Raw genomic sequence first — 55,598 nt, 5'->3', positions numbered from 1 at the left:
TTGACGGTCGTCTTCTCACCGCTGGAGTCCCAGAAGGACGTGATCCCGGACTGTCCGTACATGGCGTCCAGGGCCTGGGCGATGGAGCCGGCGCCACCGCGGATGGTGTAACCGAACTCGTTCTTGCCGGCGTTGGTGAGCTTCTCCGCGGCCTCGTAGAACTTCTCCCAGGTGGCGGGCTCGTCCACACCTGCCTTGTCGAACAGATCGGTCCGGTAGTAGAGCACACCGTTGTTCGCGGAGGTCGGAACCGAGTACAGCTTGTCGTCACCGCCGCCCGCGGCCTTCATCGACGTCAGCATGTCCTCGTTGAGCTTGCCGTTGAGCGAGGACTTGCCGAACCGGTCGTCCAGCGGCTCCAGCGCGTTCTGCGCGGCGAAGCCGGCCAGCATCGCCGCGCCGACGCCGCCGACGTCCGGCAGGCCGCCGCCCTGGATGGCGGTGTCCACCTTGGACTGGTAGTCGGTGGACGGGATCCCCACGTACTCGACCTTGATGTCCGGGTTCGCCTTCTTGAAGTCGGCGATGATCTCCTTCCAGATGTCGGTGCGGACACCACCGTTGTTGTCCCAGAAGACGATCTCTCCCGTGCCGCTGCCCTCGTCGCCCGTGTCGCCGCTCGTGCCGCTGTCACCACAGGCGGTGGCGGTCAGGGCGAGCACGGCGCTCAGGGCGACGGCGGCCGACATGCGGCGCCCGCCTGTGCTGCTCCTGCGATTGTTGATCTTCATGGTCGGCTCTCTTCTTCTGGATCAAACAGAGATGTGAAGTTGTGGGGGTCAGTGACGGGCGTACGGCATCCAGCCGTCAGTGCCCTTGAGGTAGTCGGCGACGGTGTGGCTTCCGGCGTCCTCGTCGCTCATTTGCGGCCGGTCCGCGGTGACAGCCGCTCCCGGTCCGTAGTTCTGGTACTCGGTGAACCGCGCGTCCTTCCACGAGAACCCGCTCATGTCGGTCCAGGGTGAGGACTTGATCGCCGCCGGCAGCTCGGTCTCCCGGATCAGCACCTGCGCGACGGCCTCCAGTTCACCGCCCGGGTGCCAGGGCCGCCCGAGGTGGAAGCTCCCGTCGGGCGCGTCACTGACGATCTCCGACCGCGTGATCAGGAAGCCGTACGGATTCCCCGTCCAGGTCGAGGCGGCGGTGATCCAGCCGTTGTTGGTGGTTGAGCCGCGGTTGAGCGCCCGGATCACGGAGCGCTCGATGACGGTGGTCGCGCGTCCGTAGATGAAGTCGACGTCGCCCTCGATGTACGAGTCGCGGATGTAGACCCGGCTGACGGTGGTCAGCCTGGGGCTGTTGGTCATCAGGGTGTCCTGGTTGCCCAGGAAGGCGGTGTTCTCGAAGACGATCCGGTCACCGTTCGTCTTCATCGCCAGCGCCTGCTCGCCCCTGAGCTCGTGCGCGGCCTCGTCGAAGTCGTTGCTGAAGGTGAGGTTGCGCGCGGTCACGTCGTTGGCGTCGATCCGCACGGTGGCGCTTCCGGTGGAACCGCCGTACTCGGCAGGCGTGTCGTAGACGATGACGGTGTCGGACCGATCTTGTCCAGTCCCCTGCAGCACGATGTTCGGCTTGTTCGAGGGGACGTGCACCTTCGCCCGGTACGTGCCCGGCGCGACCGCGATTGTCACCGTGCTCGCGTTCCCGCTCGGCACGGCGTCCACAGCGGCCTGCACGGTCGGGTAGTCGCCCGGGACGTGCAGCGTCACGGAGTCACCGATCCGTGCCTGCGGCCCGGAGAACTGCGTCACCAGCGCCGGGACGGCGGTGGCCGGGTCCAGCCGGTACCCGTAGAAGTCCCGCGGATCGAAGGCGTCACCCCATTCGTCGTGCCGACCGGTGGTGTTCCTCAGGATCGACCCGCGCTCGACCAACTCGGCTGTCGCGTCCGCCTGGTAGGGGTGCTGGACGCCGTCGTAATAGCTGTTCTCCAGGACCATCTTGGTCCGGCCGCGCGCCCAGCTGCCGTACGTCCACACCGGGTCGCCGTCGTGCACCTGGTCCGTGAAGTAGTTGTTGTACAGGTGCGCGTAGGCGCAGTTGTCGGCGGAGGGATTGCGCTGTTTGGTGCCGGTGAACCAGTTGTGGTCGATGGTGATCTGTGTCTTGGCGTTGGTGGTCCAGCCGATCCCGAACGCCTTGTTGTGGTTCGTGAACTGGTTGTAGGAGACGGTGACGTACTGGCTGTCCTTGCGGATGTCGAGCAGCCCGTCACCCATGTGCGTGAAGCGGTTGTGATCGATCCAGACGTGGTCGACGGTATCCATCTGAATCGCGTCGAAGTCGGTGGTCTTGCCGTCCCAGTCGCCCTCGACGTAGGAGTCGCGGATCGTCAGGTTGCGGATGATGACGTTGCTGGTGCCCGGGTTGAGGTGCAGCTCGCCGTGGACGATCTCGCCGGTGTCGCCGACGCCGACGATGGTCTTGTCCGACCCGACGACGATGTTTGAGCCGAAGGGTTCGACGTCGATGGACCCCGACACCCGGATGATGTACGGCTCTTCCGCCGCCGCGTACTTCACGAGTGAGGCCTGGTCGGTGACCGTGACGATCCTGCCTCCTGCCCCGCCGGTGGTGCCGCCGGCGACGGAGGCGAAACCATGGGGCCGGTCGGTCCAGCGGGCGGCCGACGTCGTGGTGTCCGAGGCGGCAGGGGCGGCTTTCGCCTCCCCGATCGCCCCGAGGCCCAGTGCGGCCACCAGGCCCACGACGGCGGCCAGGGTTCTGCCGGCTCCCGGGCCGACTCCTGGCAAGCGCTTGCTACGGAGGTGCGTCATTGCGGCTCCCAACAGGCGTTACAAGTGGGGTGAGTTACAAGGCGTTGATCCTGAACTGCGTGAACGTCCCCGCGCCGGCGTGTCCCTGACCGGCGGGAGCTAGACCGAACAACCCCAGTAAGGCGCCGACCCAGCGCCACGGGGTGGCGGCGAAAACGGGACCCGACGACCGCGGGCCGTCACCGATGTCGTAGAAGAACCGGCACCGCGCCCCGGCTCCGATCTCGACCCGCAGCCGCACCCGCCCCTCGGGCGCGAGCCTCGGATGACCGGCGTCCCGTTCCCTCTCAGCGACCGCCTCCGCGAACCGGTGCACGACATGCACCGCCCCGTCCGCGCCCCGCTGGAGTCCGATCCAGCTGAACGCGTCCCCGAGCACCGCGAACCCGGCCCGCGCCCCCGGCTCGTCACTGTCGAGTCGCAGCTCGACCTCGACCGCGCACGGTGTGCCCGGCATCCGCTGGGTGAGGACGTTCGGCAGTCTGCGCAGGTCGTGCGCGTCGGCCGAACGGACGCAGGTCAGCCGCAGGCCGTCCCCGGAGTGCTGGGTGGCCCAGCCGGCATGGGGGTCCCCCCGCTCGAGCGAAGCCGAGAGAGGGGGAGGATTGGCCGTCCACTGCCACTGGCGGCCGTAGCGTCCGCCGGGGAAGTCGTCGTCAGTGGCGGGCGCGGCGGCCGGCTGTGGCGGCAGGTCGGGCCTGGCGTGTACGGCGACGGGGGCACCGTCGTCGCCGAGCACCGGCCAGCCGTCGGCGCCCCAGCGCATCGGCTGGAGGTGGACGACCCTGCCGTAGGCGCCCTTCTGCTGGAAGTGCAGGAACCAGTCCTCACCGGACGGGGTGCGCACCCAGCCGCCCTGGTGCGGGCCGTTGACGTCGGTTTCCTGCTGTTCGAGGACGATCTTCTCCTCGTACGGCCCGAAGAACCCGCGCGAGCGGAAGGCGCCCTGCCAGCCGGTCTCCACGCTCCCGGCGGGCGCGAGGATCCAGAACCAGCCGTCGTGCTGGTAGAGCTTGGGGCCTTCGAGCGTGAACCATCCCGGGATCCGGTCGCCGTCGACGATCAGCTTGCCCTCGTCGAGGAGTCCGGTGCCGTCGGGATGCATACGGTGGCCGGTGAGGCGGTTCTTGACCCCGGAGCGGGACTTGGCCCAGGCGTGCACGAGGTAGGCCTCGCCGGTCTCGTCGTCCCAGAGGGGGCAGGGGTCGATCAGGCCCTTGCCCTCCTTCACCAGGTGCGGCCCGGTCCAAGGGCCGCGGATCTCGGGGGCGTTGACCTGGAAGATGCCCTGGTCGGGGTCGCCCCAGAAGATCCAGAAACGGTCGTCGTGATGCCTGAGCGAGGGTGCCCAGACGCCGCAGTCGTGCCGGGGCACGGCGAACTCCTCCGCCGGTTCCAGACGTTCGACGGCGTGGCCGACCAGGGTCCAGTTGACCAGATCCCGGGAGTGCAGCAGGGGAAGCCCGGGGGCGCGGCCGAAGCTGGAGGCGGTCAGGTAGAAGTCGTCGCCGACGCGGACGACGTCCGGGTCGGACCAGTCGGCGTCGAGGATCGGGTTGGTGTAGGTCTCGGTGGTCACGGGCTCACCGCCTTGCGGACCAGGGCACCCGCCGCGTCCCGGTCGAGGTGGCCGTCGGCGACGATGGTGACGACACGTCGTACGACGGTGTCGCCCGGCTCGATCGGCACCCGCTCGTCGTGCGCGAGGGACGAGCCGACGCCCGGGTACTCGGCGGTGCGCACGAACCACGGGTCCCGGCGGGTCCGGTCCGTCGCCCCGGCGAAGACCAGCGTCCAGCCGGTGCCGACGAGGGCCAGCCAGTCGGCGCGGTTACCGTGGACGGCTTCCTCGCCCTCGGTGTCCGGCGTGAAGACGTCCGGCTCCGAGTCCTCCTTGCGGGCCCGCCAGAAGAAGCCGCCGTAGGCGGCGCCGGGGCGTCCGTTGGTGGCAGGGCTGCCGATCGACAGCGGGCCTGACGTGACGTTGGTCAGCGAGAAGGTGAAGTCCAACGCCCAGGCCACATCGGTGAGTTCGGTGGCCGCGACCGTACGGCGTTCGCGCAGCAGCTCGGCTCCCGAGGCGACCCAGCGCAGCTCCTCCACGAAGCCGTCGGGGTCGCGCAGCTGGAAGGCGGTGTGCCGCTGGGCGCCGTGGTTGTCCAGCTCGGTCGGGCCCTGGTCGCGGACGAAGGTGCGTCCGCCCCAGAAGTTGTGCCCCTCGACGTCGGGAACGGCGACACCGACGCCGAGGTGGTGTGTGTGGTCGGCGGGGCTGAGTTCGGTGACCGCCGTGCCGGCCAGGGTGGTGACGGGGTGCAGGTACGGGCGTGGGGAGAGCCGGGCCGGCAGTTCGGGCCGGGTGACGTACCGGCCGACGGGGCGTCCCGCGACGCGCAGCACCGCGGTGTCGTGGGGGGTCATCAGGTGCTCACCTCTTTCGTTCTCGCCGGGAGAGCCCAGGGGGCGCCCAGCTCTGAGTAGAGGGCGAGGGTGTCGGCGGCGGCCGCGGCCAGGCCGTCGATGCCGGGGACGACCCGGCGCTGCTCGTCGGGGAGCAGCTGCCAGGCCTGCTCGGGCAGCGGGGCCGGGTCGGGGGCCAGGCGGACGGCCTCGACGACCTTCATGAAGGCGCCGGTCGTGTCCGGGGGGACCAGCAGGTCGGTGCCGTCGGTGAGGTGGTCGACCAGGTTCTCGAGCAGGTCGGTGCGGCCGTACTCGAACTCCTCGGGGCCGTGGTCCGCGCGCTGGAGAAGGACGCGGTCCTGCTTGTACCAGAAGGTGATCCGCCCGCGCTCGCCGTGGACGACGACGTACGGGTCGTCGGGGTCCTCGGCGCAGAGCGTCGCGGCGACGACGACCGGGCGGCCCTGCGCGGTGGTGACGCGGACGCAGGAGGTGTCGTCGGACTCGATGTCGTTGGCGCGCAGCAGCTCGGTCTCGATGGCGGTGACGTCCTCGGCGCGCACGGTGTCGCCCAGGGCGAGGGCGGTGGCGACGGCGTGCGCGAGCGGGTTGGTCAGCACCCCGTCGATCACGTCGACGCCGTTCAGCCGCCGCTTGCCCGCCCAGGGCGCCCGCCGGTAGTAGGCCTCGGCCCGCGCCCAGGCACCGGCCCCGCCGATCCCGACGACCTCGCCGATGACACCCTCGGCCATCAGCGTCCGGATCGCCGGCACGGCGTGCGAGCCCAGCGACTGGAAGCCGATCTGGCAGACGACCCCGGCCTCGGCGACCCCGTCGGCCATCCGCCGGAACTCCGCGTACGACGGGGCCGGCGGCTTCTCCAGCAGGATGTGCACGCCACGCCGCGCGGCCGCCAGGGCCAGGTCGGTGTGCGTCGGGATCGGCGTGCAGATCACCGCGATCCGGGCGCCGGTCGAGTCGAGAAGGACGCCGAAGTCGGCGGACTGCTCAGGGCTGCCCAGGCCTTCCGGGAGCTCCGCTCTCGTCAGGGGAGTCAGCTCGCAGATGCCCGCCAGGCGGACGATCCCCTTGTCCTGGAGCCTGCGGATGTTGTCCAGGTGCCAGCGGCCGTGGCCGCGCGCGCCCGCCAGGACGATGGGTACGGCAGTGCTCATGGGATCCTCCCTGCGCCCGCGCCGCGTGCCACCTCTCGGTCGGCCGTTCCGGCGCTGTCGATCTTTCCGTGCAGGGTAGGTGTCCAGCCGACGTCGGCCGTGAGATCACTTTCGCTGCCGGAGTTGTAGGCGTTGTAGACCGCGAGCAAGTCGACCGGGAAGCCGTTGAAGAGAGTTCCGGTCTGGTGGAAGGCGGTGCCGTTCCAGCTCTTGACCAGGTCGGCGACCTCGATGTGGCCGGGGGTGTGGAAGGCGTTGTTCTCGGCGTATACACCGGACTCGGTGGAGACGCCGATGGAGTAGCGGTAGTCGTGGGTGTCGGCCGGGACGACGTACCGGTTGTTGTAGAGGTGCACCTGTCCGAAGCGGACGCGGGGCGCACGCTGGACGACGGACTCGAACTCGTTGTGGTGCAGGGTGACCCGGAGCTTGCCGCGATCGCCCGTCGCCGTGTCGCCGTTGCCGATGAGCATCGCCTTGTCGTGGTCGGCGAACCGGCTCCAGGAGACGGTGATCAGGTCGGAGGCGTTGGTGATGTCCAGCAGGCCGTCGTGGCGGAGGTAGTTGCGGGCGAAGTAGGTGGGTTCCTTCTCGTCCGGGTGACCCTTGTCGCTGACGGTCACATGGTCGATCCACACATGGGTGGCGCCGCGCAGCCAGATGTTGTCGTACGCCGTCTTCCAGTCGCCGAGGCCGCCGGTGTTGGGCTGCCAGACGGGGAAGCAGTCGTAGGCGTCGCGAAGTTCGAGGTTGCGGACGATGACGTTGTTCGCGCCCTTGAGCTGGAGGCTGCCGCCCTTGAGGACGGCTGTGTTCCCGGAGTCACCGATTCCGACGATGGTGGTGTTGGAGCCGACGGTCAGGGCGACACGCTCGGCCTGCTGGGCCGCCGACGCCTGGCGGGCCTCCTCCTGCGGGCCGCTGGGCTTGGCGGAGCCCCAGGTCCGGGGGTCGTAGGCGGCGAGGTACTGCTTCGGGCTGTAGCCGTCGGTGGCGTAGTCGGCGCAGGTGAGGCGGTCGCCGTCGTCGTCGGTGTTGGCGTCGATGGTCCCGGCGATCCTGATGATCTTCGGGGTGTCGCTGCCGCCGTCGAGGGCGCGGACGAGTCCGGCGCGGTCGGTGACCGTGTACACGTGCGCGTCGTCGGCCGCCGCACCGCCGGTGGTGCCGCCGTCGGCCGCCGCCCAGCCGTCGTTCGCGGGCAGGGTGTCGCGGCTGATGTCGCGGGCGTCGTCGGCGTGTGCGGGGACGCCGAGCAGTCCCAGCAGGGCGGTGGTGGCGATGATGTGGCGGAGTCTCATCCCTTCACCGCCCCCGCGCTGAAGCCCGTGATCAGCCACTTCTGGATGAAGGCGAACACGATCACCACGGGTACGGCCGCGACGATGCCGCCGGCGGCGAGCGCGCCGAGGTCGACGCTGTCGGCGCCCATCAGGGTGTTGAGGCCGACCGGGATGGTCTGCTTCTCCTGGTTGTTGAGGAACATCAGGGCGAACAGGAAGTGGTTCCAGGAGTGCACGAAGGCGAAGGAGCCGACGGCGATCAGGCCGGGCCGCAGCAGCGGCAGGACGACGATCCGGAACGCCTTCATCCGGCCGCAGCCGTCGACCCAGGCGGCCTCCTCCAGGGAGTACGGCACGTTCTTGATGAAGTTGCTGATCAGGATGATCGACAGCGGTAGCTGGAAGACCGTCTCGGCGATGATGACGCTGCCGAGAGAGTTGATCATCTGCAGCTCGGCGAAGATCTCGAACAGCGGGACCAGGAGCAGCGCGCCGGGCACGAACTGGGAGCACAGCAGGGCCAGCATGAAGACCTGCTTGACCTTGAAGTCGAACCGGGCGAGCGCGTAGCCGCCGGCCAGTGCGACCAGGGTCGTCATGAACAGGGTCGCGACCCCGACGAGCACGCTGTTCTGGAAGTAGATGCCGAAGCTCCGCTCCGTCCAGACCTTCTCGAAGTGGTCGAAGGTCATCGGCCAGGGCACGAGCGAGGTGGAGCCGGCCGGGCGCAGGGAGAAGAGCAGGATCCAGTAGAACGGGATCAGGGTGAAGACGAGGTAGATGCCCAGCGGCAGGTAGATCTGCCAGCGGGGGGCCTCGTCCCAGGCGCGGCGGCTCTTCTTCGCCGGCCGCGGCGGTTCGGGCACGGTGGGCGCGGGGGCGGGGGCGACCGCGATGGCCTCCTTGGTTGTCACTTGTTCTCGCCTCCGAACTTGCTCAGCCGCAGATAGACGATCGAGCAGAAGAGCAGGATCACGAACGCGACCGTGGTCAGGGCCGACGCGTAGCCGAAGTTGTGGGCGTCGACGCTGGTGTTGGCGATATACAGCGGCAGCGTCGTGGTCACGCCCGCGGGTCCGCCGCCGGTCAGTGTGTAGAGCAGGTCGACGTTGTTGAACTCCCACACCGCGCGCAGCAGCGTGGACAGGATGATCGCGTCCTTCAGGTGCGGCAGGGTGATGTGCCAGAACTGCTTGATCCGGCTGGCCCCGTCGACCTCGGCGGCCTCGTACAGGTCCTTCGAGACGGACTGGAGGTCGGCGAGGATGAGGATCGCGAAGAAGGGCACGCCGCGCCACAGGTCGGCGACGACCGCGGCCCAGAACACGGTCCCGGTGTCCGAAAGCCAGCTGGTGCCGTAGGAGCCGATGCCCATGTCGGCGAGGTAACGGGTGATGCCGGTCTGGGAGTTGTAGAGCAACACCCAGATCGCGGAGGTCAGCACGCCGGAGACGGCCCACGGGGAGAAGACCATCGCCCGGCCGAGCCCTCGCCCCGCGAAGGTCTGGTTGACGATCAGCGCCAGCGCCAGACCGAACAGCAGCTGCAGCCCGACCTCGACGACCACCCACTTGGCGCTGAAGACCAGCGTGTCCCAGAACAGCGGGTCGTCGGTGAAGGCGTGCACGAAGTTGTCGAAGCCCGCGAAGCCGTTCCGCCACGGTTTGGTGGGGTTGTAGTTCTGCAGGCTGTAGTAGAAGACGCTGATGACCGGGTAGGCGATGAAGCCCAGCATCAGCAGGACCGCCGGCGCGATCAGCAGGTACGGCAGCCTGCGCGGCGTGGCGGAGGCACGGCGCCGCCGGGGTGGCGCGGGCGGTTTCGCCACGGCTGCGGCTTGGGCCATGACAGTTCTCCGTTCTGGTGCGTCGTGCGTGCGTGCGTCGTGCGTGCGTCGTGCGTGCGTCGTGCGATCTGGTGCGGGAAGCGCTTTCTCTCTGTGCAGGGGTGTGCGCGTTCGTATGGGTGGTGCTGCGGTTCAGCCCGCGTACGGGTCCGCGACCTTGCCCGGACGGGCCAGGAACTCGAAGTCGCAGCCGGTGTCGGCCTGGGTGATCTGCTCGTTGTAGAGCGCGCCGTAGCCGCGCTCGTAACGGGCGGGCGGCGGCGTCCACTCCGCCCTCCTGCGCTCCAACTCCACGCCGTCCACGTTGAGTTGAAGAGAGCGCGCCTCGACGTCCAGGGTGATCTGGTCCCCGGTGCGGACGAGGGCCAGCGGTCCGCCGACATACGACTCGGGTGCGACGTGCAGCACGCAGGTGCCGTAACTCGTGCCGCTCATCCGGGCGTCGGAGATCCGCACCATGTCCCGTACGCCCTGCTTCAGCAGATGGTCGGGGATCGGCAGCATGCCGTACTCGGGCATGCCCGGACCGCCCTTGGGCCCGGCGTTGCGCAGCACCAGCACACTGTCGGCGGTGATGTTCAGCGACGGGTCGTTGATGGTCCGCTGCATGGTCCTGTAGTCGTCGAAGACGACCGCGGGGCCGGTGTGCTTGAGCAGGTGCGGCTCGGCGGAGATGTGCTTGATGACGGCGCCGTCCGGGCAGAGGTTGCCGCGCAGGACGGCGACCCCGCCCTCGTCGGCGACCGGGTTGTCCCGCGGCCGGATGACATCGTCGTTGTGCACCTGGGCGCCGGCGATCTGCTCGCGCATCGTGTCGTGCGAGACGGTCGGCCGGTCCAGGTGGAGCAGGTCCGGGATCCGGGAGAGGAACCCGGGCAGGCCGCCCGCGAAGTGGAAGTCCTCCATGAGATACGTCCGACCGCCGGGCCGGACGTTGGCGAGGACCGGAACCGTGCGGGCCACGCGGTCGAAGTCGTCGAGGGTGAGCTTGACGCCCGCGCGTCCGGCCATGGCGATCAGGTGGATGACGGCGTTCGTCGAGCCGCCGAGGCCGAGGACGGTGGTGACGGCGTCCTCGAAGGCGTCCCGGGTGAGGATGTGGCTCAACTTCCGGTCTTTGTGGACCAGTTCGACGACCCTCATGCCGGCCTTGGCGGCCATCCGGTCGTGCCCGGAGTCGACGGCCGGGATGCTGGACGCCCCCGGGACCGTGACGCCGAGGGCCTCCGCGGCGGCGGTCAGCGTGGACGCCGTACCCATGGTCATGCAGTGGCCGGGAGAGCGGGCGAGGCCGTTCTCCAGCTCGCCCATCTCGCAGTCGCCGATGAGGCCGGCGCGCTTGTCGTCCCAGTACTTCCACATGTCGGTGCCGGAGCCGAGGACCTCGTTGCGCCAGTGGCCGGGCAACATGGGCCCGGCGGGCACGAAGACGGCCGGCAGGTCGACGGAGGCCGCCCCCATGAGCAGCGCGGGCGTGGACTTGTCACAGCCGCCCATCAGCACGGCCCCGTCGACCGGGTAGGACCGCAGCAGCTCCTCGGTCTCCATCGCCAGCATGTTGCGGTAGAGCATCGGGGTCGGCTTCTGGAAGGTCTCGGAGAGCGTGGAGACCGGGAACTCGAGCGGGAAACCCCCGGCCTGCCACACCCCCCGCTTCACCGCCTGCGCGCGGTCCCGCAGATGCACGTGGCAGGGATTGATGTCGGACCAGGTGTTCAGGATGGCGATGACGGGCTTGCCGAGATGTTCCTCGGGCAGATAGCCGAGCTGGCGGGTGCGGGCCCGGTGACTGAAGGAGCGGAGCCCGTCCGTGCCGTACCACTGATGGCTTCTGAGCTCTTCCGGGGACTTCATATCGACCATCCGGCGGCTATGGCGGCGACTTCCGCCCGTTGGTCCTCGGGCAGGTGGCTGCTGGGCGGGCGGACGTCGCGCCGGCACAGGCCGAGGGAGGCGAGGGCCTCCTTGACGACGGTGACGTTGTTGGCGGAGCCGTTGGCGGCGCGCAGCTCCTCGAAGCGGCGGATCTGCTCCCAGACCTTCATCGCGGCCGGATAGTCCCCGGATCGAAGCGCTTCGATCATGTTCATGGAGACGGCGGGGGCGACGTTCACCAGCCCGGAGGTGAAGCCGGTGGCGCCCGCGGAGAAGTACGAGGGGGCGTACGGCTCGGCCAGTCCGGCGACCCAGACGAACCGCTCCAGTCCCGCGTCCCGGGCGAAGGCGGCGAACCTGGCGGCGTCCGGGACGGCGTACTTCACGCCGACGACGTTCGGGCAGGTGTCGGCGAGCTCGGCGAGGCGCAGGCCACTGAGCTGGGCGTTGCGGATGTACGGGACGACACCGAGCTCGGGCACGGCCGCGGCGATGGCGCGGTGGTAGTCGACCCAGCCGGTCTGGGAGACGTACGGGTGGACGGGCTGGTGGACCATCACCATCTGGGCGCCGAGCTCGCGGGCGTGCCGGGCGGAGGCGATGGCGGTGGGCACGTCGTGGCCGACACCGACGAGAACGGCCGCCCGCTGCCCGACCTCCTCGATGGTCAGCTCGGTGACGAGCTTCCGCTCCTCGGGGGCGAGGGCGTAGAACTCGCCGGTGTTGCCGTTGGGGGTGAGGGTCCTGACCCCACCGTCGAGGAGACGACGCAGCAGGGCCCGGTGGACGTCCCGGTCGACGGTGCCATCCTCGGCGAACGGGGTCACCGGGATCGCCACCACGTCGGCCAGGGCCGTCCGCTGGGTCTCGAACGTCGCTGTCATGCCTGACCGTCCTCTCCCTGGGCCCCGGACTCCGCTGCCGGGAAGGCCCGCTCGACGAACGACGCGATATGGGCGTGGAGGGCGCGCGCCGCGCCGTCGGCGTCACCGTCGAGGGCGAGCCGCAGGATCTCCCGGTGCTCGCCCGCCTCCCGCTCCCAGGAGGGGGAGGCGGCCCAGGCGACGGCCGAGACGAGGGCCGCCTGGTCACGGACCTCGTCGAGCATCCGGCCGAGCAGCGGGTTGCCGCACGGCAGGTACAGGGCGCGGTGGAACTCCCGGTTGGCAAGGGACCGTTCGGCGGTGTCGGTGGCGTCGTCGGCGCGGGTCAGCGCGTCGCGTGCGGCGTCGAGGGACGCCCCGCGTTTCACGGCCCGCTTCAGCGCCTCGGGTTCGAGGAGCAGCCGCACGTCGTAGACCTCGCGCGCCATGTCCGCGTCCACCATGCGCACCGTGACGCCCTTGTACTGGTTCATCACGACGAGCCCGGTCCCGGCCAGGGTCTTGAGCGCCTCCCGCACCGGGGTCTTGGACACCCCGAACTGCGCGGCGAGCTCGGTCTCGACCAGGGCCTGACCAGGCGTCAACTGCCCGGTGAGGATGCGGCGTTTGATCTCCTCCAGCACATACTGCGTGCGGGAGGGGATCGGCGTGGGCACAGAGGTCATGCGCGCCTCTCGGATCTCGCGTATCGGATCTCACGTATCGCGTCTCATATATGACGTACGAAGTACGACGCGTTGAAGGTAGGAGCGTCCCTGTGTTTCGTCAATGCTTCTGACAAAGGAAGTTGTGGTTGCCGATCAGACGCGCAGTTCGTGGCCTTCGCGCGCGGTGAGGGTCGGCCCGCCGAAGGCCGCGGCGGCGCGAGCGGTCGCTGCCTCCGGGGCGAGCGTCGGCCCGACATGGGTGATGCACAGCTCCCGAACCCCTGCCCGGCGGGCGGCGGTTCCGGCGTCCTCGGGCGTCAGGTGCACCTGTTTGCCTTCGCGATGTGCGTCGATGTCGGCCTCGCACAGGAACAGGTCGGCGTCGCGGGCGAGTTCGGTGAGTGCGGGGCAGGGACCGCTGTCCCCCGAGTACGCGAGCACCCGCCCGCCGCTCTCGACCCGCAGCCCGTACGCCTCGACGTCGTGCACGACGGCACGCGAGGTGAGCAGCAGGTCGCCATGCCGGGCGGTGTGGCCGTCGTACAGGGAGCGGAAGTCGAGGATGCCACTCAGAAAGCCGGCGTCCGCCCGCCCGAAGAACCCGGCGAGACGCTGCCCGCAGTCAGCCGGCGCATAGACCGGAATCGGCGCGTCCGGAGTGAGGCCGCCATAGGCCAGCCCGTACACGGCGGCCAGTAGATCGGTGGTGTGATCGGCGTGCAGATGCGAGATCCAGATCGCCGTGAGCCGCCGGGGATCGGTGTGCCGCTGCAACTCCGCGAACGTGCCCGTACCCGCATCCACCCACACCTCAGCGCCCCCGCCCCATAGCAGATAGCCGGAGCAGGGGCGATCGGGGGCGGGGTGCGGGGAGGCGGTGCCGAGGACGGTGAGGCTGAGGGGCATGGGGGCTGTCAGTCGATATCAGTCGCCGAAGAGATCCTGCGCGCGCGTGACCTCCGTGACCTCCCAGGCCCGGTCCAGCACAACGCCGAGCTCCTCGGAGTCACGGCAGGACAGCACACGCTCACGCACACCGTCCGGGACCTCCAGCCCACGCCGCTCCAGCACCATGAGTACCGCCTGCGCCCACACCTCCGCGCGGCCCTCCTTGCGGACCTGCTGGGCTGCCGCGGAACGGTAGAAGATCTTGGTGCTCAGGCCACCGGTGTCAGTCACCGAAAAGGTCCTGCGCACGCGTAACCTCCCAGGCCCGGTCCACCAAAGCGCTGAGCTCCTCGGAGTCACGGCAGGACAGCACACGCTCACGCACACCGTCCGGGACCTCCAGCCCACGCCGTTCCAGCACCATGAGTACCGCCTGCGCCCGCTCCTCCGCGCGGACCTCCTCACGGACCTCCGCGCGGACCTGCTGGGCTGCCGCGGAACGGTAGAAGATCTTGGTGCTCATCAGTTGTCTCCAGATCTCGACGACTTCGGAGCCCGTGAGGCCGGCCTCCACATACTCGGCGTAGACCACCGCTTCGTCGGGGTCCATGTCCTTGAGCTCCTGGGCCAGTGCGGTCAGTATGCCAGCGTTCGCCGGCCGGCGACCATGAACCAGGCTGGACAGCACCCACAGGGCGATGTCGCCGCGCGCCTCGTCCGCGCTGCTGATCAGCGGAACGCTGGTCGGACCGAGGACGTGCGGCTGGGCGATGAGCGAGGGCCGCTCCGGGAAACCCGAGGCGATCGGCTGTGCGGCCCACCGCTCGGTCAGCGGTTCGTCGGTGAGCACGATCAGCACGGCGTCGGCGTCGTACCGCTCACCGAGGTACGCCAGGTAGTACGGCCACGAGCGACGCTTGTCCGCGTCGGGTTTCCCCTGGGATTCCAAGGCCACGACATAGCGCGTCTTCTCCGTGTCCAGCTGGAACAGGGCGTCGACCCGTCTCTCCACCGGCATCAGCTCGGTAGTGACGGTGTCGAGCGGTGTGATCTCCAGGACCGGTCCGATGGAGAGACCGAGCAGGCCCTGCATCGAGGTGACGAGCAGCTTGGTGTCCTGCTGGAACACCTGGTGCAGGGATTCGTGGTGCACTGACGGGCATGGCGCCGACGGTATCCATGTGCGCGGGGCGCGGCGGCCGAACGCATGCGCATACCCCGATCGAGTGATCACCGGTACCGCTGCGGGCGCTACGGCGTCCACTCCGGGTCCCGGCCGCTCAGGCCGATCGCACGGTCGAGGAGGGGCGCGTCGTTCGGTACGGGCACGACCGGACCGAAGATGCCGCCGCCCCGGCTCGGGTCGTCGGCGGCCGCGAGGAGCATGCCGTACGACAGCTGCAGCGCGCCCGGGTCGGGCTCGTACTCCTGACCGGTCGACCGGGCCAGGTCCCAGCCGTGGATCACCAGTTCGTTCACCGCGACGGCGCCCGCTTCCGCGCCCGTCAGCGGCACGCCGCCCGCGCGGGTGTCGCCGGTCCAGGCGGCCGGGTGGCGCCATGCCTCGGCCAGTTCGTCGAGGACCTTGGGCAGTTCCTCGCGCCAGCCGGGGCCGATGTCCGGTACGGCGGCCTCCGGGCTGGTGTCGGTCGTGGGGCCCAGGTCCTTGCGGCCGGCGTCGCGGAAGGCGACGGAGAGTCCGGCCAGGTGGCCCAGCATGTTGCGGACCGCGTAACCCGGGCACGGCGTCCCGTCCGCCAGCTGATCGTCACGCACGCCCTCCACCAGCTGCGCGACGACGCGGGTCTGGGGTCCGAGGTCGAGGATCGGGTGGTCGGTCATCGGTGCTCCTCACGCGAACGGGTCCGGTCTGCACCGGCTCTGAAAGGTGGACCGACCGCGCGCACAAAACTCATCGCTCACCGGCACAGCACCGCCATATCTAAGGCACCTGCCCGATCCCGCGCCCCCCCGCCTTAGATCCACGATGACCTGGCATGACGACCACCACGACCACCACGACCACCACCTGGACACTCCTGCGCGTCCTGCGCGACCGCAACGCCGGCCTCTGTCTCGCCGGAGTTGTCGTCTCCGGCTTCGGCACGTCGGCGCTGTGGCTGGCATCCGGCGTCTGGGTCAAGGACCTCACCGGCTCCGACGGCCTGGCCGCGCTGTGCCTGCTCGCGATGTGGGCGCCCACCCTGGCCGGCCCCCTCCTCGGCACGCTCGCCGACCTCCCCCATCGCCGAAAACCGCTGCTGATCGGCGCGAACCTCCTTCTGGCCGCCCTCCTGCTCACCCTCTTCACCGTCGACTCCCCGGGCCGCCTCTGGCTCCTGTTCGCGGTCCTGTTCGTCTACGGCGCCGCGGGCGTCGTCCACGACGCCGCCGAGTCGGCCCTCGTCGCGAACGCCGTCTCCCCCTCCCTGCTCGGCGACTTCAACGGACTGCGCATGACCGCCGCCGAGGGCATGAAACTCCTCGCCCCGCTGGCCGGCGCCGGCGTCTACGCGGCGTACGGCGGCCCGAGCGTGGCCCTGCTCGACGCCGCGACGTTCGTGGTCGCGACCGGCCTGTACGCCTGCCTGCGGGCCCGCGAGAGCAGGCCCCGGCCGCCGAGCGGCAACTGGCGTGCGCAGACCACCGAGGGCGCCCGCCACCTGTGGACGCACCCCCGGCTGCGCCCCCTGGTCCTGTCCGGCGGCACCACCATGCTCTTCGCCGGGCTCAACGGGGCGATGGTCTACGCCTTCATCGACACCCTCGGGCACGCCCCCACGTACGCCGGTGTGCTGTACGCCGTCCAGGGCGCCGGTTCGGTGGCGATCGGGCTGCTCTCGGGGCCCGCGCTGCGTCGTCTCGGCGAACGCCGCTTCGCCGCGTACGGCATCGCCCTCACGGCCGCCGCGGTGGGGCTGCGGGCCGTCCCGTCCGACCCCCTGGCCCTGGTGAGCAGCGCGGCGATCGGCGCGGGCCTGCCCTGTGTCCTGATCGCCGCGCTCACCGCCGTACAGCGCGAGACACCGGACGCGCTGCTCGGCCGTACGGTCGCCACGGCCAACACGCTCGTCTTCGCGCCGAACGTCATCGGGCTGGCCGTGGGGGCGGCACTCGTGGAACTCCTCGACGTACGGCTGCTGTCGGCCGTACTGGGCGCGGTATGGCTGGTGACGACCGCACCGCTGTTTCAGAACCCGGCGAGCGCCTCCCGTACCGCCGCCAAGTCCCCGTCCGACGCCAACCCCGCGTGATAGAGCCGGATCTCCGTGGCCCCCAGCTCACGCGCGCGTGCCGCGTCGGACGCCAGCGTGCCGGGGCTGCCGCCCATCCCGGAGACCACGCCGAAGTTGGCGGCGATGACGGCGCCGTCGCGGCGCTGCCCGGCGAAGGGCGCCAGCAGGCCGGGGCCGCCCGCGCACGGTACGACCACGCCGTCCGCGACGGACAGGATGTGCTCGGGGTCGACGCCCGGGTTGGCGCCGCAGTGGTACGTCACCGGGTCCGCGTGCAGCAGCACCTGGAAGCCCTCGGGAGCCGCCTCGCGGACCGCGCGGACCGCCGTCTCCTGCAAGGTACGGGCGGTTGCGTCGCGCCACGCGCGCGTGGCCGCCGCCTTCGGCCCGCCGAGCAGCTTCTCGACCCCCGTCCAGCCCTCGTCGACGGCCGACCCCTGCCACAGCGGCTCCAGGGCGGCCCGCACGGCGGCGGCCAGCTCGTCGGCGTCCAGACCCTGTTCCGCGTACCCCTCGCGGCACGTCACGCAGAAGCAGAGCGCCATCAGGTACTGCCCGGCATCCCCGAGCCCGACCCCGCCGGTCTTGTCGTGGGCGTGCAGATGCTGGAGCCCGTACCAGCCGAGGGACTCCAGCTCGGTGCCACGCGCTCCGGGCCGTACGGCCGCCTCGGCGGCCAGCTCGACGAGGTACGCGCGCGTGGCGGGCTGCGCGATGCAGGGGGCCCACGGGTAGCGGTCGCCGTAGGCGTTGACGACCGAGGTGTCCGGGTGTTCGGCGCCCAGCCGGGAGTTGTGCGCGAGGACCACCCAGGTGTGCACCTCGAGACCGGCGTCCGTGAGCGCGGCGGCGGCCTCGCCGAAGGCGTCCCCGGGCGCCCAGTCGCCGGCCGGGTACGGGCGCAGCTCACGGCCGTCCCAGCGTCCGTCGGTCGGGTACAGCACGGCCGCGTGCTCGGCGGTGACGATGCGGTGGCGCGGGTGGCGGGGGGTGAGGGCGCGGGTGGAGTGGTAAGCGGCGGCCAGGGTCACCTGCCGCACCCCGAGGGAGGCGATCCTCGCGGGGGCCTCCGGGTCTCCGTTGACGTCCCAGGGGTAGACGAAAGTCGACGCCTTCACCGGTCCTCCTCCAGCAGCGCATACCCGCGCTCGATGATCTGAGCGAGCTGCTTGACATGATCCTCGCTCGGCTCGTGCAGCGGCGGCCGGACTTCGCCCACATCGAGACCGCGCAGCCGTACCCCCGCCTTGACGAGGGCGACCGCATACCCGCGGCCCTGGGCGCGCAGCTCGACGAAGGGCCGGTAGAAGCCGTCCAGGAGCCGGTTCACCGTCGGCGCGTCACCGGACTCCAGCGCGCGGTAGAAGGCGAGCGCGATCTCGGGTGCGAAGCAGAACACGGCGGAGGAGTAGAGGGGGACGCCGATGGCGCGGTAGGCGAGCTGGGTCTGCTCGGCGGTCGGCAGACCGTTGAAGTAGAGGAAGCCGCCGGGGACCTCGGTGCGTACGGCGCTGACGATGCGCTGCATGAGGTCGAGGTCGCCGAGGCCGTCCTTGAGGCCGATGATGCCGTCCGTGCGGGCCAGCTCGACGACGGTCCGCGGGGTGAACACGGCGTTGTCGCGCTGGTAGACGATCACGGGGAGGGCGGTCGCCGCGGCCACCTCCCGGTAGTGCCGCAGCAGTCCCTCCTGCCCGGCGATCACCAGATACGGCGGCATGGCGAGCAGCCCGTCCGCCCCGGCGCCCTCGGCCAGCTTCGCGTACCGCACGGCGAGGGCGGTGCCGTAGCCGGCGCCCGCGACGACCGGCACCCGTCCCGCCGTCTCCTCGACGGCCGCCCGCACGCACGTCTCGAACTCCTCGGGCGTCAGCGCGTGGAACTCCCCGGTGCCGCAGCACGCGAACACGGCGGCGGCCCCGGCCTCCACCCCGCGGCGCACATGCGCGCGGTAGGCGTCGAGGTCGGGGGAGCCGTCGGGGCCGTAGGCGGTGACGGGGAAGAACAGCGGCCCGCTGGGGATGCTGAGGCGAGCGGCGAGGGGGGCAGCGGTCACGGGCTCTCCCTAGAACAGGCGCGTGCATTCTTCTGATCGACGTCTACATTTCTGAACAATGCCACCCTATGAAGCCGCCTCAGAGCCGGTCAAGCGCACAAACCCGCAACTCAGGAGCGGATTTCCCGGCTCCGCGCCACACTTGACGGGGCGGGCCGGCGATCCTTAGCGTGTCCACGAATGTGAATACCGTGCACGCATACGGCCGCCGCCCCAAGGAGAACCGAGGATGCCCGCACCCCGCACCGTTCTGCTCACCGGCGCCGCCGGCGGCCTCGGCACCCTGATGCGGGACCTTCTCCCGGCCTACGGCTACGAGCTGCGCCTGCTCGACCTGCACCCGGTGGAGGACGAGCCGGACGCGATCGTCGCGGACCTCGCCGACAAGACGGCCGTGCGTGAGGCCGTGCGGGGTGTCGACGCGATCATCCACCTGGCGGGCATCTCCCTGGAAGCCTCCTTCGAGAAGATCCTCAGGGCCAACATCGAGGGCACGTACAACCTGTACGAGGCCGCCCACGAGGAGGGCGTCGGACGCGTCGTCTTCGCCTCCTCCAACCACGCAGTCGGCTTCACCCCCCGCCCCCGGGGCGACGCCCCCCTGATCCCCGTCGACACCCCGCGCCGCCCGGACACCTTCTACGGCCTGTCCAAGTCCTTCGGCGAGGACCTCGCGCAGTTCTACTGGGACAAGCACGGCCTGGAGACGGTGTCGGTGCGCATCGGCTCCTGCTTCCCGGAGCCGACCAGCGTGCGCATGCTCTCGCTGTGGATGAGCCCGGCCGACGGCGCCCGCCTCTTCCACGCGGCCCTGACCGCCGAGAACGTCGAGCACACGGTCGTCTACGGCTCCTCCGCGAACACCCGCCTGTGGTGGGACCTGACCACCGCCCGCACCCTCGGCTACGACCCCCAGGACGACTCCGAGCCGTACGCCGAGAAGCTGATCGCCGAGCAGGGCGAGCTCGACCCGGAGAACATCGCGCACGCCTGTCTGGGCGGCCACTTCGTGAGCGACCCGCCGATCTGGCCCTACTGATCCGGCCGACCGGCGGAAACCAGCCGTTACACGACGGAAAACAGGCGTTCGCGGGAGCGGGCGGGCACCGAACGGGCCCGCCCGCTCCCCCATTCGGGCATCCGTGCTGCCCGATCTCACGCCCGGACGTGCGGCCGCGCAGGTCCGAGGCGGGCACGCCCCGCGCCAAACGGGCGCAAACGGGCAGTATCGGATCGACAACAGGCCTGTTCAGCACCTCATCGCCGCTGTAGAACTTCCCCCATGGGCTCCACAGGGCCCGAACGGGCAGCACCGGCTCGAACACGGCGAAGACGATCGAGCCCAGCACCACAGCACGGAAGCAGGTGTCGACGATGACGACGGCGAATTCGGCCAAGACCGCTGAGGACCGCCAGCGGGAGATCGTGCGGGTCGCCCGCGCCACCGGCTCGGTCGACGTCACCGCGCTCGCCACCGAACTGGGCGTGGCCAAGGAGACCGTACGACGGGATCTGCGCGTCCTCGAGGAGCACGGGCTGCTCCGCCGTACGCACGGCGGCGCCTACCCCGTGGAGAGCGCCGGCTTCGAGACGACGCTCGCCTTCCGTGCCACCAGCCACGTCCCCGAGAAGCGCAGGATCGCGACCGCAGCGGCCGAGCTGCTCGGAGACGCCGAGACGGTCTTCGTCGACGAGGGCTTCACCCCGCAGCTCATCGCCGAGGCACTCCCCAGGGACCGGCCGCTGACCGTGGTCACCGCGTCCCTGCCGGTCGCGGGCGCGCTCGCCGAGGCCGAGGGCATCTCGGTACTGCTGCTCGGCGGCCGGGTCCGCACCGGCACCCTGGCGACCGTCGACCACTGGACGACGAAGATGCTCGCCGGCTTCGTCATCGACCTCGCCTTCATCGGCGCCAACGGCATCTCCCGCGAACACGGCCTCACCACCCCCGACCCGGCCGTCAGCGAGGTCAAGGCGCAGGCCATCCGGGCCGCGCGCCGCACGGTGTTCGCGGGCGTGCACACCAAGTTCGGAGCGGTCAGTTTCTGCCGGTTCGCGGAGATCGGCGCACTGGAGGCGATCGTGACGAGCACCCTGCTCCCCGCGGCGGAGGCCCACCGCTACTCCCTGCTCGGGCCCCAGGTCATCCGCGTCTGACGTACGAGCCGCACCCGACACCCCCACACCCGAAGGGCCGGCAAAACCAACTGAACCACCCCGTACGGCACCCCCACCCCAACTCCCGTCCCCTTTACGCCTAATTGTCCAGGAGTACCTCATGCGAACCCAGAGCCGACGCGCGCCACGCGCCTCCCTCGCCGTGGCAGCCGTAGGGACGCTGATCACCTCACTCGCCGCCTGCTCGGGCGCCGGCGGGTCCGGAGCCGGCGGCGGCGACTCCATCAACGTCCTGATGGTGAACAACCCGCAGATGGTCGAGCTGCAGAAGCTCACCGCCGACAACTTCACCAAGGAAACCGGCATCAAGGTCAGCTTCACCGTGCTGCCCGAGAACGACGTCCGCGACAAGATCAGCCAGGACTTCGCCAACCAGGCCGGCCAGTACGACGTCGCCACCCTCAGCAACTACGAGATCCCGATCTACGCCAAGAACGGCTGGCTCCACTCCCTGGACTCCTACGTCAAGAGCGACACCGCCTTCGACCAGGACGACATCCTCACCCCGATGACGCAGGCCCTCACCGCGGAGGACGGCAAGCTCTACGGTGAGCCCTTCTACGGCGAGTCCTCCTTCCTGATGTACCGCAAGGACGTCCTGGAGAAGGCGGGCCTGACCATGCCCGGCAAGCCCACCTGGCAGCAGGTCGCCGACATCGCCGCCAAGGTGGACGAGGCCGAGGCCGACATGAAGGGCATCTGCCTGCGCGGCCTGCCCGGCTGGGGCGAGGTCATGGCCCCGCTGACCACGGTCGTCAACACCTACGGCGGCACCTGGTTCGACAAGGACTGGAAGGCACAGGTGGACTCCAAGGAGTTCAAGGCGGCCACCCGGTTCTACGTCGACCTGGTCCGCAAGCACGGCGAGGCGGGCGCCGCCCAGTCCGGCTACGCCGAGTGCCTGAACAACATGACCCAGGGCAAGACGGCCATGTGGTACGACGCCACAGCCGGCGCCGGCTCCCTGGAGGCGAGCGGCTCCCCGGTCAAGGGCAAGATCGGCTACGTCCCGGCACCGGTCGAGAAGACCGACAGCTCGGGCTGGCTCTACACCTGGGCCTGGGGCGTCCAGAAGGCGTCCAAGAACGCCGAGAACGCCTGGAAGTTCATCTCCTGGGCCTCCGGCAAGGACTACGAGAAGCTCGTCGGCGAGACCATCGGCTGGGCCAACGTGCCCGCCGGCAAGCGGGCCTCGACCTACGACATCCCGGAGTACCGCAAGGAGGCCGGCGCCTTCGCCGACGTCACCCGGGACGCCATCGCGGGCGCCAAGCCCGAGGACCCGGGCGTGCAGCCCCGGCCCGCGCCCGGCATCCAGTTCGTCGGCATCCCCGAGTTCACCGACCTGGGCACCAAGGTCTCCCAGGAGATCAGCTCCGCCATCGCCGGACGGCAGTCCGTGGACAGCGCGCTGAAGAAGGCACAGGAGTTCGCCGAGACCGTAGGAAAGAAGTACGAGGGATCATGACCGTCGCCACTCCCCCCACCCGGGTCGCCGCCGCCGCCAAGCGGCCGGCGGCCCGGCGGCCGAACCGTATGCGCGCCTGGGCCACCCGGGCCCCCCTGCTGCCCGCGCTGATCTTCATGATCCTCGTGACGCAGCTGCCCTTCGTGGCCACCCTGGTGATCTCGTTCTTCGACTGGAACGCGCTCTACCCGGACGACCGCCACTTCGCCGGCTTCGCGAACTACTCGGAGGTGCTGAGCACCCCCGAACTGCGCAAGTCGGTGGGCACGACCGTCCTGCTGACCGTCACGGTCGTCCTCGTCAGCCTGGTGCTGGGCATGGCACTGGCGCTGCTGCTCGACCGGAAGTTCCGGGGCCGGGCCGCCGTGCGCACGATGCTCATCGCCCCCTTCCTGCTGGTGCCGGTCGCGGCCGCGCTGCTGTGGAAGCACGTGCTGTTCAACCCCGAGTACGGCCTCTTCAACGGCGTCCTGCGCTGGATCGGAGGAGACGGGGCGGTCCAGCCGGACTGGATCTCCGAGATGCCGCTGATGGCGGTCGAGGCCTCGCTGATCTGGCAGTGGACGCCGTTCATGACGCTGATCCTGCTCGCCGGACTGCAGAGCCGTGACTCGCAGCTGATCGAGGCGGCCCGCATGGACGGCGCGAACGACTGGCAGATGTTCGTCCACATCACGCTGCCGCACATGCGCCGCTACATCGAACTGAGCGTGCTGCTCGGCTCGATCTACATCGTGCAGAACTTCGACGCGGTGTACACCATCACCTCCGGCGGCCTCGGCACCGCGAACCTGCCGTACACCATCTACCAGACCTTCTACCAGGCGCACGAGAACGGCCTGGCCTCGGCGGCCGGCGTGATCGTCGTCATCGGCTCGCTCATCCTCGCGACCTTCGCCCTGCGCGTCGTGTCGTCCCTGTTCCGCGCGGAGGTGTCCCGCTGATGACCGCCGTCACCACCACCGCCCCCCGGCGCCCCATGCTCCGCGGCCGCTTCCAAGGTGCCGCCCTGGGCATGACCGCCTGGCTGGCCGGCCTCCTGTTCGTGCTGCCCCTCCTCTGGATGGTCCTGACGTCCTTCCACTCCGAGTCGGACGCGGCGACCAACCCACCCTCAATCGCCGCCTCGCTCACCCTGGACAGCTACCGCGGGTTCTTCGGCGTGGACGGCGGCGCCAGCCCCTGGCCCGCGCTGATCAACTCGATGACCGCCTCGGTGGCCTCGACGCTCCTGACCCTGGTCCTCGCGCTGCCGGCCGCGTACGCGCTGTCCATCCGGCCGGTGAAGAAGTGGACCGACGTCATGTTCTTCTTCCTGTCCACCAAGATGCTGCCGCTGGTGGCGGGCCTGCTGCCGATCTACCTCTTCGCGAAGAACACCGGCCTGCTCGACAACGTCTGGGCGCTGGTCATCCTCTACACGGCCATGAACCTGCCGATCGCGGTGTGGATGATGCAGTCCTTCCTCTCCGAGGTACCGGCCGCGATCATCGAGGCCGCGCAGATCGACGGCGCGAAACTGCCGACGATCCTGTGGCGCGTGGTGGCCCCCATCGCCCTGCCCGGCATCGCGGCGACGGCCCTGATCTGCTTCATCTTCAGCTGGAACGAGCTGCTGTTCGCGAGGGTGCTGACCGGCGTGGTGGCCGAGACAGCCCCCGTCTTCCTGACGAGCTTCATCACCAGCCAGGGCCTGTTCCTGGCCAAGGTGTGCGCCGCGTCGCTCGTCATCTCCCTGCCGGTGCTCGCCGCGGGGTTCGCCGCCCAGGACAAACTCGTCCAGGGCCTGTCGTTGGGAGCCGTGAAATGAAGGCCGCCGTCATCGAGTCCGTGGGCCGTGCCGTCGTCAGCGAGGTCCCGGACCCGACGCCGGGCCCCCGCGAGGTCGTCGTCGAGGTCGCGGCATGCGGCATCTGCGGTACGGATCTGCACATCCTGCAGGGCGAGTTCGCGCCGAAGCTGCCGATCGTGCCCGGGCACGAGTTCGCGGGCGCGGTGGTCGGCGTCGGCACCCAGGTCACCGAGCTGACGGTGGGCGACCGGGTGGCGGTGGACCCGTCCCTGTACTGCTACGAGTGCCGGAACTGCCGTACCGGCCACAACAACCTCTGCGAACGCTGGGCGGCGATCGGCGTGACGACGGCGGGCGGTGCCGCGCAGTACGCCGTGGCCCCGGTCGCGAACTGCGCGAAGCTGCCGGAGCACGTCCGCACGCAGGACGCGGCGCTGGTGGAGCCGTTGTCCTGCGCGGTCCGCGGCTACGACGTCCTCAAGTCACGCCTGGGCGCCCATGTCCTGATCTACGGCTCGGGAACGATGGGCCTGATGATGCTGGAGCTGGCCAAGCGGACGGGTGCGGCGAGCGTGGACATCGTGGACGTGAACCCGACCCGCCTCGAAACAGCGCGCCGCCTGGGCGTGTCGGCGTCCGCGGCCCACGCCGACGAGCTGGACCGGCCGCAGGGCTGGGACCTGGTGGTCGACGCGACGGGCAACGCGGCGGCGATCCAGGACGGCCTGGACCGGGTCGCAAAGGCCGGCACCTTCCTCCAGTTCGGGGTGGCGGACTACGCGACGCGCGTGACGATAGACCCGTACCGCATCTACAACCAGGAGATCACCATCACCGGCTCCATGGCTGTCCTGCACAGCTTCGAGCGAGCGGCGGAACTGTTCGCGAACGGAGTCCTGGATCCGGAGATCTTCATCAGCGATCGCATTCCCCTGGACCAGTACCCCCAGGCGCTGGAGCAGTTCGCGGCGGGGGTGGGCCGCAAGATCGTGGTGGTGCCGTAGGCACGGTGACCGTCTTCCAGGGGGCTCCACCACCCCCTGGACCCCCGGCCTATGCCCACCCACCACCCGTTTACGGTCGGGATCATCCAGCCCATCCGGCGATTGAGGACAAGACCCCTTAAGGGCCGGAGCGCGGTCTGGGGCGGCAGCCCCAGCGGGGTCGAAGGGGCGGAGCCCCTGGGGATGGGACGGGTAGGGGCGGCGGGGGCGAAAAATCCCTCCGCCCGCCACACACCCACCCCCTACCATCCCCCCCATGCCCCGCCCCCACGGCTTCACCTACGCCCACCACTCCGACGGCACCGTCACGATCACCCACCACACCCACCCCGCCACCACCCTCCGCGGCCCCCGAGCCACCCGCTTCCTCACAGAGGTGGAATCCGGCGACCCCCAACTGGTCATGGCCCGCTGGACGGGAAACTACAAACGCGGCAACGAACGCACCGCCCGCAACCACCCCCGCAACGCCCGCTGACCCAATTGGCGGCCAGGTAAGGGAACGGTAAAACGGGTTCGCTCGTTCACGGGGCATGACAGCTATGACCCCCGGCTCGAACATCCCCCTCCCCACCGCGCGCGTGACGGTGGACGTCGCCGCCCCGGTGCGGCTAGACGTATCGGGCCTGCTGCTCACCGCCGATGGCAAGGTGCGCTCGGACGACGACTTCATCTTCTACAACCAGCCCGCCGGCCCCGGCGTGACCTACCGCTCGGGCGGCGGCACCGCCCCCGACGCGATCACGGTCGACACCGCCACTCTCCCCCCGGGCATCGAGAAGATCGTCGTCACCGCCAGCCCCGACGCCCCCGGCCAGACCTTCCAGGGCATCGAACCGACGGCGACGATCAGGAACGCGGACGACAACAGCGTCCTGGCCACGTTCACACCCCCGCAGCTCGGCTCCGAGACGGCCCTGGTGATCGTCGAGATCTATCTCCGCAACGGCGCGTGGAAGGCCCGCGCGGTGGGCCAGGGGTACGCCAACGGCCTGGCCGGCATCGCCACTGACTTCGGCGTCACCGTGGAGGAACCGGCCCCGGCCCCGGTCGCCCCGCCCCAGCCCACGATGCAGCCCCCGGTCACCCCGCCGGCCCCGCCCCTCTCCACGCCCACACCCGCCGCTCCCCCGGCACCGCCCGCTCCCCCGGCCGCCCCCGCCCCCGGCGCCGGGAAGATCAACCTCGACAAGGGCCGGGTCAGCCTCCAGAAGAACCAGACGGTCTCCCTCGTCAAGGGCGGCCACCCCCTGCTCTCCCAGGTCAAGATGGGCCTCGGCTGGGAGCCGGCGTTCCGCGGCAAGGACATCGACCTGGACGCCTCGGTGATCGCGTACGGCCCGCAGCGCAACCACATCGACAGCTGCTACTTCGGCAAGCTGCAGATCGTCAACGGCGCCATCCGCCACTCCGGCGACAACCTCACCGGCGAGGGCGGCGGCGACGACGAGGTGATCACCGTCGACCTCGGCCGCCTCCCGCAGGAGGTCACCGGCCTGGTCTTCACGGTCAACTCCTTCTCCGGCCAGAAGTTCACCGAGGTCGCCAAGGCCTACTGCCGCCTCATCGACGCCGGAACCGGCGAGGAACTCGTCCGCTTCGACCTCACCAACGCCGAGGCACAGACCGGCGTGATGATGGCGAAGCTGGTCCGCCAGTTCTCCGGCGAGTGGGACATGACGGCCATGGGCGACTTCGTGAAGTCCCGTACGGTACGGGGCATGGTGAAGCCGGCGGCACAAGCGCTGTAGTCGCCCCGCCGCACCCCCGTCCGACGTCCAGGGCGCCCCCACCCACAGGGGCGCCCGGCGCGTACGACCCCAGCCGCGGCGCCGGCCCCGTGACATCTTCGTCGCCCCCGCCGCCAGGTCCCGCAGGAAGTGCCGCGCCCCCAGCAGGAACACGACGATCAGCGGCACGACGCTCATCAGCGCCCCGGCCATCACAGGCCGCTACCGACCGGCGGTCCATCAACTCCGAGATCCTGCACCTACTGGAGGACGCCCTCGCCACCACAGGTGGCGGACGCCGGATCGCCCGGTGGTGATCCGGCTCCCCCTGCCCCGCTACACGGGAAGCCGGATTCCTCCCCGGCCCGAAAGCCGGCGCGTCCTCCGGTTCATCCTGTGAAGTCAGAACAGCGCGCTGTACGCGTTCAGCGCCGGCTGCCCGCCGAGGTGGGCGTACAGCACGGTGGACTCCCGCCCGATCTCGCCGCGCGAGACCAGGTCGATCATCCCGGCCATCGACTTCCCCTCGTAGACAGGGTCCGTGACCATGCCCTCGGTGCGGGCCGCGAGCCGCATCGCCTCCAGGGTCGTCTCGTCCGGGATGCCGTACGTGCCCGCGTGGTACCGCTCGTCCAGCTCGACATCCGACTCGGTCAACTCCGCCTTGACGCCGATGAGTTGACCGGTGTTGTGGGCGATCCGCGCGATCTGCTCGCGGGTGCGGCCCGGGTTCGCCGACGCGTCGATGCCGAGCACCCGGCGCGGCCGCCCGCCCGCCTCCTCCAGCGCCCGGAACCCGGCGACCATGCCCGCCTGGGTGGACCCGGTCACCGAGCACACCACGACGGTGTCGAAGAAGACCCCCGACTCCCGTTCCTGCTCGGCGACTTCGTACGCCCACCCGGCGAAGCCGAGTCCGCCGAGCGGATGGTCGGAGGCTCCGGCGGGAATGGCGTACGGCTTCCCACCTCCCTCCTCGACCTCCCTGAGCGCCTGCTCCCAGCTCTCCTTGAAGCCGATCCCGAACCCGGCCCGCACCAGCCGTACGTCGGCTCCGGCGAGCCGGCTGACGAGGATGTTGCCGACCTTGTCGTAGACGGAGTCGGGCCACTCCACCCAACTCTCCTGCACCAGTACGCACTTGAGCCCGGCCCGGGCGGCGACGGCGGCGACCTGGCGGGTGTGGTTGGACTGCACGCCGCCGATCGAGACGAGTGTGTCGCAGCCCTTGGCGAGGGCGTCGGCGACCAGGTACTCCAGCTTGCGGGTCTTGTTGCCGCCGTACGCGATCCCGGAGTTGCAGTCCTCGCGCTTGGCCCAGAGGGCGGCGCCGCCGAGGTGGGCGGTCAGGCGCTCCAGGGGGTGGACCGGCGAGGGGCCGAAGAGCAGGGGGTAACGCTCGTACGAGGAAAGGGACACGGGAGCCTCCAGGGTTCTCCGGGCTTCAGGGAACGTCGGCGGCGAGCTCCTCCAGGCCCCGCCAGATCTCCGCGGTGACCCGGACCGCCTCGTCCGTGTCACCGTGCGCGCAGGCCTCGATCAGCCGCTCGTGCAGTCCCGCCGAACGGCAGGCGCCGCCCTCGCCGAAGCGGCGTCGCTCCAGGCGGCGGATGAGCGGGGTGTAGCGGGCGACGGTCGCGGCGGCGGCGCGGTTGCCGCCCACCCGGACCAGCACGTCGTGCAGTTCGTCGTCGGCGTGCAGGGCGCCGTCCACGTCACCGGCACCGACGGCCGCCGCGAACCGCTCGTTGGCGGCACGCATGACGTCCAGGTCGGCGCCGGTCAGCCGGGGCACGGCGACCCGTGTCACGAGCTCGTGCATGGCACCGACCACGGCCGCCGCGTCCCGTACATCCGACGCGACGACCGGCGTCACCCGCGTATAGCTCTGCGGTTTGCTCTCCAGCAGCCCCTCGTCCACGAGCCGCGCGAAGGCCTCCCGCACCGGCGCCCGGGACAGCCCCAGCCGCTCGGCGAGCTCGGCGTCCCGCACCACCGCGCCGGGTTCGATCTCCCCGGCCACGATGGCGTCCCGGATCGATGCGTAGGCGCGGTCCCTGAGGAGGGTGCGGGGTACGGGTCGGATGGCCATGAACTGAAATGTTAGATGTCAATCGCGGCGACAGGCAAGAGCGCCAACGCCGCTGCCGCTTCCGGGCGACTTCGTCCGGCCCGCTTGTGTGAACCCGTCTCAGGCACCTGCCGTGGGTCGCGGGCATGTCTCTCAACCGCCTTGCTGCGAACGCGCCTTGAACGCGGCCTTCCTGGCCTCCTTGGCGATCCGCCTGTCCGGATGCAGCCGGCCCATCGCCTCCAGCACATCCGCGGTGGCGGGATGCTCCACCCGCCACACCGCCGTGAAGAACCCGCTGTGCTGCGCCGCCAGCCCCTGCACCAGCGCCCTCAGCTCCTCCGAGTTGCCCTCGGCCGCGAGCTGCGCGGCCACCGTGTCGATGGTCAGCCAGAAGACCATCGCCTCGGACGGCACCGGTACGTCGGAGAAGCCGTGCTCGGTCAGCCACACCCTGGCCAGCCCGCCCAGCTCCGCGTCGTCGAGGACCTCCCGCAGCGCCGGCTCGGCCTCCGCGCCCACCAGCGACAGGGCCTGCTGGCAGCGCAGCCGCCGCAGCGGCGCACCGGCGTCCAGGCCGCGTGCCGCGGCCAGCAACTCCCGAGCCGCGGCGAGGGGTTCACGGCGGTCCAGCCACTGCTCGGTCTCCGCCTGCGCGGCGGACTGCGGGAAGGTCGCCGTGCCGTCGAGCAGCGCGTCCGCGCCCTTGTCCGCGAGGTCGCCGACCGCGGGCGCCTGGAACCCTGCCTCCAGCAGCCGGGCCCGCAGCCCGTACAGCCCGAGCGGGGTGAGCCGGACCATGCCGTAGCGGGAGACGTCGGTGTCGTCGACGGGCGCGGCGGGCTCCTCGTCGATGTCGGCCATCAGCGCCTCGTCGACCGGCTGGTACTCGACGAGCCCGACCGGCTCCAGCAGCCGGAACTGGTCGTCCAGGCGCATCATCGCGTCGGACACCTGCTCCAGCATGTCGTTGGTGGGCTCGCCCATGTCGCTGGGCACGATCATCGACGCGGCCAGCGCGGGCAGCGGAACGGGGCCGTCGCCGGGGCCGTCCTCGTTGACCGTCAGCAGGTACAGGTTGCCGAGCACCCCGTCGAGGAACTCCGCCTCGGCCTCCGGGTCCCAGTCGAGGGAGGAGAAGTCGACTGCGCCGCCCTCGCCCATGGCATCGCCCAGCCCGTCGATGTCCGGCACGCTCGCGTCGGCGAGGACCGTCTCCAGTGCCGCCAGCCACACCGCGAGCACATCGTGCGGTGAACCGCCGGTGAGCAGGGCCAGATCCTCGCCGGCGGCAACAGTGCCCGCCTCCTCGTCGGTGATCTCGACGAGCCCGGTGTCGACGGCGACCCGCCAGGCCTCGCTCGCGTAGGCGGCGGCCTCGTCGCCGGTCAGCCCGAGGAGCTCGGCGGCGGCCGGAAGTTGCTCGTCGACGAGCCCGCCCCCGGCGTCGACGCGGGTGTCAGGGCCGGCCCAGCGGGCGAGCCGCGCGGCCCGGGAAAGCAGGGGCCTGGACAGCGCGTCCCGCGCCAGCTCCGCTTCGGGATGCAGCCGCACCGGCGGCAGGGGGGAGCTGTCTGACATCGGCTGTTTCTCCTAGAGCGCCATCAGGGCCGTACACGTCACGGCTCAGCCGCTCAGCCTAGACGGATTTCCACCCATGCCGCCCGGTTCATCTCCCCGTCAGCCACCGTACTTGGCTGAAACCTTGACAAGTGGCCTGACCAGGCAGGAGATTACGCGCGTAGAAATGTGTCGGACATCTGTTCACTGTATTTTCTACGCGCGTCGCACCGCCCCACCGGTCGCGGCTCCCACCGTTCCACGCACCACCCTCGTCCCGGCACCCACGCATGTCCCCGGAGGGATCCCGTTGCCGAGCAAGAAGTCCGCGCGTATCGCCGCGCTCACCGTCGCCGCCGTCTGTTCCGCGGCGTCCACCATCGTCCTGACGTCGACCGCGCAGGCCGACACCCTGCGCATCCATGACATCCAGGGCACCACGCGCACATCCCCGTACGCCGGCCAGCAGGTCACAGATGTGGCCGGAATCGTCACCGGCATACGCACCTACGGCTCGTCCCGCGGCTTCTGGATCCAGGATCCGGACGCGGACGCCGACCCGGCCACCAGTGAGGCCATCTTCGTCTACACCAACTCCACCCCGACGGGCGTCGCCGTGGGCGACGCGGTCACGGTGTCGGGCACGATCCAGGAGTACGTCCCAGGTGGCAACTCCACCGGCAACCAGTCGATCACCGAGATCACCAAGCCCACGGTGACCGTCGTCTCCAGCGGCAACGCCGCCCCGGCCGCCGTGGTCATCGACGCCAAGTCCGTACCGGCCGCCTACGCTCCGGCCGGCGACACCGCCGCGAACGGCTCGGTCAACGGCCTGCCGCTGAAGCCTTCGGCGTACGCCCTGGACTACTACGAGTCCTTGGAGCACATGAACGTCCGGGTCGCCGACGCCCGTGTGGTCACCGCCACCGACTCGTTCAACGAGCTGTGGGTCACGGTGAAGCCGCGCGAGAACGCCAACCGGCGCGGTGGCACGGTCTACGGCTCCTACGCGTCCCAGAACACCGGCCGCCTCCAGATCCAGTCCCTCGGCGCGGCCGCCGACTTCCCCAAGGCGAACGTCGGCGACACCCTCGCCGGCACCACCACGGGCCCGCTGGACTACACCCGGTTCGGCGGCTACACCCTGGTCGCGAGCGAGCTCGGCAGCATCAAGGCCGGTGGCCTGCAGCGGGAGACGACCCGCAAGCAGCGCAGCGGTGAGCTGGCGGTGGCGACGTACAACGTCGAGAACCTCGACCCGTCCGACGCCAGCTTCGAAGAGCACGCCACCGCGATCGTGAACAACCTGAAGTCGCCCGACATCCTGTCCCTGGAGGAGATCCAGGACAACAACGGCAGGACGAACGACGGTACGGTCGCCGCCGACCAGACGGTGCGCAAGCTGATCGACGCGATCGTCGCCGCGGGCGGCCCGGCGTACGACTGGCGCTCCGTCGACCCGGTCGACGGCGAGGACGGCGGCCAGCCCGGCGGCAACATCCGCAACGTCTTCCTCTTCAACCCGGAGCGGGTCTCCTTCACGGACCGCGCGGGCGGCGATGCCACGACCGCCGTCGGGGTCACCAAGAAGTACGGCAGGGCGGCGCTGACGGTCTCCCCGGGACGTATCGACCCGGCGAACGAGGCCTGGGAGGACAGCCGCAAGCCGCTGGCCGGCGAGTTCGTGTTCCGCGGCCGCTCGGTCTTCGTGATCGCCAACCACTTCGCCTCCAAGGGCGGCGACCAGGCGCTGCACTCGCAGTACCAGCCGCCGGCCCGCAGCTCGGAGACCCAGCGCCACCTCCAGGCGACCTCGGTGAACGCGTTCGTCAAGGAGATCCTGGCCACCCAGAAGAACGCGGACGTCGTCACGCTCGGCGACATCAACGACTTCGAGTTCTCCGGCACCACCAAGCTGCTGGAGAAGGACGGAGCGCTCTGGTCGGCGATCAAGTCGCTGCCGAAGAGCGAGCGTTACAGCTACGACTACCAGGGCAACAGCCAGGTCCTGGACCAGATCCTGATCAGCCCGTCGATCCGGTGGTCCTGCGACTTCGAGTACGACAGCGTGCACATCAACTCGGAGTTCCACGACCAGATCAGCGACCACGACCCGCAGGTGCTGCGCTTCAAGCCGTAACCGGCAGTGGTCCTCAGGACTGGCTGAACACGCCGTTCAGCCAGTCCTGCCAGGCGGCCTCGCACTCCTTGATGTCGGCGCCCGGCGTGAAGTCGTGCAGGGAGATGCCGACCGGGTAGCCCCAGTGGTTGCGCCCGAAGACGCGGGTGAGGCCCCGGTCCGTGCGCAGCCCGATGAAGTACGCGCTGCGGAAGTCGACCACGGCGTCGAACTCGTCGGGTCCGCTGACCCGCACCCGCGTCCCGGCGGCCACGTCCTCCCCGACACCGAGCGCCCGTCCGACGGCGACGAGGGCGTCCGCGGCCTTCGACGCCTCAGGTCCGTCGAAGGTCGCGAAGGCGGCAGGCCGGGGCGCGAAGTGGGCCAGGTACTCCCGCAGGGTGTGCAGATAGAAGTCGGTGTGCCGGTTCGCGGCGTCGTACTGGTTGTCCCAGTCGTCGACGAGGATGCCGCTGTGCACGTACCGCACCCAGGCGCGGCGGCCCTCGTCGCGTGGCTCGATGGTGTAGTCGAGCTGGTTGAGGGTCTGCTCGGCGATGCCCTCGGCGTCCTCGATGCGGTTGCTGTAACGGTGCGGCGGGTCCCAGGCGGTGACCGTCGAGCCCATCGCGCCCTTGCCGCCCACACGCGGCTCGGGCGGCTCCGACGGCCACAGCCAGCCGCCGGTGGTGTTGGTGAACGCGTCCCACACCTGTTCCGGCGTGGCGTCGACCTCGAACTCCCGGGCGATCTCGAATTCCTTGGACATGGTGGGCTCCTGCTTACTGGCTGTCGAGTTCAGGGTGCTGGGGCTTGACCGTGGGATGGACGGCGACGACGATCCGGTGGTCCCGGCCGCCCTCGGCGTCGGGGGCGTCGTACTTGCCGATCAGCGCGCTCACGCCCGCCGTCAACTCCTGTACGAACGCGGCCCGTTCGGCGGCCGAGGCGAAGCGCACCTCGCCGTCCAGCGCGAACGTGGCGAGCCGCTTGCGGGCCTTCGCCGCGCCGGTGATCAGCGAGCCGACGTCCCGGACGAGCCGGGCGCCGAGCGCGAGCAGCCAGCGGGAGGACAGCTGGTCCCGGAAACGGTCCGGGTCCGGCTGTACGGCGGCCAGCGCGAGCGGCGAGATCACGTACGACGCGGCGGTCGCCTGCATCAGCCGCTCGGTGACGTTGCCCTTGCGGCGCTCCCCGGCCAGCTCGACCAGGCCGTGCCGCTCCAGTGCCTTGAGGTGGTAGTTCACCTTCTGCCGGGGCAGTCCGACCTTGCCGGCCAGCATGGCGGCCGACGCGGGTCCGCCCGCCAGCTCGGCGAGCAGCCGGGCCCTTATGGGGTCCAGCGAGACGGCGGCGGCCTCGGGGTCCTCGATCACGGTCACGTCCAGCATGCGTCCACCCTCTCACCGAAAACTTTTTTTGTCCAGACGAGGTAAGTGTTCGGTCAGTCGGGCACGAGGCCGACCGCGTGGGTGTAGCGGCTGCCGGTGAAGCCCTTGATCCCGGGATACGTCCGCACCCGCTCCCACTCCGCGTCGACGGGCGCGGCGATGGCCTTGTCGTAGGCCTCGTCGGTCTCCCACTCCGCGTAGTTGAGGACGTGGGTGCCGTCGGTGGAGAGGTGGAAGTGGGCGGCGATCAGACCGCGTTCGGCGACCGGGCCGGTGCCGGACCGCAGCACGAGGTCGATCCAGTCGCCGCGCTTCTCGGCCGCATCGGTTTCGAAGTCGACCCGCACGGTCACGATCAGGCCCGGCACACGCTGGTCGCCGGCGGCGCGTGCCGCGCTGCGGTGGTACCGGTAACGGTCGAGTTGGACGCGCTCGACGCCGGGTACGGCGGTGTCGATCTCGTCGTTGCGCTCCTGGCGCTGGGTCTTCCGGAATGCCTCGTAGGCCGGCTCGCTCGCCCACTGGGAGTGATGGAGGAGGGTCGTGCCGTCATGCCCGGTGTAGACGTGGTAGCCGAGGAGGTCACGGACCGGCCAGGGACGGCGTTCCCAGGTGCGCGCGATGGCCTCAACGGTCCGTCGCTGCCGCTCGGAAGTACCGACACGCCAGATACTGAAGAAGGGGGCGCCGGTTTCGGGGCGGGTGAGGTCGGGGTGGGCGTCGGTACGGCGGGTCATGCCGGGCCTCCGGGGGTGGGGGTCGATGCGATGCGCTTGCGTGCTCGCGGGCTTGCGTCGACCACCCTCCGACCTCAACCAAGCTTCAGGTCAAGTGTGGGGTGCGGGTGGGCCGGTGGGCCAATGGCTCAGCCACCCATTGGCCCGGTGGCTCGGTGACTCGGTGCCCTGTGACCGCTGGTCCAGTGGCGCCCGTCGTGCCGACGCCGCAGCACCTCCGTCGCGACCACGGCACCCACCGCCACCCCGGCGACCAGCACCGGACGCGGATGCCGCAGCCCGGCCTGGACGACGGTGCGGACCGGACGCGGCACGCCGTGCTCGACGGTGTGACCGGCGTGGGTCGCCTTGTCGTGCACCGTGTGACCGGCGTTCGCGGCCTTGTCCTGCAGGACGTGACCGGCCTGTGCGGCGCTGCTGCGCAGTTGCACGGTCATCGCACCGGCCTTGTCCCTGAGGTCGGCGGCCCGGGTCTGGGCCCGGCCTTTCAGATCGGCCTTCCGGGCCAACTCCTCGACGGTCTCGCCGAGTTGTCGCCTGGTCTGCGCGAGCTGCTGCCGCAGCTCTTCGGGGCCCTTGGCACCGCCGGCGGCCTTCCCGGCGGCGGTCGCCCCAGCCGCCGTATCGCCCCCGGCGGCCCTGGCGGCCGACGCGGCGCCGGAGACGCCCTCGGCCTCCGCCGGACCAGACTGCGTACCTGGGGCCCCCGCCGCCTCAGACTGCGCGTCCCCGGCACCCGCCGGAGCAGACTTCTTACCTTCGGCCCCCGCCGCCTCAGACTGCGCGCCCCCGCCACCCGCCGAACCGGCCTTCGAGGCGTCGGCCCCAGCCTGGCCTTCAGAGCCAGCCTGCGCAGCCTCAGCTCCCGCCTGGCCCTCCGAACCGGCCCTGGCAGGCTCATCCCCCGCCCGGCCTCCTGAAGAACCACTCTCCGCAGCCTCAGTCTCCGCCCGGCCCCCCGAACGGGCCCCCGCAGCCTCATCCCCCACCCGACCCCCGGCACCAGCCTGCGCAGCCTCAGCACTCGCCTGGCCCGCGAGCCTGGCCTTCGTCGTCTCCTCGTCCGGTATCCCGGCGGAACCAGCCTTCCGAGCCTCGCCGCCGCCCGTCTCCCCCGCTGCCCTGTCCGTCATCGGTGTGCCCTTTCCCTGATCTCCTCGACGTCGGCCCTGACGCTGCCGAGCGTCTCCTCGGGCTTCGCTGGTGCGGCCCGCCGCACCTGGGCGCGGCCCATCGCGGCGAGGACGCCCGCCACCGCGAACAGCACCGCCGTCACGACGAGTGCCGCGGCCCAGACGGGCAGCGTCAGCGAGAGCGCGGCGGTGGCCGTGCCGGCCAGGGCGAGCAGAGCGGCGTAGGCGACGGCGCCCGCGGCGCCCAGCAGCCCGCCGCCGCGTCCGGCACGCCGGCCCTTCTCGGCCAGCTCCTCCTTCGCGAGGGCGACTTCCTGTCGTACGAGCACGGAGAGCTGTTCGGTGGCCTGTCCTACGAGTTCGCCCACCGAGTGGTGCCGTCCGTTCAGCTCGGCGTCCGTGGTCCCGGTCACGGTGCTCCGCCTCCTCTCGGTTTCGGAACACCCGGGTACCCGGCCCGGCCCCGGCTACCCCTTCCGTCCGTCGCCGGGTCCGCGCTCGCCGAGCCGGGTCAGCTGGCTCTCGAACCAGTCGAGGCGGGCCTGCAACAGTGCGGCCTCGGCGGCGAGTTCGGGCACGCCGAGCCCGTCCGCCGCACCGAGATCGGCCACCGGCAGCGCGGCACCACTGCCGGCCACCACCCGCAGCCCGTACCCGGCCAGCCGGGCGAACCCAGCGAGCGAGACGGACGTACGGCCGCGCAGGCAGCCCGCGCAGGAGGGGGCGAGCGCGAGTCGGCCGGGGCGGCCCCAGCCGGCGTCGGCCAGGGCGACCGCCACCGTGCCGCAGGCGCAGTGGCCGACGGTGGCGGTGCGCACGCGCTGGCGGGCGTAGCGGAAGCCGAACTCGAAGCGGAGGTAGCGGCCGAGCACGGTGACCTCGAGCAGCACGGCCGTCCGGTGCTCGGCCGTGCACAGCAGCGCCTCGGCCGCCGTACGGTCGTGCACGCAGTGGAAGCCGCAGTCGCAGCGGCGGTGCGGTGCCCGGTGCCGCAGGCCGTAGACACAGGACGCGTCGGCCAGGACTCCGTACGGCAGCGCGCCGCCCAGCGACACACCGGTGAACCCGGCCCGGGTGCCGTCCTGGGACAGCACCGGGTGGGCGATCTTGTATCCGGTCGGCGGCTCCGTCGGGCGTTCCTCCGGAAGCCGCAGCGTCGCAGATGAGCTTAGGTTTTCCTGGGTGGGGCTGGGTTTTCGGCCCGGCTCCGGCCCTGGGAAGAGGATCTCGGCTCCCCGGATGGCCGTCCCTGTCGTCTGACGGGGGTGGCGTGGGTGTGCAGGTGGAAGCCTGCGCCGAGTCTGGCCCCACGGGGCTGGTGCTGGGTGGGGGTGCTCATCGTGTGCGGTGCCTGCCGCCGTCCGCGCCACTGGGGGTGACGCCTCGGAGACTGGGGCTGCCGCCCCGCCGGACGCTTTCCACCCGGACCCGTAGCAGCGGTGTGTGCTGCGGGGGTTGCGGGTGGGGCGGGGACCCTGCGTCGCTGCCTGGGCACAGGGCGGTTTCTTGTCGGCCCCGTCTTCGTCCGGTCTGCCGTGGCGCGGGGCTGCGGCAGACCGGAGGAGGTGACGGGATCGGGGTGGGAGGTGTGCCGGACCGGCTGGTCCAGTTCCTTGACCGTGCGGCGGATCACGTACGTGCCGCTGCTCCGGTCCAGGACGGTTGTGCGCTGGTGGGTCAGCCCGCGTGCGCCGATCCGCTGCCAGGCGGCCACATCCCGGTCCGCGCTGTACCCGCAGTCCGTATCGGGGCACGTGGCCCATTTCCAGCCGGGCTTGGGGTTGTCGGGGGCGGCGTGGTGGCGGAAGACGCTCAGGCAGCGGGGGCAGTACTTCGAGGTGCCCCGGGCCGGGACGATGACCACCGCGATCCCGTGGGCGGCGGCCTGGTGGCGGGTGTGGGCCACGATTTGCCCGCGTACGGAGGAGGACAGGCGGGTGTTGAGGGTGCGGCCCTTGCCGCGCGCCTCCATGTCCCGCAGATCCTCCAGATAGATCACCGTGGCCCCGGCGGCGCGGGCGGTCTCGACCATGAAGCGGGCGGCGGCCTTGGCCAGCTGCTCATTCAGTTTCGTCCGCCGCCTGCTGACCGCCGCGTGCTCGGCCTGAAGGACCGCCAGCTTCGCTGTGGTGAGCGGCTCGGGCCACTGCCCGGCCATGGTGCGGCCGTCGAGGAGGGCTTGCAGATGGACCGTCTTGGTCCACAGCTGTTCGCCGAGGAGGCGGAGGCGGTCGGCCTTGGCCAGCACCCCGTCCGGGCGGAAGAAGACCGGGTGCCCGTCGGTGAGGACGGTGGGCTGGGCTCCGCCGGTCAGGGTCAGGGTGCCGCCGGTGAGCAGGGTGTTCAGGCCGTAGTCGAAGGCCACCGCCCGGGTGTGCCCGCCCGCTCGGGTCGTGGGGGCGGCGCTGGTGAACGCGACATCCAGCCGGAGCCGACCGCTACGCAGGCGCAGCGTGGGCGCGTGCAGGGCAGCGCCCAGCGGGATGGTCGGGGGCAGCCGGAAGCGGATCACGGCCGGGTGCCAGTCCGCGCGGGTGCGCGGATCGGGGCGCACCGGCAGCCGCACATTCAGCACCCCATAGCGGGCGGGGTCGTCGGGGCAGCGGGTCAGGGTGCACAGCTGCTTGTCGGCGGCGGCCAGCACCACCTGCCGCCCACCGGACGGAGCTGACTCCAGCGCGCAGACATCCACCGGCAGATGCCCGTACGCCACGTGGAAGGCGACCACCTGCCGGGTCCGGGCACGCAGCACCGAAGCCGCCACCGCCTGCCCGTCCGGACACGCCGCCCGCAACGCCGCCCACTCGGTTTCGGTGCGCCGCATGGGATCGGCATCCGGCCCCGTGGGCCAGGTGGCCAGGACCGCATCGGTGATCTCACTGCGCCACCAGGCCGACCGCAGCGCCCGCCCGGCCTGCTCCTCGGCCACCCTGCACACCCGGTCCGGCACATAAAGTCCCTCCGGCACACTCGCACCCCAGCCCAGCGTGCGCACCGCCATCCACGCATTCGACGGCAGCCGGGCACCCGACCGGTCCCTCCCAGAGGCGAGTCGCGCGAGGTCGGGCCGATTCCAGTGCGCCGCGGTCACCTCGGTGCACAGCGTCTCGACCAGGGACGTCAGCCAGCCCACCCGCCCCGCCAGCGCCTCGGCGCCCAGCACCTCGCCGGTGACCGTGTCCAGGCCCCTGAACGCGGACGCCGAGGCACACGCGAGGCGCTCCGTCTCCCCCTCAGCCAGCTGGATCTTCCGCCGCACCGTCCACCTCCCGCCCGATTGCGACCTGTTGTCCGATCATCGGACTCACCTACACAACGCACCCCACCCGCGAAGGTCACGCAGCAATCGAAAACAGCCCGAGCAGACCGAAAGAAGCACAGCAACACCCAGGAAAACCAGGCAAACCGATCCACTGTTGGCAACCCTCATCGGGCGGCCGGGACCTTCACCCTCATCACACAGCATCCCTTACCAATATCTCGTAGCAGAATTAAGTGGAGCTTCACGGTCGTCGTGCCGAGACTGCTCCTATGACCTACCTCGGCTCCTCCGCCCCGCCCTTCGGCCGCGCGCTCTGCGCCATGATCACGCCTTTCACCGAGGCGGGCGCGCTCGATCTCGACGGTGCGCAGCGGCTTGCCGTGCGGCTGGTGGCGGGCGGGTGCGACGGGCTGGTGCTGTCCGGTACGACGGGTGAGTCGCCGACCACCTCGGACGCCGAGAAGGCGGCGCTCGTCGCGGCGGTCCGGGAGGCGGTGGGCGACCGGGTGACGGTCGTGGCGGGGGTGGGCACCTTCGACACCCGGCACACCGTCGAGCTGGCGCTGGCGGCCGAGAAGGCGGGTGCGGACGGGCTGCTGGTGGTCTCGCCCTACTACAGCAAGCCCCCGCAGGACGCGCTGGAGGCGCACTTCCGGGAGGTCGCCGACGCCTGCGGGCTGCCGCTCGCGCTGTACGACATCCCGGGCCGCACCGGCACCCGCATCGAGCCGGACACCATCGTCCGGCTTGCCGAGCATCCACGGATCGTCGCGGTGAAGGACTGCTCCTACGACTTCCTCGCCGCCCAGAAGGTGCTGTCCCGCACGGAGCTGGCGTACTACGCGGGCTGCGACGAGCACAATCTCGCGCTGTACGCGGTGGGCGGGGCGGGGTACATCAGCACGGTCGCGAACGTCGTCCCGGCGCAGCTCCGGGCGGTTCTCGACGTGTTCGACGCGGGCGGCACGGCGGAAGCGGTCCGGCGGCAGCAACGTGCCACGCCGCTCATCGAGTCGATGATGTCGGCCGGTCTGCCCGGCACGGTCACCGTCAAGGCGGTACTCAATGAACTCGGCCTGCCCGCAGGCCCGGTCCGCGCACCCCTGCGGCCCGCCGACCGTGAGGCGATCGACGGGCTGCTGGTGGCGTACGAGCGGCTGCCGGCCGTCTGATCACCTCACCGCTGGGCGAAGACCGGCTCCGGGAGCCGAAAGGGCCGGGGCCGTACCGCGTTCGCGTGCGGTACGGCCCCGGCCCCGCGCTGTACCCGGTGCCGATCAGCCCCAGCGGTACCCGTCGCCGAGGAGCAGGAAGTGCTCCAGCACATCCTCCATCGGGTCATCTACCTGCCCCACGTTGACCAGCCCGATGCGGGGGCCGTTGTGCGAGGCCGTGTTGGTCTCGTCGGCGTGGGCGGTGCCGGCCGGCAGCCAGCAGGCCGCCGCCACCGTGACCACTCCCGTCAGACAGCGCACCACGCCTCGCGCCCGCTCGTTCCTCATGCCCAGGTCCCTCGTTTCGTCGGTTCGGCGTCTGATCGGACTGAAGCGTCCACCCGTTCATCTGCCAAAACCACCGCGAGGTCACGCTGGGTAACCCGTACGTGAGCGCGGGCGGGTCAGTTGTGGCTGTGCAGGATCTCGTTCAGGCCGCCCCAGACCGCGTTGTTCGGGCGGGCCTCGACCGTGCCGGTGACCGAGTTGCGGCGGAACATGATGTTGGAGGCGCCGGACAGCTCGCGGGCCTTGATGATCTGGCCGTCGGGCATGGTGACGCGGGTGCCGGCGGTGACGTACAGACCGGCCTCTACGACGCACTCGTCGCCGAGCGCGATGCCGACGCCCGCCTCGGCGCCGATCAGGCAGCGCTCGCCGATGGAGATGATCACGTTGCCGCCGCCGGACAGCGTGCCCATGGTGGAGGCGCCGCCGCCGATGTCGGAGCCGTCGCCGATGACGACGCCCGCGGAGATACGGCCCTCGACCATGGAGGTGCCGAGGGTGCCGGCGTTGAAGTTCACGAAGCCCTCGTGCATGACCGTGGTGCCCTCGGCGAGATGGGCGCCCAGGCGGACCCGGTCGGCGTCGGCGATGCGGACGCCCTTGGGGGCCACGTAGTCCGTCATGCGCGGGAACTTGTCGACCGACGTCACCTGGAGGTGCAGGCCCTCGGCGCGGGCGTTCAGCCGGACCTTCTCGACGTCGTCGACGGCGACCGGGCCGAGGGAGGTCCAGGCGACGTTGGCGAGGAAGCCGAACATGCCGTCCAGGCTCTGGCCGTGCGGCTTGACCAGCCGGTGCGAGAGGAGGTGGAGGCGGAGGTAGACGTCGTGGGCGTCGATGGGCTTGTCGTCGAGGGAGCCGATGACCGTGCGGACCGCGACCACCTCGACGCCCCGGCGGGCGTCCGGGCCGAGCGCCTTGGCGGCGCCCTCGCCGAGCAGTTCCACGGCCTTCTCGGCGGACAGCCGCTCCGTGCCGGACGGGCCGGGTTCGGCCTTCAGTTCGGGGGCGGGGAACCAGGTGTCGAGAACGGTGCCGTCAGCGGCGAGGGTGGCGAGGCCGGCGGCAACGGCGCCGGTGGTGCGAGGAGCAGTCGTGTCGGTCATGAGGGCAACCTAACGTGACGCCGCCCGCGGGGGCGAACCGGTGGGAGCACGTCTCACGTGCCGGGCAGCCGCCGACCGGGCTGAGCTGCGCCGACCGGCGACCAGCACCGCGACGCCCGCCAGTACCGCCAGCCCCGCGCACACCGGCCACAGCACTCCGGGCGCCGTCTCGTACACCAGACCGCCCAGCGGCGCGGCCAGGACCATGCCGCTGATCGACGCCCCGGCGTAGAGCGACTGGAAGCGGCCCTGGACGTGGTCGGGGGCCTCATCGGCGACGTAGGCCGTGGCGGTCGTCTTGTACAGCAGCTCGCCGAGGGTGAGCAGCGTCATCATCGCCACCGCCGTGGCGAGGCCGGCCCCCAGCAGCAGTACGCCGTAGCCGGCCCCGACCAGCAGCAGGCCGGAGCCCACGATGTGCAGCGGGGAGCGGCGGCGCAGGGCGAGTGCGGCGGGCAGTTCCAGGCAGAGCAGGATGCCGCCGTTGACGGCGAGCAGCGCCCCGTAGACGCCGATGTCGAGGCCGTGGTCGGCGAGGTGGACGGGGAAGGTCGAGTACTGCTGGCGGTAGACGACGTCGGTGACGAGGATCGCCGCCAGCAGGACCAGCACGGCCGGGCGGGCCCGCAGCTCGGGCCAGAGCCCGCCGCCGTTCCGGTCCTCCTTCCGCCGCGCACCGCCCGTCACCCGCGCGGGCACCACCCGGGCCGTCCAGCACGCGAGCCCGAGCGCGCCGAGGCCCTCCGCGACGTAGAGCCAGTCGTACGACAGCCGGGTCGCGACCAGCGCGCCGAGCACCGGCCCGACGGTGAACCCGCCGTTGCCGGCCGCCCGCACCACCGCGAACGCCTGGCGCCGCGCTCCCTCGGGCACGACGGCGGCGACGAGCGTGGAGTTCGCGGCGCGCTGTACTCCGGCGGCGTACTCGGCGACGGGCAGTGCGGCGAAGAGCAGCGGTGTCGGCAGGAGGGGTACGGCGGCCAGGACCAGCCCGGCCGTGGCCGCGGACGCGAGCAGCACGCGCCGGTGGCCGTACCGGTCGCCGAACCAGCCGCCGGTGAAGTTGCCCGCGACCAGGCCGACTCCGCCTATGCCGCTGAGCAGCCCCGCTTCGCCGGCGCCGAGGCCGCGCGGGCCGGTCAGATAGAGGAAGAGGTAGGCGAAGGCGACGCTCATCGCCGAGTTCGCGAAGGTGCCGCAGGCCAGCAGCCAGACCGTGCGGGGGACGTCCCTCAGTGTCCGCACCCGTCACCCTCCCCAGTGAGTTCCTTTTGGGAACTAACCATGTCAGCATGGCAACCTCGGGTCAACCGCCGGCGGACGAAGGGAGGCGGGCCGATGGCCCGCAGAACGAGCCTTGAGGACTCCAGCTGCGCCATCGCGCAGGCCCTGGACGTCGTCGGCGACTGGTGGACGCTACTGATCGTCCGGGACGCGGCACGCGGCGTGCATCGCTTCGACGAGCTGCAGCGTGAACTGGGCATGTCCCGCAAGGTGCTGACGGAACGGCTGCGGCTTCTCGTGGATGCCGAGGTACTGGTGCGGGTGCCGTATCAGGACCGTCCGGTGCGCCACGAGTACCGGCTGACTCCGCGCGGCCGGGCCCTGTTGCCGGTGCTCGTCGCCCTCCAGGACTGGGGAGACGCCTGGGTCCTGGGCGACGGAAGCACGACGGCCACGGCGACGGAGGCGTCCCTGGAGGCCCAGCGGGTCCACGAGCTGGTGGGCACCCGGATTCCCGAGCTGCGGCTGTCCGACCACGACGGCGAGCCGCGCGATCCGGTCGCCGCGGACACCCCGTACACGGTCCTGTACTGCTTCCCGGGCGCCTATGCGCGTGCCGGCGCCTACCCGCCCGGCTGGAACGACATTCCCGGCGCCCCCGGCTGCACCCTGGAGTCCTGCACCTACCGGGACCGGCTCGCCGACTTCACCGCCACGGGCGCCACCGTGCACGGTGTCTCCACCCAACGCCCGGACGAGCAGCGGGAGTTCGCGAAGAGGGAGCGGCTGCGCTTTCCGCTGCTGTCCGACGCCGGGCTGTCGCTGATCGCGGCCCTGCGGCTGCCGACGTTCCGGGCGGCGGGCGCCAGTCGGCTGAAGCGGCTGACGCTCGTCGTCGACCGGGAGCGAGTGGTGCGGGACGTGCAGTATCCGGTGCCGGACGTCGTGGCGAGCGTGGAGGAGGCGCTGGCGGCGGTCAGGCGGCTGGGCTCGCCGGAATGATCCGGGCCATCATCTCGCGCGCGTACTTCTCGTCGTACGCCTGGTCCGTGAGCAGTACTTGGAGACAGATCCCGTCCAGCATGGCCACCAGGGCCCGGGCCGTGGCCGGGTCCGTGTGGCGGGACAGCAGAGCGGCTAGGTTCTCGGCCCATTCGGCGGCGATGGGGCGCAGGGCGGGGCGGCGCAGAGCGGCCAGGTAGAGCTCGTACTCCAGCTCCACGCCGGTGCGGTCGCCCGCGAGCCACTCGCCCGTCAAGGAGGCGAGTTCGGCGGCCAGGTCGGTGCCGGGGCCCGTCAGGCCGCCGCGCGCCGCGATCAGCTCGGCGAAGCACTCGTTGGCCTGCCGCAGCGCGGCGACCATCAGCTCGTCGAGGGTCGTGAAGTGGTACGTCGTCGAGCCGAGCGGCACGTCGGCCTCGGCGGCGACCGAGCGGTGACTCAGGCCGGCGAGGCCCTTCCGGCCGACGACCCGGATCGCCGCGTCGATGATCCGCTGCCGCCGCTCGGGGTCGTGACGCCGGGCCATCAGTGCGCACCTCCCAGGTTCAGCACCACCACGCCGACGATGATCAGCGCGATGCCGGCGGCCTTGGCGGCGGTCATCCCCTCCCCCAGGAACACCAGGCCGATGGCGACGATGGCCGCGGTACCGGCGCCGGACCAGATCGCGTACGCCGTGCCGACCGAGACCGTCTTCAGCGTCTGGGCGAGCAGCGCGAACGAGACGACGTAACCGAGGCCGGTCAGCAGCGAGGGCCACAGCCTGCTGAAGCCGTCGCTGTACTTCATGGCGGTCGTGGCGGCCACCTCGGCCGCGATGGCTCCGGCGAGCAGAAGGAATCCCATGCGTACAAGCGTACACAACGATGCGTACGCCCGTACACATCAAGGCTGGACGGCCACGGGACCCGGTTCGCGCACCCGTGCCAGACGGTCGAGCGTCCGCCGCTTGGCGTGCGCGGCGCGGCGCAGTGCCGAGACGCGGAGGTAGCGGAGGAGCTCGGCGGGGCCGGGGCGGACGGCGCCGCTGAGTTCGTAGCCGTTGCGGACCACCGCTCGCCCAGTACCGCCTCGCACAGGCGGAACTGATCCGGCGTCAGCCGCCGCTGCCGGCTGCCCGTCCGGGAGGCGTCCAGGGCGCCGTGGGTGCGCCGGTGCCAGGTCTTGCGGGCGGGTACGGCGGTACGGTCCGGCCGGCGCGGCTCGGTCATGCCGGGGTCGTACTCCCCACCCAAGCAGGCGCAGAGATACTGGAGTTGGGGCTCCGGGTCCGCCACCAGGTCCTCGAAGCGCAGCTCGTGCGAAGTCGAGAGTGGGGGAGTCGGCGACCGACGACAACGCGGCAGATGGGCGTGCCAGCCCCCGCGTCTGCGGCATGATCCGCCGGACAGGCCCCAGTTCATGGAACCGGGTCTCCTTCCGGCCGGTGATCCAGTGGGCGAGCCCGGCGCGGTTGTCGGCGTCGCGCAGGTCCCCGAAACGGAGCCGGCCCTCGTAGGCGGGCAATACGAAGCGGGTTTCGGGGGGCAGCGCGATCCGGGGGTGGGCGTGCAGCATCAGCTGCAGCAGCGTCGTTCGGGAGCGGGCACAGCCGAGGACGAACACGGGCCGGGTGGCGGAGGCAGGTGCGGGTGTACCCACGTTTCCACGCTGGTGCCGCCGCATGAGACGAACCTTGGCCTGCCCTGAGAAAGAGATGTGGAAGAGGAGGGTGAGACAGAGGTGAGAACCGCTCGCCGCAAACGGCTGCTCCGCGAGCACTGGGTCCACTAGTGTTTCACCGTTCACATACCGGGCCATCGCAGCCGCGGCCGTCGCCTCATGACGCCGCTGGAGGAACAGCGCATGCCAGACAACAAGCCCCGGCCCGCCGAGGACCAACCGTGGGAGAACGGCTGGACTCCGGACACCTCCCGGGCGCCGGGCACTCGCCGTCTGTGGCTGGCCGGCACCATGGCGGTGGCCACCGTCGTCGCGTGCGTGACGGCAATAGCCGTGACGGACAAGGCGGCTGACGACCGGTCAGGTGCGGGCGCCGCCGCGAACACGACGGGCCCCGGCCTGATCTCGTTCGCCACCCCGTCGGAGACGGAGGCCGTCCCGCCCAAGGGCAAGAGCGCCCTCCCGACGGAACGGGCCACGACGACGGAACCCCGCCAGCACGGCACCAGCCCGTCACCGGCGGCGGAACCGTCCAAGTCCCCGTCCACCGAGCCCGGTTCGCCCACCCCCAAGCCTCCGGCGGTGAACTGGAAGTCGGTCCGCTCGGTGAACTACCCCGACCGCTACTGGCAGGTGAGCGGCAGCTACGTGAAACTCGCCCCGACCGCCTCCGCCTTCAAACTGGTCAAGGGCCTGGCCGACACGTCCTGCTACTCCTTCGCGACCACGGACGGCGCCTACCTCCGCCACCGCGAATTCCTCCTCCGCGCCGACCGCAACGACGGTTCGTCCCTCTTCAAGAAGGACGCCACCTTCTGCCCCCGCACCTCACCCCACTCGGGCGCGACCATGCTGGAGTCGGTCAACTACCCCGGCCGCTACCTCCGCCACCAGAACTTCCAGATCCGCCTGGACCCGTACCAGCACAGCGAGCTGTTCATCTCGGACTCGACGTTCTGGCTGGTGGACGGGGCGGCCTGAGGGCACGAGAAACGGCGACGCCCAAGGGGCGTCACCGTTTGCTTCGGTCAGCTGATCTCAGACGTTGAACCCCAGCGCCCGGAGCTGCTCCCGGCCGTCGTCCGTGATCTTGTCGGGGCCCCACGGCGGCATCCACACCCAGTTGATGCGGAGCTCGTTGACGAGGCCGTCCGTGGCGGACTTGGCCTGGTCCTCGATGACGTCCGTCAGCGGGCAGGCCGCCGAGGTCAGGGTCATGTCGATCGTCGCGATGTTCGCGTCGTCGATGTGGATGCCGTAGATGAGGCCGAGGTTGACGACATCGATGCCCAGCTCGGGGTCGACGACGTCGTACAGGGCCTCGCGGACCTCCTCCTCGGAGGCCGGCTTCATCTCCACGGTGTCGGTCATGCCGTCTTCCTTTCGGCGTCGGCTCCGCCCAGGGCCTGGGCCGTCGCGTCCTTCCACGCCATCCAGCTGAGGAGGGCGCACTTGACCCGGGCCGGGTACTTGGAGACACCGGCGAACGCGACCGCGTCCTCCAGCACCTCCTCCATCGCGTCGTCGGGTTCGATCTTCCCCTTGGACTGCATCAGCTCCAGGAAGGTCTCCTGGATCTTCTGCGCGTCGGACAGGTCCTTGCCGACCAGCAGGTCGTTCAGCACGGACGCGCTGGCCTGGCTGATCGAGCAGCCCTGGCCCTCGTAGGAGACGTCCTTGATCGTCGTGCCGTCGTACTTCACACGGAGGGTGATCTCGTCGCCGCAGGTCGGGTTCACATGGTGCACCTCGGCGTCGCCATCCCGCAGACCACGCCCGTGCGGGTGCTTGTAGTGGTCCAGGATGACTTCCTGGTACATGGAATCCAGTTTCACCTTGATCAGCACGCCCCTCAGCCGAAGAAGTTCCGTACGTGCTCCAGACCGTCGACCAGAGCGTCGATCTCGGCCGGCGTGGAGTACAGATAGAACGACGCTCGCGTGGTCGCAGGAATTCCGTAGCGGAGGCAGACCGGCCGTGCGCAGTGGTGGCCGACACGGACCGCGATGCCCTGCTCGTCGAGGACCTGGCCCACGTCGTGCGGGTGGATGTCCCCGAGAGTGAAGGAGATCGCGGCGCCCCGGTCCTCGGCCGTGGCCGGGCCGATGATCCGCAGGTCCGGGACCTCCGCAAGACGCCGCACCGCGTACTCGGTGAGCGCGTGCTCATGGGCGAGGATCTTCTCCATGCCGATCGAGTTCAGGTAGTCGATGGCCGCGCCCAGACCGACCGCCTGCGCGATCGGGGGCGTGCCCGCCTCGAACTTGTGCGGGGCGGGAGCGTACGTCGACGAGTGCATCGACACCGTCTCGATCATCTCGCCGCCGCCCAGGAACGGGGGCAGGTCCTCCAGGAGCTCCTGGCGGCCCCACAGCACACCGATGCCGGTCGGGCCGCACATCTTGTGCCCGGTGAAGGCCACGAAGTCGGCCTGCAGAGCCTGCACGTCGACCGGCATGTGCGGCGCGGCCTGCGAGGCGTCGATGCAGACCAGGGCGCCGACCTCCTGCGCGCGGCGCACTATCGCCTCGACCGGGTTGACCGTACCCAGGATGTTCGACACCAGCACGAAGGAGACGATCTTCGTCTTCTCGGTGATGATCTCGTCGATGTTGGACAGGTCGAGGCGGCCGTCGTCGGTCAGGCCGAACCACTTCAGCTTCGCGCCCGTGCGCTGCGCCAGCAGCTGCCACGGCACGATGTTGGAGTGGTGCTCCATCTCTGTGATGACGATCTCGGTCTCGTGGTCCACCCGGTAGGGCTCGTCGGCCCAGCCGAGCATGTTGGCCACGAGGTTGAGCGACTCGGAGGCGTTCTTCGTGAAGATCACCTCGTCGCGGCTGGGCGCGTTGATGAACTCGGCGGCCTTGTCACGCGCGCCCTCGTACAGCGCCGTGGCCTCCTCGGCGAGCACATGCACACCGCGGTGGACGTTGGCGTTGTAGCGCTCGTAGTACTCGCTCAGGGCGTCCAGTACCTGGCGCGGCTTCTGCGAGGTCGCCGCGTTGTCCAGGTAGACGAGCTTCCGGTCGTCGTGGACCAGACGGTCCAGGATCGGGAAGTCCTTGCGGATCGCCTCGGTGTCGAGGAGGCCCGGCAGCAATGTCACGCGACTTCCTCCTCTGAGTTCGCTCCGCTCACGGAGCCACCCTTCGTGTAGACCTCGTAGCCCTCGTTCTCCAGCTTGTCGGCGAGTTCGGCGCCGCCGGACTCGACGATGCGGCCGGCGGAGAAGACGTGGACGTAGTCGGGCTTGATGTAGCGCAGGATGCGCGTGTAGTGCGTGATCAGCAGGGTGCCGACCTCGCCGCTCTCGCGGACGCGGTTGACGCCCTCGGAGACGACACGGAGCGCGTCGACGTCCAGACCGGAGTCCGTCTCGTCGAGGATCGCGACCTTCGGCTTGAGCAGCTCGAGCTGGAGGATCTCGTGGCGCTTCTTCTCACCGCCGGAGAAGCCCTCGTTGACGTTGCGCTCGGCGAAGGACGGGTCCATGTTGAGGCGCTCCATGGCCTCCTTGACCTCCTTCACCCACGTACGCAGCTTGGGGGCCTCGCCGCGAATCGCGGTGGCGGAGGTGCGCAGGAAGTTGGAGACCGAGACGCCGGGGACCTCGACCGGGTACTGCATCGCCAGGAACAGGCCCGCGCGGGCGCGCTCGTCGACGGACATCTCCAGGACGTCCTCGCCGTCGAGGGTGACGGTGCCGCCGGTGATCGTGTACTTCGGGTGACCCGCGAGGGAGTAGGCGAGGGTCGACTTGCCCGAGCCGTTGGGGCCCATGATGGCGTGCGTCTCGCCCTGCTTCACGGTGAGGTCGACGCCCTTGAGGATCTCCTTCGTGGCGTTGTCGGCCTCGACGGTGACGTGCAGGTCTCGGATTTCAAGCGTTGCCATGGGTGCCTCAGGACTCCTGGGTGAGGGAGACGAGCACGTCGTCCCCTTCGATCTTTACGGGGTATACGGGGACGGGGCGCGTCGCGGGAAGGCCGGACGGCTTGCCGGTGCGGAGGTCGAAGCTGGAGCCGTGCAGCCAGCACTCGATCTGGCAGTCCTCCACCTCGCCCTCGGAGAGCGAGACGTTCGCGTGCGAGCAGATGTCGTGGATCGCGAACACCTCCCCCTCGGTCTTCACGACCGAGACCGGCGTGCCGTCGAGTTCCACCCGCTTCGGGGTGTCCTCCTCCAGCTCGCTCAGCCCACAGGCGCGTAGGAACGTCGAAGAGGCAGCCATCAGACCGACGCCTCCAGCTCCTCGTCGATCTTCACGAGGAGACGTTCCTCGATGTCGTCGACGCCGATCTGCTGGACCAGCTCGGCGAAGAAGCCCCGGACCACCAGACGGCGGGCCTCGTCGGCCGGGATGCCGCGGGCCATCAGGTAGAAGAGCTGCTCGTCGTCGAAGCGGCCGGTCGCCGAGGCGTGGCCGGCGCCGACGATCTCGCCGGTCTCGATCTCGAGGTTCGGTACGGAGTCCACGCGCGCCCCGTCCGTCAGGACCAGGTTGCGGTTCATCTCGTACGTGTCCGTGCCCTCGGCCTTGGCCTCGATCAGCACGTCACCGATCCACACCGCGTGCGCGTCGTCGCCCTGGAGCGCGCCCTTGTAGGCGACGTTGGACTTGCAGTGCGGGGTGTTGTGGTCGACGAGGAGGCGGTGCTCCTGGTGCTGACCGGCGTCGGTGAAGTAGAGGCCGAACAGCTCGGCCTCGGCGCCGGTGCCGGCGTACGCGACACGCGGGTGCAGGCGTACGAGGTCGCCGCCGAAGGTGACCACGAACGACTTGAAGGTGGCGTCCCGGCCGATCAGCGCGTTGTGCTGGCCCACGTGCACGGCCTTGTCGTCCCAGTCCTGGACGGAGACGACGGTCAGCTTGGCACCGTCGCCCAGGATGTAGTCGACGTTGGCGGCGAGCACGGCGTCACCGGTGTGGTCGATGACGACGACGGCCTCGGCGAAGGCGCCCAGCTCGATCACCTGGTGGCCGTAGGCGACCCCGCCCTCGCCGTGCACGGCGATACGGATCGGCTCGGTGAGCACCGTCTCCTTGGGGACGGTGACGACACCGGCCTTCTCGAACGCCGAGTACGCCTGGGCGGCGACGCGGTCCACCGGGGTGCCCGCCTTGCCGAGCCGCGCGTCGTCACGGCCGACGGTCTCGACGACGACGCCCTCGGGGGCGTCGACGGTGACCTGCAGGCCGTCGCCGGTCGCCACGGCGGTGCCGTCGTGCAGCCCGCGCAGGCGCTCCAGCGGGGTGAACCGCCACTCCTCCTCGCGGCCGTGCGGGACCGGGAAGTCCGCGACGTCGAAGGACGGGGGCGCGCTCATGCGCGTGGCGACGGTCGACTCGGCGGCCACCGCGATCTGGCCCGCGGTGGTGGACCCCACGGACGGGGGTCCCCCCGCCCGAACGGAGTTGAGGGTGGGGGAGTTCTGAGCCTCAGCCATGGCTGTCGGTCTGCTCTCTTTCCTACGTCAGATTTCGCTAGCTGTCTGCGGAGGGCGGGCCTTAGCCGACCGCGCCTTCCATCTGCAGCTCGATCAGCCGGTTGAGCTCGAGTGCGTACTCCATGGGCAGCTCCTTCGCGATGGGCTCGACGAAGCCGCGCACGATCATCGCCATCGCCTCGAACTCGCTCAGACCGCGGCTCATCAGGTAGAAGAGCTGGTCCTCGGAGACCTTGGAGACGGTCGCCTCGTGGCCCATGGACACGTCGTCCTCGCGGACGTCCACGTACGGGTACGTGTCGGAGCGGGAGATGGTGTCGACGAGCAGCGCGTCACAGAGCACGTTGGACTTGGAGCCGTGGGCGCCCTCGCCGATCTCCACCAGACCACGGTAGGAGGTACGGCCGCCACCGCGGGCGACGGACTTCGACACGATGTTGGAGGACGTGTTCGGCGCCATGTGGACCATCTTGGAGCCGGCGTCCTGGTGCTGCCCCTCGCCCGCGAAGGCGATGGAGAGGGTCTCACCCTTGGCGTGCTCGCCCATCAGGTAGACGGCCGGGTACTTCATCGTCACCTTGGAACCGATGTTGCCGTCGATCCACTCCATGGTCGCGCCCTCGTAGGCGACGGCACGCTTGGTGACCAGGTTGTAGACGTTGTTCGACCAGTTCTGGATGGTCGTGTAGCGGCAGCGGGCGTTCTTCTTGACGATGATCTCGACGACCGCGGAGTGCAGCGAGTCCGACTTGTAGATCGGCGCGGTGCAGCCCTCGACGTAGTGCACGTACGCACCCTCGTCGACGATGATCAGGGTCCGCTCGAACTGGCCCATGTTCTCCGTGTTGATCCGGAAGTAGGCCTGGAGCGGGATCTCGACGTGCACGCCCTTCGGCACGTAGATGAAGGAGCCGCCCGACCACACGGCGGTGTTCAGCGACGCGAACTTGTTGTCACCGACCGGGATGACGGTCCCGAAGTACTCCTTGAAGAGCTCCGGGTGCTCCTTCAGGGCCGTGTCGGTGTCGAGGAAGATGACGCCCTGCTCCTCCAGGTCCTCGCGGATCTGGTGGTAGACGACCTCGGACTCGTACTGGGCCGCGACACCGGCGACGAGGCGCTGCTTCTCCGCCTCCGGGATGCCCAGCTTGTCGTAGGTGTTCTTGATGTCCTCGGGCAGGTCCTCCCAGGACTCCGCCTGCTTCTCCGTGGAACGTACGAAGTACTTGATGTTGTCGAAGTCGATGCCCGACAGGTCCGAGCCCCAGTTCGGCATGGGCTTCTTGTCGAACAGGCGCAGGCCCTTGAGCCGGAGCTTGGTCATCCACTCCGGTTCGCTCTTCTTCGCCGAGATGTCGCGGACGACGTCCTCGTTGATGCCGCGCTTGGCAGAGGCGCCGGCCGTGTCGGAGTCGGCCCAGCCGTATTCGTACTTGCCCAGGCCCTCGAGCTCAGGGTGGGCAGTCTCCGTGGGGAGAGTCATGCGGGGTTCCTCCCGGCCGTGCTTGCAGATGCGTGGTGACTGTCAAGTTGCGTGTGGGAAATCTTCGGGATGAACGTCGTGCAGACGCCGTCGCCGTGGGCGATGGTCGCCAGCCGCTGGACGTGCGTCCCGAGCAGCTCGGCGAAGATCTCCGTCTCCGCCTCGCACAGCTGGGGGAACTGCTCCGCGACATGGGCCACCGGGCAGTGGTGCTGGCAGAGCTGCTCGCCCTTTTGAGGGAGGGGGGCGCTGCGCGCCGTAGCAGCGTACCCGTCCACGCTCAAGGCCTTGGCCAGCGCTTCTGTGCGTTTGTCGGGGGTGACCGCCTCGACCGCCTTGCGGTACGCGCGCGCCTGGGCGGCGATCCGGGCCCGGGCGAAAGCGGCGACCGCTTCCTGCCCGCCCTCGCGCTCGGCGATCCAGCGCAGCGCGTCCGCGGCGAGCTTGTCGTACGACTGGTCGAAGGCGTCGCGGCCACAATCGGTGAGGGCGAAGACCTTCGCGGGCCGCCCGCGCGTACGCGCGCCGTACACCCGCTGCTCCCGCGCCTCCACGACGTCGTCGGCGACCAGCGCGTCCAGATGCCGCCGTACGGCCGCCTGCGTCAGGCCCAGCCGTCCGGCGAGCTCGGCGACGGTCGACGGGCCGTGGTCCAGGATGGACCGCGCGACCCGGTTGCGTGTGGAACGCTCCCCGGTCGCAAGCTCCTCCTGAGGGGTCCCCGTGGGGGTGCCCCGAGTCACGCCGACGTTTTTCACAACGCCATTGTTGCGTAATTCCTCAAGACCAGGCAAGCCGCGTCCAGACCATCGGACGGTGCCCTACGTCACTTAGGCATACCTAATCTGACCTGCGGGTACGATCTTTGATCGATCAAATCGGTGGCACCGCGCCCCCTCGTCCGGAACACTCCCGAACCATGCCCACACCCCCTCCGACCGGGCCTCTTGTCACCCGGGACAGCGTCGCCGAGCAGCTTCGAGAGCTTGGCGTCCGAAGCGGTGAGACCCTCCTCGTCCACTCCTCGCTCAGCTCACTCGGCTGGGTCTGCGGAGGACCCGTCGCGGTCGTCCAGGGACTCCTCGACGCCCTCGGTCCGGACGGCACACTCGTCGTCCCCACCCAGACCGGCGACCTCTCGGACCCGGCCGTGTGGGGCAATCCACCGGTGCCCGAGGACTGGTGGGAGACGATCCGCGCCACCATGCCCGCCTACGACCCCCAGGTCACGCCCACGCGCGGGGTCGGCGTGATCCCGGAGACCGTACGGAACTGGCCGGACGCCCTGCGCAGCGCCCACCCGCAGACATCCTTCGCGGCGGTCGGCCCCCGCGCGGCCGAGATCACCGAGGGCCACGCCCCCGACTGCCGGCTCGGCGAGCGCAGCCCGCTCGCGCGGCTGGAGGCGCTCCACGCGCGCGTGCTCCTCATGGGCGCCGGCTACGACGCCTGCACCAGCTTCCACCTGGCCGAGTACCGCATACCGACGCCGCTCGTGAAGGTCGGCCGGCCGGGCCCCACGGGCTGGGAAGTCGTGACCGAGGTGTCCATCACCGACGACCGGTTCGACGAACTCGGGCATGACTTCGAGCGGGACCGGCCCGTCCTACGCGGCGCAGTGGGCGCCGCCGACGTACGGCTGTTCCCGGTCGCCGACGCCGTGGCCTATGCCGAGCGGTGGCTGGCCGTGCACCGGTCCCGCGAGGACGAGATGTGAACCCCCTGGTCTGGGGGACCGCTCGCGTACCTAGACTCTGGACCCATGCGAACTGAGCCCGTGATCCAGGTCCAGGCCCTGGTGAAGCGGTACGGCACGAAGACCGCGGTGGACGGCCTCGACCTGGTGGCCAAGGCGGGCGTGACCGCCGTACTCGGCCCCAACGGCGCGGGCAAGACGACGACGGTCGAGACCTGCGAGGGGTACCGGCGGCCGGACTCCGGCACAGTACGCGTCCTGGGCCTCGACCCGGTGAGACAGTCCGGCACCCTGCGCCCCCGCATCGGCGTGATGCTCCAGTCCGGCGGCGTCTACTCGGGCGCCCGCGCCGACGAGATGCTCCGCCATGTCGCCAAGCTGCACGCACACCCCCTGGACGTGGACGCCCTGATCGAGCGCCTCGGCCTCGGCAGCTGCGGCCGCACCACGTACCGCAGGCTGTCCGGCGGCCAGCAGCAACGGCTCGCGCTCGCCATGGCCGTCGTGGGCCGCCCGGAACTGGTGTTCCTCGACGAGCCGACCGCCGGCCTCGACCCGCAGGCCCGCCGCGCCACCTGGGACCTCGTCCGCGACCTGCGCACCGACGGCGTCTCCGTCATCCTCACCACCCACCACATGGACGAGGCCGAGCAGCTCGCCGACGACGTCGCGATCATCGACGCCGGCCGCGTCATCGCCCAGGGCTCCCCCGAGCAGCTGTGCCGCGGCGGCGCCGAGAACACCCTCCGCTTCACCGGCCGCCCGGGACTGGACGTGGCATCGCTCCTGAAAGCACTCCCGGCGGACTGCACGGCCGCCGAGCTCACACCCGGCTCGTACCGCGTCGTCGGCAAGGTCGACCCACAGCTGCTCGCGACGGTGACGTCGTGGTGTGCGCAGCACGGGGTGATACCGGACAGGATCTCGGTCGAACGGCACACCCTCGAAGATGTCTTT

General features: G+C 70.5%; 56 protein-coding genes and 1 pseudogene (1 of these 57 cut by a window edge). 15 read left to right on the top strand and 42 right to left on the bottom strand.

Features of this window, described 5'->3' with window-relative positions; translation table 11 throughout:
- The 15 genes from AQJ91_RS02640 to AQJ91_RS02570 form a co-directional block, all read right to left on the bottom strand.
- Positions 1–731, bottom strand: the 5' portion of a protein-coding gene (locus AQJ91_RS02640) for an ABC transporter substrate-binding protein (RefSeq protein WP_067015601.1). It extends 625 nt beyond the left edge of the window; only the first 731 of its 1,356 coding nucleotides appear in the window; its start codon is at positions 729–731; its stop codon lies off the left edge, out of view.
- Between the two features lie 48 nt (positions 732–779).
- The gene (locus AQJ91_RS02635; RefSeq protein ID WP_067015598.1) at positions 780–2,777 is read right to left on the bottom strand and encodes a pectinesterase family protein; all 1,998 of its coding nucleotides are present in this window, start codon (positions 2,775–2,777) and stop codon (positions 780–782) included.
- A gap of 34 nt (positions 2,778–2,811) precedes the next feature.
- On the bottom strand, positions 2,812–4,356 hold the full coding sequence (locus AQJ91_RS02630) for a glycoside hydrolase family 43 protein (RefSeq protein WP_067015595.1): 1,545 nt from the start codon (positions 4,354–4,356) through the stop codon (positions 2,812–2,814).
- On the bottom strand, positions 4,353–5,198 hold the full coding sequence (locus tag AQJ91_RS02625; protein ID WP_067015592.1) for a DUF6807 domain-containing protein: 846 nt from the start codon (positions 5,196–5,198) through the stop codon (positions 4,353–4,355). Before AQJ91_RS02625 ends, AQJ91_RS02630 begins: the two co-directional genes overlap by 4 nt.
- Positions 5,198–6,355, bottom strand: coding sequence for a Gfo/Idh/MocA family protein (locus tag AQJ91_RS02620; RefSeq protein ID WP_067015589.1), 1,158 nt, complete (start codon positions 6,353–6,355; stop codon positions 5,198–5,200). The genes AQJ91_RS02625 and AQJ91_RS02620 overlap by 1 nt, the downstream gene beginning before the upstream one ends.
- Positions 6,352–7,656 carry a pectate lyase family protein gene (locus AQJ91_RS02615; RefSeq protein WP_067015586.1) on the bottom strand — a complete coding sequence of 435 codons (1,305 nt, stop codon included), beginning with the start codon at positions 7,654–7,656 and terminating at the stop codon, positions 6,352–6,354. The genes AQJ91_RS02620 and AQJ91_RS02615 overlap by 4 nt, the downstream gene beginning before the upstream one ends.
- The gene (locus AQJ91_RS02610; RefSeq protein WP_067015583.1) at positions 7,653–8,552 is read right to left on the bottom strand and encodes a carbohydrate ABC transporter permease; all 900 of its coding nucleotides are present in this window, start codon (positions 8,550–8,552) and stop codon (positions 7,653–7,655) included. Before AQJ91_RS02610 ends, AQJ91_RS02615 begins: the two co-directional genes overlap by 4 nt.
- A complete protein-coding gene (locus AQJ91_RS02605; protein ID WP_067015580.1) occupies positions 8,549–9,484 on the bottom strand; it encodes a carbohydrate ABC transporter permease in 936 nt (311 codons plus the stop codon). The genes AQJ91_RS02610 and AQJ91_RS02605 overlap by 4 nt, the downstream gene beginning before the upstream one ends.
- A 132-nt stretch (positions 9,485–9,616) precedes the next feature.
- On the bottom strand, positions 9,617–11,347 hold the full coding sequence (gene araD / locus AQJ91_RS02600; protein ID WP_067015576.1) for an L-arabinonate dehydratase: 1,731 nt from the start codon (positions 11,345–11,347) through the stop codon (positions 9,617–9,619).
- On the bottom strand, positions 11,335–12,243 hold the full coding sequence (locus AQJ91_RS02595) for a dihydrodipicolinate synthase family protein (protein WP_067015573.1): 909 nt from the start codon (positions 12,241–12,243) through the stop codon (positions 11,335–11,337). Before AQJ91_RS02595 ends, araD begins: the two co-directional genes overlap by 13 nt.
- Positions 12,240–12,908 carry a GntR family transcriptional regulator gene (locus tag AQJ91_RS02590; protein ID WP_067015570.1) on the bottom strand — a complete coding sequence of 223 codons (669 nt, stop codon included), beginning with the start codon at positions 12,906–12,908 and terminating at the stop codon, positions 12,240–12,242. Before AQJ91_RS02590 ends, AQJ91_RS02595 begins: the two co-directional genes overlap by 4 nt.
- Positions 12,909–13,043: 135 nt before the next feature.
- On the bottom strand, positions 13,044–13,796 hold the full coding sequence (locus AQJ91_RS02585) for an MBL fold metallo-hydrolase (protein ID WP_067015567.1): 753 nt from the start codon (positions 13,794–13,796) through the stop codon (positions 13,044–13,046).
- A gap of 18 nt (positions 13,797–13,814) precedes the next feature.
- Entirely contained in the window at positions 13,815–14,069 is a 255-nt protein-coding gene (locus AQJ91_RS02580; protein WP_079084625.1) for a hypothetical protein, read from the bottom strand.
- Positions 14,062–14,931, bottom strand: coding sequence for a hypothetical protein (locus tag AQJ91_RS02575; RefSeq protein WP_067015564.1), 870 nt, complete (start codon positions 14,929–14,931; stop codon positions 14,062–14,064). Before AQJ91_RS02575 ends, AQJ91_RS02580 begins: the two co-directional genes overlap by 8 nt.
- A gap of 98 nt (positions 14,932–15,029) precedes the next feature.
- Complete coding sequence (locus AQJ91_RS02570; protein WP_067015561.1) at positions 15,030–15,620, bottom strand: TIGR03086 family metal-binding protein; 591 nt, start codon at positions 15,618–15,620, stop codon at positions 15,030–15,032.
- Positions 15,621–15,775: 155 nt separating this feature from the next.
- Between AQJ91_RS02570 and AQJ91_RS02565 the strand changes: the two genes are divergently transcribed.
- Positions 15,776–17,032: an MFS transporter gene (locus tag AQJ91_RS02565; RefSeq protein ID WP_067015558.1), complete on the top strand. Its 1,257-nt coding sequence runs from the start codon at positions 15,776–15,778 to the stop codon at positions 17,030–17,032.
- Here the strand turns inward: AQJ91_RS02565 and AQJ91_RS02560 are convergent.
- Together AQJ91_RS02560 and AQJ91_RS02555 are read right to left on the bottom strand one after the other, a co-directional pair.
- Positions 16,969–18,132, bottom strand: coding sequence for a hypothetical protein (locus AQJ91_RS02560; protein WP_067015555.1), 1,164 nt, complete (start codon positions 18,130–18,132; stop codon positions 16,969–16,971). The genes AQJ91_RS02565 and AQJ91_RS02560 overlap by 64 nt on opposite strands.
- A complete protein-coding gene (locus AQJ91_RS02555; RefSeq protein WP_067015552.1) occupies positions 18,129–19,070 on the bottom strand; it encodes a 5-dehydro-4-deoxyglucarate dehydratase in 942 nt (313 codons plus the stop codon). The genes AQJ91_RS02560 and AQJ91_RS02555 overlap by 4 nt, the downstream gene beginning before the upstream one ends.
- A gap of 229 nt (positions 19,071–19,299) precedes the next feature.
- Here AQJ91_RS02555 and AQJ91_RS02550 point away from each other — a divergent pair, with 229 nt between their 5' ends.
- The 8 genes from AQJ91_RS02550 (at position 19,300) to AQJ91_RS02515 (ending at position 27,263) form a co-directional block, all read left to right on the top strand.
- Entirely contained in the window at positions 19,300–20,109 is an 810-nt protein-coding gene (locus AQJ91_RS02550) for an NAD-dependent epimerase/dehydratase family protein (protein WP_067015549.1), read from the top strand.
- A gap of 335 nt (positions 20,110–20,444) precedes the next feature.
- Entirely contained in the window at positions 20,445–21,227 is a 783-nt protein-coding gene (locus AQJ91_RS02545) for a DeoR/GlpR family DNA-binding transcription regulator (protein WP_067015546.1), read from the top strand.
- Positions 21,228–21,348: 121 nt separating this feature from the next.
- Positions 21,349–22,716: an ABC transporter substrate-binding protein gene (locus tag AQJ91_RS02540; RefSeq protein ID WP_067015543.1), complete on the top strand. Its 1,368-nt coding sequence runs from the start codon at positions 21,349–21,351 to the stop codon at positions 22,714–22,716.
- Positions 22,713–23,660 (top strand): carbohydrate ABC transporter permease, encoded by a 948-nt coding sequence (locus tag AQJ91_RS02535; RefSeq protein ID WP_067015540.1) that lies wholly within the window; start codon positions 22,713–22,715, stop codon positions 23,658–23,660. Before AQJ91_RS02540 ends, AQJ91_RS02535 begins: the two co-directional genes overlap by 4 nt.
- A complete protein-coding gene (locus tag AQJ91_RS02530; protein WP_067015537.1) occupies positions 23,660–24,526 on the top strand; it encodes a carbohydrate ABC transporter permease in 867 nt (288 codons plus the stop codon). The genes AQJ91_RS02535 and AQJ91_RS02530 overlap by 1 nt, the downstream gene beginning before the upstream one ends.
- A complete protein-coding gene (locus tag AQJ91_RS02525; protein WP_067015534.1) occupies positions 24,523–25,512 on the top strand; it encodes a zinc-dependent alcohol dehydrogenase family protein in 990 nt (329 codons plus the stop codon). Before AQJ91_RS02530 ends, AQJ91_RS02525 begins: the two co-directional genes overlap by 4 nt.
- 256 nt (positions 25,513–25,768) lie before the next feature.
- Positions 25,769–25,990, top strand: a complete 222-nt coding sequence (locus tag AQJ91_RS02520) for a hypothetical protein (RefSeq protein WP_067015531.1) — start codon at positions 25,769–25,771, stop codon at positions 25,988–25,990.
- A 64-nt stretch (positions 25,991–26,054) separates the two neighbouring features.
- Positions 26,055–27,263, top strand: coding sequence for a TerD family protein (locus tag AQJ91_RS02515; RefSeq protein ID WP_107122317.1), 1,209 nt, complete (start codon positions 26,055–26,057; stop codon positions 27,261–27,263).
- Between the two features lie 381 nt (positions 27,264–27,644).
- Here the strand turns inward: AQJ91_RS02515 and AQJ91_RS02510 are convergent, their stop codons facing one another.
- The 3 genes from AQJ91_RS02510 to AQJ91_RS02500 form a co-directional block, all read right to left on the bottom strand.
- A complete protein-coding gene (locus AQJ91_RS02510) occupies positions 27,645–28,661 on the bottom strand; it encodes a 1-aminocyclopropane-1-carboxylate deaminase (RefSeq protein WP_067015525.1) in 1,017 nt (338 codons plus the stop codon).
- Positions 28,662–28,686: 25 nt separating this feature from the next.
- Positions 28,687–29,334 carry a GntR family transcriptional regulator gene (locus tag AQJ91_RS02505; protein ID WP_067015522.1) on the bottom strand — a complete coding sequence of 216 codons (648 nt, stop codon included), beginning with the start codon at positions 29,332–29,334 and terminating at the stop codon, positions 28,687–28,689.
- A 132-nt stretch (positions 29,335–29,466) separates the two neighbouring features.
- The gene (locus AQJ91_RS02500; protein WP_067015519.1) at positions 29,467–30,894 is read right to left on the bottom strand and encodes a hypothetical protein; all 1,428 of its coding nucleotides are present in this window, start codon (positions 30,892–30,894) and stop codon (positions 29,467–29,469) included.
- Positions 30,895–31,183: 289 nt separating this feature from the next.
- Between AQJ91_RS02500 and AQJ91_RS02495 the strand changes: the two genes are divergently transcribed.
- Complete coding sequence (locus tag AQJ91_RS02495; RefSeq protein ID WP_067015516.1) at positions 31,184–33,013, top strand: endonuclease/exonuclease/phosphatase family protein; 1,830 nt, start codon at positions 31,184–31,186, stop codon at positions 33,011–33,013.
- Between the two features lie 13 nt (positions 33,014–33,026).
- Here AQJ91_RS02495 and AQJ91_RS02490 read toward each other — a convergent pair whose 3' ends face one another.
- The 7 genes from AQJ91_RS02490 to AQJ91_RS02460 form a co-directional block, all read right to left on the bottom strand.
- Positions 33,027–33,761 (bottom strand): SRPBCC family protein, encoded by a 735-nt coding sequence (locus AQJ91_RS02490; RefSeq protein WP_067015513.1) that lies wholly within the window; start codon positions 33,759–33,761, stop codon positions 33,027–33,029.
- Between the two features lie 13 nt (positions 33,762–33,774).
- Positions 33,775–34,383: an ArsR/SmtB family transcription factor gene (locus AQJ91_RS02485; protein ID WP_067015511.1), complete on the bottom strand. Its 609-nt coding sequence runs from the start codon at positions 34,381–34,383 to the stop codon at positions 33,775–33,777.
- A 53-nt stretch (positions 34,384–34,436) separates the two neighbouring features.
- The gene (locus AQJ91_RS02480) at positions 34,437–35,120 is read right to left on the bottom strand and encodes an antibiotic biosynthesis monooxygenase (RefSeq protein ID WP_067015508.1); all 684 of its coding nucleotides are present in this window, start codon (positions 35,118–35,120) and stop codon (positions 34,437–34,439) included.
- A 128-nt stretch (positions 35,121–35,248) separates the two neighbouring features.
- The gene (locus AQJ91_RS02475) at positions 35,249–35,683 is read right to left on the bottom strand and encodes a DUF3618 domain-containing protein (protein WP_079084636.1); all 435 of its coding nucleotides are present in this window, start codon (positions 35,681–35,683) and stop codon (positions 35,249–35,251) included.
- Between the two features lie 566 nt (positions 35,684–36,249).
- A complete protein-coding gene (locus AQJ91_RS02470) occupies positions 36,250–36,666 on the bottom strand; it encodes a phage holin family protein (protein WP_067015505.1) in 417 nt (138 codons plus the stop codon).
- 54 nt (positions 36,667–36,720) lie between these two features.
- On the bottom strand, positions 36,721–37,407 hold the full coding sequence (locus AQJ91_RS02465) for a hypothetical protein (RefSeq protein WP_067016115.1): 687 nt from the start codon (positions 37,405–37,407) through the stop codon (positions 36,721–36,723).
- A 14-nt stretch (positions 37,408–37,421) separates the two neighbouring features.
- Complete coding sequence (locus tag AQJ91_RS02460; RefSeq protein ID WP_067015502.1) at positions 37,422–39,512, bottom strand: zinc ribbon domain-containing protein; 2,091 nt, start codon at positions 39,510–39,512, stop codon at positions 37,422–37,424.
- Between the two features lie 272 nt (positions 39,513–39,784).
- Here AQJ91_RS02460 and dapA point away from each other — a divergent pair, with 272 nt between their 5' ends.
- On the top strand, positions 39,785–40,687 hold the full coding sequence (dapA, locus tag AQJ91_RS02455) for a 4-hydroxy-tetrahydrodipicolinate synthase (RefSeq protein WP_199847825.1): 903 nt from the start codon (positions 39,785–39,787) through the stop codon (positions 40,685–40,687).
- 105 nt (positions 40,688–40,792) lie between these two features.
- Here the strand turns inward: dapA and AQJ91_RS02450 are convergent, their stop codons facing one another.
- From AQJ91_RS02450 to AQJ91_RS02440, 3 genes are all read right to left on the bottom strand, one after another.
- Complete coding sequence (locus tag AQJ91_RS02450; RefSeq protein WP_067015496.1) at positions 40,793–41,017, bottom strand: hypothetical protein; 225 nt, start codon at positions 41,015–41,017, stop codon at positions 40,793–40,795.
- A 116-nt stretch (positions 41,018–41,133) separates the two neighbouring features.
- The gene (gene dapD / locus AQJ91_RS02445) at positions 41,134–42,123 is read right to left on the bottom strand and encodes a 2,3,4,5-tetrahydropyridine-2,6-dicarboxylate N-succinyltransferase (RefSeq protein ID WP_067015493.1); all 990 of its coding nucleotides are present in this window, start codon (positions 42,121–42,123) and stop codon (positions 41,134–41,136) included.
- A gap of 9 nt (positions 42,124–42,132) precedes the next feature.
- Complete coding sequence (locus AQJ91_RS02440; protein ID WP_067015490.1) at positions 42,133–43,368, bottom strand: MFS transporter; 1,236 nt, start codon at positions 43,366–43,368, stop codon at positions 42,133–42,135.
- 93 nt (positions 43,369–43,461) lie between these two features.
- Between AQJ91_RS02440 and AQJ91_RS02435 the strand changes: the two genes are divergently transcribed.
- Positions 43,462–44,349 (top strand): winged helix-turn-helix transcriptional regulator, encoded by an 888-nt coding sequence (locus AQJ91_RS02435; RefSeq protein WP_067015487.1) that lies wholly within the window; start codon positions 43,462–43,464, stop codon positions 44,347–44,349.
- Here the strand turns inward: AQJ91_RS02435 and AQJ91_RS02430 are convergent.
- The 4 genes and pseudogenes from AQJ91_RS02430 to AQJ91_RS58080 all read right to left on the bottom strand — a co-directional run.
- On the bottom strand, positions 44,324–44,875 hold the full coding sequence (locus AQJ91_RS02430; RefSeq protein WP_067015484.1) for a TetR/AcrR family transcriptional regulator: 552 nt from the start codon (positions 44,873–44,875) through the stop codon (positions 44,324–44,326). The two genes, AQJ91_RS02435 and AQJ91_RS02430, sit on opposite strands and share 26 nt — an antisense overlap.
- The gene (locus AQJ91_RS02425; protein WP_067015481.1) at positions 44,875–45,195 is read right to left on the bottom strand and encodes a DMT family transporter; all 321 of its coding nucleotides are present in this window, start codon (positions 45,193–45,195) and stop codon (positions 44,875–44,877) included. Before AQJ91_RS02425 ends, AQJ91_RS02430 begins: the two co-directional genes overlap by 1 nt.
- A 39-nt stretch (positions 45,196–45,234) precedes the next feature.
- The gene (locus AQJ91_RS55105; protein ID WP_234381781.1) at positions 45,235–45,426 is read right to left on the bottom strand and encodes a hypothetical protein; all 192 of its coding nucleotides are present in this window, start codon (positions 45,424–45,426) and stop codon (positions 45,235–45,237) included.
- Positions 45,427–45,786: 360 nt separating this feature from the next.
- Positions 45,787–46,014: pseudogene (locus tag AQJ91_RS58080) on the bottom strand (sulfotransferase); the annotation flags it as partial.
- A 180-nt stretch (positions 46,015–46,194) separates the two neighbouring features.
- On the opposite strand from AQJ91_RS58080, the gene AQJ91_RS02420 reads away from it, so the two are divergent.
- Positions 46,195–46,992, top strand: coding sequence for an AbfB domain-containing protein (locus AQJ91_RS02420; protein ID WP_067015480.1), 798 nt, complete (start codon positions 46,195–46,197; stop codon positions 46,990–46,992).
- Between the two features lie 57 nt (positions 46,993–47,049).
- Here the strand turns inward: AQJ91_RS02420 and AQJ91_RS02415 are convergent, their stop codons facing one another.
- The 8 genes from AQJ91_RS02415 to AQJ91_RS02380 all read right to left on the bottom strand — a co-directional run bounded on the left by AQJ91_RS02415 (position 47,050) and on the right by AQJ91_RS02380 (position 53,703).
- Entirely contained in the window at positions 47,050–47,382 is a 333-nt protein-coding gene (locus tag AQJ91_RS02415; protein WP_067015477.1) for a metal-sulfur cluster assembly factor, read from the bottom strand.
- Entirely contained in the window at positions 47,379–47,846 is a 468-nt protein-coding gene (sufU, locus tag AQJ91_RS02410; protein ID WP_067016112.1) for a Fe-S cluster assembly sulfur transfer protein SufU, read from the bottom strand. Before sufU ends, AQJ91_RS02415 begins: the two co-directional genes overlap by 4 nt.
- A gap of 17 nt (positions 47,847–47,863) precedes the next feature.
- Complete coding sequence (locus AQJ91_RS02405; RefSeq protein ID WP_067015475.1) at positions 47,864–49,120, bottom strand: cysteine desulfurase; 1,257 nt, start codon at positions 49,118–49,120, stop codon at positions 47,864–47,866.
- Positions 49,117–49,908: a Fe-S cluster assembly ATPase SufC gene (gene sufC, locus AQJ91_RS02400; protein WP_067015472.1), complete on the bottom strand. Its 792-nt coding sequence runs from the start codon at positions 49,906–49,908 to the stop codon at positions 49,117–49,119. Before sufC ends, AQJ91_RS02405 begins: the two co-directional genes overlap by 4 nt.
- 7 nt (positions 49,909–49,915) lie before the next feature.
- Entirely contained in the window at positions 49,916–50,245 is a 330-nt protein-coding gene (locus AQJ91_RS02395; RefSeq protein WP_067015469.1) for a non-heme iron oxygenase ferredoxin subunit, read from the bottom strand.
- On the bottom strand, positions 50,245–51,462 hold the full coding sequence (gene sufD / locus AQJ91_RS02390) for a Fe-S cluster assembly protein SufD (RefSeq protein ID WP_067015466.1): 1,218 nt from the start codon (positions 51,460–51,462) through the stop codon (positions 50,245–50,247). Before sufD ends, AQJ91_RS02395 begins: the two co-directional genes overlap by 1 nt.
- Positions 51,463–51,523: 61 nt before the next feature.
- Positions 51,524–52,945 (bottom strand): Fe-S cluster assembly protein SufB, encoded by a 1,422-nt coding sequence (sufB, locus tag AQJ91_RS02385; RefSeq protein WP_031057584.1) that lies wholly within the window; start codon positions 52,943–52,945, stop codon positions 51,524–51,526.
- A complete protein-coding gene (locus AQJ91_RS02380; RefSeq protein ID WP_067015463.1) occupies positions 52,942–53,703 on the bottom strand; it encodes a helix-turn-helix transcriptional regulator in 762 nt (253 codons plus the stop codon). The genes sufB and AQJ91_RS02380 overlap by 4 nt, the downstream gene beginning before the upstream one ends.
- 161 nt (positions 53,704–53,864) lie before the next feature.
- Here AQJ91_RS02380 and AQJ91_RS02375 point away from each other — a divergent pair, with 161 nt between their 5' ends.
- Positions 53,865–54,662, top strand: coding sequence for an AAC(3) family N-acetyltransferase (locus AQJ91_RS02375; protein ID WP_067015460.1), 798 nt, complete (start codon positions 53,865–53,867; stop codon positions 54,660–54,662).
- A gap of 45 nt (positions 54,663–54,707) precedes the next feature.
- On the top strand, positions 54,708–55,598 hold an 891-nt coding region (locus tag AQJ91_RS48620; protein WP_079084635.1), incomplete at its 3' end, for an ABC transporter ATP-binding protein.

Origin of the sequence: Streptomyces dysideae (assembly GCF_001514305.1) — a bacterium.
GTDB lineage: Bacteria > Actinomycetota > Actinomycetes > Streptomycetales > Streptomycetaceae > Streptomyces > Streptomyces dysideae.
This window is presented reverse-complemented; position numbering and strand designations above follow the sequence as displayed.

What these genes read in the sequence shown, in the direction of transcription:
- AQJ91_RS02635 (WP_067015598.1), bottom strand. Translation starts at nt 2,777, where the DNA reads ATGACGCACCTCCGTAGCAAGCGCTTGCCAGGAGTCGGCCCGGGAGCC.
- AQJ91_RS02625 (WP_067015592.1), bottom strand. Translation starts at nt 5,198, where the DNA reads ATGACCCCCCACGACACCGCGGTGCTGCGCGTCGCGGGACGCCCCGTC.
- AQJ91_RS02620 (WP_067015589.1), bottom strand. Translation starts at nt 6,355, where the DNA reads ATGAGCACTGCCGTACCCATCGTCCTGGCGGGCGCGCGCGGCCACGGC.
- AQJ91_RS02615 (WP_067015586.1), bottom strand. Translation starts at nt 7,656, where the DNA reads ATGAGACTCCGCCACATCATCGCCACCACCGCCCTGCTGGGACTGCTC.
- AQJ91_RS02605 (WP_067015580.1), bottom strand. Translation starts at nt 9,484, where the DNA reads ATGGCCCAAGCCGCAGCCGTGGCGAAACCGCCCGCGCCACCCCGGCGG.
- araD (WP_067015576.1), bottom strand. Translation starts at nt 11,347, where the DNA reads ATGGTCGATATGAAGTCCCCGGAAGAGCTCAGAAGCCATCAGTGGTAC.
- AQJ91_RS02595 (WP_067015573.1), bottom strand. Translation starts at nt 12,243, where the DNA reads ATGACAGCGACGTTCGAGACCCAGCGGACGGCCCTGGCCGACGTGGTG.
- AQJ91_RS02590 (WP_067015570.1), bottom strand. Translation starts at nt 12,908, where the DNA reads ATGACCTCTGTGCCCACGCCGATCCCCTCCCGCACGCAGTATGTGCTG.
- AQJ91_RS02585 (WP_067015567.1), bottom strand. Translation starts at nt 13,796, where the DNA reads ATGCCCCTCAGCCTCACCGTCCTCGGCACCGCCTCCCCGCACCCCGCC.
- AQJ91_RS02570 (WP_067015561.1), bottom strand. Translation starts at nt 15,620, where the DNA reads ATGACCGACCACCCGATCCTCGACCTCGGACCCCAGACCCGCGTCGTC.
- AQJ91_RS02565 (WP_067015558.1), top strand. Translation starts at nt 15,776, where the DNA reads ATGACGACCACCACGACCACCACGACCACCACCTGGACACTCCTGCGC.
- AQJ91_RS02550 (WP_067015549.1), top strand. Translation starts at nt 19,300, where the DNA reads ATGCCCGCACCCCGCACCGTTCTGCTCACCGGCGCCGCCGGCGGCCTC.
- AQJ91_RS02545 (WP_067015546.1), top strand. Translation starts at nt 20,445, where the DNA reads ATGACGACGGCGAATTCGGCCAAGACCGCTGAGGACCGCCAGCGGGAG.
- AQJ91_RS02540 (WP_067015543.1), top strand. Translation starts at nt 21,349, where the DNA reads ATGCGAACCCAGAGCCGACGCGCGCCACGCGCCTCCCTCGCCGTGGCA.
- AQJ91_RS02535 (WP_067015540.1), top strand. Translation starts at nt 22,713, where the DNA reads ATGACCGTCGCCACTCCCCCCACCCGGGTCGCCGCCGCCGCCAAGCGG.
- AQJ91_RS02530 (WP_067015537.1), top strand. Translation starts at nt 23,660, where the DNA reads ATGACCGCCGTCACCACCACCGCCCCCCGGCGCCCCATGCTCCGCGGC.
- AQJ91_RS02525 (WP_067015534.1), top strand. Translation starts at nt 24,523, where the DNA reads ATGAAGGCCGCCGTCATCGAGTCCGTGGGCCGTGCCGTCGTCAGCGAG.
- AQJ91_RS02520 (WP_067015531.1), top strand. Translation starts at nt 25,769, where the DNA reads ATGCCCCGCCCCCACGGCTTCACCTACGCCCACCACTCCGACGGCACC.
- AQJ91_RS02515 (WP_107122317.1), top strand. Translation starts at nt 26,055, where the DNA reads ATGACCCCCGGCTCGAACATCCCCCTCCCCACCGCGCGCGTGACGGTG.
- AQJ91_RS02505 (WP_067015522.1), bottom strand. Translation starts at nt 29,334, where the DNA reads ATGGCCATCCGACCCGTACCCCGCACCCTCCTCAGGGACCGCGCCTAC.
- AQJ91_RS02500 (WP_067015519.1), bottom strand. Translation starts at nt 30,894, where the DNA reads ATGTCAGACAGCTCCCCCCTGCCGCCGGTGCGGCTGCATCCCGAAGCG.
- AQJ91_RS02490 (WP_067015513.1), bottom strand. Translation starts at nt 33,761, where the DNA reads ATGTCCAAGGAATTCGAGATCGCCCGGGAGTTCGAGGTCGACGCCACG.
- AQJ91_RS02485 (WP_067015511.1), bottom strand. Translation starts at nt 34,383, where the DNA reads ATGCTGGACGTGACCGTGATCGAGGACCCCGAGGCCGCCGCCGTCTCG.
- AQJ91_RS02480 (WP_067015508.1), bottom strand. Translation starts at nt 35,120, where the DNA reads ATGACCCGCCGTACCGACGCCCACCCCGACCTCACCCGCCCCGAAACC.
- dapA (WP_199847825.1), top strand. Translation starts at nt 39,785, where the DNA reads ATGACCTACCTCGGCTCCTCCGCCCCGCCCTTCGGCCGCGCGCTCTGC.
- AQJ91_RS02450 (WP_067015496.1), bottom strand. Translation starts at nt 41,017, where the DNA reads ATGAGGAACGAGCGGGCGCGAGGCGTGGTGCGCTGTCTGACGGGAGTG.
- dapD (WP_067015493.1), bottom strand. Translation starts at nt 42,123, where the DNA reads ATGACCGACACGACTGCTCCTCGCACCACCGGCGCCGTTGCCGCCGGC.
- AQJ91_RS02435 (WP_067015487.1), top strand. Translation starts at nt 43,462, where the DNA reads ATGGCCCGCAGAACGAGCCTTGAGGACTCCAGCTGCGCCATCGCGCAG.
- AQJ91_RS02430 (WP_067015484.1), bottom strand. Translation starts at nt 44,875, where the DNA reads ATGGCCCGGCGTCACGACCCCGAGCGGCGGCAGCGGATCATCGACGCG.
- AQJ91_RS02425 (WP_067015481.1), bottom strand. Translation starts at nt 45,195, where the DNA reads ATGGGATTCCTTCTGCTCGCCGGAGCCATCGCGGCCGAGGTGGCCGCC.
- AQJ91_RS02420 (WP_067015480.1), top strand. Translation starts at nt 46,195, where the DNA reads ATGCCAGACAACAAGCCCCGGCCCGCCGAGGACCAACCGTGGGAGAAC.
- AQJ91_RS02415 (WP_067015477.1), bottom strand. Translation starts at nt 47,382, where the DNA reads ATGACCGACACCGTGGAGATGAAGCCGGCCTCCGAGGAGGAGGTCCGC.
- sufC (WP_067015472.1), bottom strand. Translation starts at nt 49,908, where the DNA reads ATGGCAACGCTTGAAATCCGAGACCTGCACGTCACCGTCGAGGCCGAC.
- AQJ91_RS02395 (WP_067015469.1), bottom strand. Translation starts at nt 50,245, where the DNA reads ATGGCTGCCTCTTCGACGTTCCTACGCGCCTGTGGGCTGAGCGAGCTG.
- sufD (WP_067015466.1), bottom strand. Translation starts at nt 51,462, where the DNA reads ATGGCTGAGGCTCAGAACTCCCCCACCCTCAACTCCGTTCGGGCGGGG.
- sufB (WP_031057584.1), bottom strand. Translation starts at nt 52,945, where the DNA reads ATGACTCTCCCCACGGAGACTGCCCACCCTGAGCTCGAGGGCCTGGGC.
- AQJ91_RS02375 (WP_067015460.1), top strand. Translation starts at nt 53,865, where the DNA reads ATGCCCACACCCCCTCCGACCGGGCCTCTTGTCACCCGGGACAGCGTC.